This window comes from Flavitalea sp. (assembly GCF_035489435.1).
Taxonomy (GTDB): Bacteria; Bacteroidota; Bacteroidia; order Chitinophagales; family Chitinophagaceae; genus DATHKG01.
Genome location: NZ_DATHKG010000099.1, coordinates 1 through 51,400, shown reverse-complemented (window position 1 = coordinate 51,400; position 51,400 = coordinate 1). Strand labels below are relative to the sequence as shown.

The 51,400-nt window shown below is 42.4% G+C and carries 41 protein-coding genes; 26 read left to right on the top strand and 15 right to left on the bottom strand.

Annotation, left to right across the window (positions count from 1 at the left end; translation table 11 throughout):
- Positions 1-238: 238 nt before the first annotated feature.
- A complete protein-coding gene (gene amaB / locus VK664_RS16545) occupies positions 239-1,765 on the bottom strand; it encodes an L-piperidine-6-carboxylate dehydrogenase (protein ID WP_461399796.1) in 1,527 nt (508 codons plus the stop codon).
- Positions 1,766-2,044: 279 nt separating this feature from the next.
- On the opposite strand from amaB, the gene VK664_RS16540 reads away from it, so the two are divergent.
- The 3 genes from VK664_RS16540 (at position 2,045) to panB (ending at position 4,622) form a co-directional block, all read left to right on the top strand.
- A complete protein-coding gene (locus VK664_RS16540) occupies positions 2,045-2,527 on the top strand; it encodes a hypothetical protein (RefSeq protein ID WP_461399795.1) in 483 nt (160 codons plus the stop codon).
- Between the two features lie 383 nt (positions 2,528-2,910).
- A complete protein-coding gene (locus VK664_RS16535; protein ID WP_461399794.1) occupies positions 2,911-3,810 on the top strand; it encodes a Ppx/GppA phosphatase family protein in 900 nt (299 codons plus the stop codon).
- The gene (gene panB, locus VK664_RS16530; protein WP_461399793.1) at positions 3,807-4,622 is read left to right on the top strand and encodes a 3-methyl-2-oxobutanoate hydroxymethyltransferase; all 816 of its coding nucleotides are present in this window, start codon (positions 3,807-3,809) and stop codon (positions 4,620-4,622) included. The genes VK664_RS16535 and panB overlap by 4 nt, the downstream gene beginning before the upstream one ends.
- Positions 4,623-4,676: 54 nt before the next feature.
- On the opposite strand, the gene ppk1 is transcribed toward panB, so the two are convergent.
- Positions 4,677-6,767 (bottom strand): polyphosphate kinase 1, encoded by a 2,091-nt coding sequence (gene ppk1, locus VK664_RS16525; RefSeq protein ID WP_461399792.1) that lies wholly within the window; start codon positions 6,765-6,767, stop codon positions 4,677-4,679.
- A 294-nt stretch (positions 6,768-7,061) separates the two neighbouring features.
- Between ppk1 and VK664_RS16520 the strand changes: the two genes are divergently transcribed.
- The 15 genes from VK664_RS16520 (at position 7,062) to bshC (ending at position 21,733) form a co-directional block, all read left to right on the top strand.
- Positions 7,062-7,376 carry a hypothetical protein gene (locus VK664_RS16520; RefSeq protein WP_461399791.1) on the top strand — a complete coding sequence of 105 codons (315 nt, stop codon included), beginning with the start codon at positions 7,062-7,064 and terminating at the stop codon, positions 7,374-7,376.
- Between the two features lie 95 nt (positions 7,377-7,471).
- Entirely contained in the window at positions 7,472-7,711 is a 240-nt protein-coding gene (locus tag VK664_RS16515) for a hypothetical protein (RefSeq protein WP_461399790.1), read from the top strand.
- Positions 7,712-7,806: 95 nt separating this feature from the next.
- Complete coding sequence (gene rpmB / locus VK664_RS16510) at positions 7,807-8,043, top strand: 50S ribosomal protein L28 (RefSeq protein WP_461399789.1); 237 nt, start codon at positions 7,807-7,809, stop codon at positions 8,041-8,043.
- Positions 8,044-8,066: 23 nt separating this feature from the next.
- Positions 8,067-8,249: a 50S ribosomal protein L33 gene (gene rpmG, locus VK664_RS16505; protein ID WP_458924490.1), complete on the top strand. Its 183-nt coding sequence runs from the start codon at positions 8,067-8,069 to the stop codon at positions 8,247-8,249.
- A gap of 42 nt (positions 8,250-8,291) precedes the next feature.
- Positions 8,292-8,462, top strand: coding sequence for a DUF4295 domain-containing protein (locus VK664_RS16500; protein ID WP_458924489.1), 171 nt, complete (start codon positions 8,292-8,294; stop codon positions 8,460-8,462).
- A gap of 107 nt (positions 8,463-8,569) precedes the next feature.
- Positions 8,570-9,541 carry a signal recognition particle-docking protein FtsY gene (gene ftsY, locus VK664_RS16495; protein WP_461399788.1) on the top strand — a complete coding sequence of 324 codons (972 nt, stop codon included), beginning with the start codon at positions 8,570-8,572 and terminating at the stop codon, positions 9,539-9,541.
- 3 nt (positions 9,542-9,544) lie between these two features.
- A complete protein-coding gene (gene rimO / locus VK664_RS16490) occupies positions 9,545-10,852 on the top strand; it encodes a 30S ribosomal protein S12 methylthiotransferase RimO (RefSeq protein ID WP_461399787.1) in 1,308 nt (435 codons plus the stop codon).
- Between the two features lie 89 nt (positions 10,853-10,941).
- Positions 10,942-11,481, top strand: coding sequence for a hypothetical protein (locus VK664_RS16485; RefSeq protein ID WP_461399786.1), 540 nt, complete (start codon positions 10,942-10,944; stop codon positions 11,479-11,481).
- A 139-nt stretch (positions 11,482-11,620) separates the two neighbouring features.
- Positions 11,621-12,568: a dihydrodipicolinate synthase family protein gene (locus tag VK664_RS16480; RefSeq protein WP_461399785.1), complete on the top strand. Its 948-nt coding sequence runs from the start codon at positions 11,621-11,623 to the stop codon at positions 12,566-12,568.
- Between the two features lie 90 nt (positions 12,569-12,658).
- Entirely contained in the window at positions 12,659-14,140 is a 1,482-nt protein-coding gene (locus tag VK664_RS16475; protein WP_461399784.1) for an aldehyde dehydrogenase (NADP(+)), read from the top strand.
- 8 nt (positions 14,141-14,148) lie between these two features.
- Positions 14,149-15,318: an aldose epimerase family protein gene (locus VK664_RS16470; RefSeq protein ID WP_461399783.1), complete on the top strand. Its 1,170-nt coding sequence runs from the start codon at positions 14,149-14,151 to the stop codon at positions 15,316-15,318.
- Positions 15,319-15,384: 66 nt separating this feature from the next.
- Positions 15,385-17,889, top strand: coding sequence for a glutaminase family protein (locus tag VK664_RS16465; RefSeq protein ID WP_461399782.1), 2,505 nt, complete (start codon positions 15,385-15,387; stop codon positions 17,887-17,889).
- 5 nt (positions 17,890-17,894) lie between these two features.
- A complete protein-coding gene (locus tag VK664_RS16460; RefSeq protein WP_461399781.1) occupies positions 17,895-19,145 on the top strand; it encodes an NAD(P)/FAD-dependent oxidoreductase in 1,251 nt (416 codons plus the stop codon).
- A gap of 65 nt (positions 19,146-19,210) precedes the next feature.
- The gene (locus VK664_RS16455) at positions 19,211-20,044 is read left to right on the top strand and encodes a strictosidine synthase family protein (RefSeq protein WP_461399780.1); all 834 of its coding nucleotides are present in this window, start codon (positions 19,211-19,213) and stop codon (positions 20,042-20,044) included.
- A 93-nt stretch (positions 20,045-20,137) separates the two neighbouring features.
- Complete coding sequence (gene bshC, locus VK664_RS16450) at positions 20,138-21,733, top strand: bacillithiol biosynthesis cysteine-adding enzyme BshC (protein WP_461399779.1); 1,596 nt, start codon at positions 20,138-20,140, stop codon at positions 21,731-21,733.
- Between the two features lie 70 nt (positions 21,734-21,803).
- Here the strand turns inward: bshC and VK664_RS16445 are convergent, their stop codons facing one another.
- From VK664_RS16445 to VK664_RS16420, 6 genes are all read right to left on the bottom strand, one after another.
- Positions 21,804-22,679, bottom strand: coding sequence for a DUF6929 family protein (locus tag VK664_RS16445; RefSeq protein WP_461399778.1), 876 nt, complete (start codon positions 22,677-22,679; stop codon positions 21,804-21,806).
- 46 nt (positions 22,680-22,725) lie between these two features.
- Complete coding sequence (gene purE / locus VK664_RS16440) at positions 22,726-23,241, bottom strand: 5-(carboxyamino)imidazole ribonucleotide mutase (RefSeq protein WP_461399777.1); 516 nt, start codon at positions 23,239-23,241, stop codon at positions 22,726-22,728.
- Positions 23,242-23,408: 167 nt separating this feature from the next.
- Positions 23,409-24,725, bottom strand: coding sequence for a TolC family protein (locus VK664_RS16435; RefSeq protein ID WP_461399776.1), 1,317 nt, complete (start codon positions 24,723-24,725; stop codon positions 23,409-23,411).
- A gap of 11 nt (positions 24,726-24,736) precedes the next feature.
- Positions 24,737-27,826, bottom strand: coding sequence for an efflux RND transporter permease subunit (locus VK664_RS16430; RefSeq protein WP_461399775.1), 3,090 nt, complete (start codon positions 27,824-27,826; stop codon positions 24,737-24,739).
- A gap of 6 nt (positions 27,827-27,832) precedes the next feature.
- On the bottom strand, positions 27,833-28,882 hold the full coding sequence (locus VK664_RS16425) for an efflux RND transporter periplasmic adaptor subunit (RefSeq protein WP_461399774.1): 1,050 nt from the start codon (positions 28,880-28,882) through the stop codon (positions 27,833-27,835).
- A gap of 93 nt (positions 28,883-28,975) precedes the next feature.
- On the bottom strand, positions 28,976-30,097 hold the full coding sequence (locus VK664_RS16420; protein ID WP_461399773.1) for a 5-(carboxyamino)imidazole ribonucleotide synthase: 1,122 nt from the start codon (positions 30,095-30,097) through the stop codon (positions 28,976-28,978).
- A 242-nt stretch (positions 30,098-30,339) separates the two neighbouring features.
- Between VK664_RS16420 and VK664_RS16415 the strand changes: the two genes are divergently transcribed.
- From VK664_RS16415 to VK664_RS16400, 4 genes are all read left to right on the top strand, one after another.
- Positions 30,340-31,497 carry a L,D-transpeptidase family protein gene (locus VK664_RS16415; RefSeq protein ID WP_461399772.1) on the top strand — a complete coding sequence of 386 codons (1,158 nt, stop codon included), beginning with the start codon at positions 30,340-30,342 and terminating at the stop codon, positions 31,495-31,497.
- Between the two features lie 746 nt (positions 31,498-32,243).
- Positions 32,244-34,934: a 4-alpha-glucanotransferase gene (locus VK664_RS16410; protein WP_461399771.1), complete on the top strand. Its 2,691-nt coding sequence runs from the start codon at positions 32,244-32,246 to the stop codon at positions 34,932-34,934.
- A 15-nt stretch (positions 34,935-34,949) separates the two neighbouring features.
- Positions 34,950-35,966 (top strand): dipeptide epimerase, encoded by a 1,017-nt coding sequence (locus VK664_RS16405; RefSeq protein ID WP_461399770.1) that lies wholly within the window; start codon positions 34,950-34,952, stop codon positions 35,964-35,966.
- 114 nt (positions 35,967-36,080) lie between these two features.
- Positions 36,081-37,412 (top strand): MATE family efflux transporter, encoded by a 1,332-nt coding sequence (locus VK664_RS16400; RefSeq protein WP_461399769.1) that lies wholly within the window; start codon positions 36,081-36,083, stop codon positions 37,410-37,412.
- Between the two features lie 359 nt (positions 37,413-37,771).
- On the opposite strand, the gene VK664_RS16395 is transcribed toward VK664_RS16400, so the two are convergent.
- The 4 genes from VK664_RS16395 to VK664_RS16380 form a co-directional block, all read right to left on the bottom strand.
- Positions 37,772-38,458: a porin family protein gene (locus VK664_RS16395; protein WP_461399768.1), complete on the bottom strand. Its 687-nt coding sequence runs from the start codon at positions 38,456-38,458 to the stop codon at positions 37,772-37,774.
- A 493-nt stretch (positions 38,459-38,951) separates the two neighbouring features.
- A complete protein-coding gene (locus VK664_RS16390; protein ID WP_461399767.1) occupies positions 38,952-39,983 on the bottom strand; it encodes a 2Fe-2S iron-sulfur cluster-binding protein in 1,032 nt (343 codons plus the stop codon).
- Positions 39,984-40,134: 151 nt separating this feature from the next.
- A complete protein-coding gene (locus VK664_RS16385; RefSeq protein ID WP_461399766.1) occupies positions 40,135-41,130 on the bottom strand; it encodes a YhdH/YhfP family quinone oxidoreductase in 996 nt (331 codons plus the stop codon).
- A 79-nt stretch (positions 41,131-41,209) separates the two neighbouring features.
- Entirely contained in the window at positions 41,210-41,728 is a 519-nt protein-coding gene (locus VK664_RS16380) for a methylated-DNA--[protein]-cysteine S-methyltransferase (protein ID WP_461399765.1), read from the bottom strand.
- A gap of 220 nt (positions 41,729-41,948) precedes the next feature.
- Here VK664_RS16380 and VK664_RS16375 point away from each other — a divergent pair, with 220 nt between their 5' ends.
- The 3 genes from VK664_RS16375 to VK664_RS16365 all read left to right on the top strand — a co-directional run bounded on the left by VK664_RS16375 (position 41,949) and on the right by VK664_RS16365 (position 45,460).
- Positions 41,949-42,359 carry an OsmC family protein gene (locus VK664_RS16375; RefSeq protein ID WP_461399764.1) on the top strand — a complete coding sequence of 137 codons (411 nt, stop codon included), beginning with the start codon at positions 41,949-41,951 and terminating at the stop codon, positions 42,357-42,359.
- 84 nt (positions 42,360-42,443) lie between these two features.
- Positions 42,444-43,868: a Gfo/Idh/MocA family oxidoreductase gene (locus VK664_RS16370; RefSeq protein WP_461399763.1), complete on the top strand. Its 1,425-nt coding sequence runs from the start codon at positions 42,444-42,446 to the stop codon at positions 43,866-43,868.
- 152 nt (positions 43,869-44,020) lie between these two features.
- Positions 44,021-45,460 (top strand): Gfo/Idh/MocA family protein, encoded by a 1,440-nt coding sequence (locus tag VK664_RS16365; protein WP_461399762.1) that lies wholly within the window; start codon positions 44,021-44,023, stop codon positions 45,458-45,460.
- A 145-nt stretch (positions 45,461-45,605) separates the two neighbouring features.
- On the opposite strand, the gene VK664_RS16360 is transcribed toward VK664_RS16365, so the two are convergent.
- From VK664_RS16360 to topA, 3 genes are all read right to left on the bottom strand, one after another.
- Positions 45,606-46,502, bottom strand: a complete 897-nt coding sequence (locus VK664_RS16360) for a transglutaminase family protein (RefSeq protein WP_461399761.1) — start codon at positions 46,500-46,502, stop codon at positions 45,606-45,608.
- 172 nt (positions 46,503-46,674) lie between these two features.
- Positions 46,675-47,217: a YcxB family protein gene (locus VK664_RS16355; protein WP_461399760.1), complete on the bottom strand. Its 543-nt coding sequence runs from the start codon at positions 47,215-47,217 to the stop codon at positions 46,675-46,677.
- A 76-nt stretch (positions 47,218-47,293) separates the two neighbouring features.
- Positions 47,294-49,639: a type I DNA topoisomerase gene (topA, locus tag VK664_RS16350; protein ID WP_461399759.1), complete on the bottom strand. Its 2,346-nt coding sequence runs from the start codon at positions 49,637-49,639 to the stop codon at positions 47,294-47,296.
- Positions 49,640-49,989: 350 nt separating this feature from the next.
- Between topA and VK664_RS16345 the strand changes: the two genes are divergently transcribed.
- Entirely contained in the window at positions 49,990-51,249 is a 1,260-nt protein-coding gene (locus tag VK664_RS16345; RefSeq protein WP_461399758.1) for a DUF4407 domain-containing protein, read from the top strand.
- The last annotated feature ends 151 nt before the right edge of the window (positions 51,250-51,400 follow it).

Below are 51,400 nucleotides of genomic sequence, written 5' to 3'. Positions count from 1 at the left end.
CCAATCAGGGCCCAACAGCAACCAGCACTACAAGTATACCTAAAAAGCCGATCAGGGAACAAAAGCCGATCGGAGACAACAGCAGCCACCGGCATGAACAAAGGTATTAACCAGGAATCACAGTGGCAAATCAAACCAACCTCAGGCCCATCCGGCGAAGGGAAGAACCGAGTGAACGCCATGAACGTGCGTAATCAACAAACTCAAGTAAAACAAAAGCAGTCAACAAAAGGCGCTACTAAGGAATAAACTGTATGCCCTGAGCAAGCGGCAACTGATCCGAATAATTAATCGTATTCGTTTGCCGGCGCATATAATTCTTCCACGCATCACTGCCCGATTCCCTTCCACCACCGGTTTCCTTCTCACCACCAAAAGCACCACCTATCTCAGCACCTGAAGTGCCGATGTTCACGTTTGCAATACCGCAATCACTACCGGTAACTGAAAGAAACATTTCTGCTTCGCGGAGGTTGAGGGTCATAATCGATGATGACAAACCCTGGGGAACATTGTTTTGAATCGCAATGGCATCATCAAGGGTTTTATATTTAAGAAGATAAAGTATCGGGGCAAATGTTTCATGTTGAACAATCTTGAAATGTGGCTCAACTTCTGCGATGCAGGGTTTTACATAACATCCGCTTTCATAGCCATTGCCTTCAAGTTTTTTTCCTTCAATGAGAAACCTTCCACCTTCCTCTTTGCATTTTTTTATCGATTCCAGGTACATGGATACAGCATCTTTATCTATCAAGGGCCCGACATGATTTTTTTCATCCAGGGGATCCCCGATATTAAGTTGTGTGTAGGCAGCAACCAGTTTTTCTTTTACCTGATCATAAACAGATTCATGAATTATCAGTCTGCGGGTGGTTGTGCAACGTTGTCCTGCTGTACCAACAGCTCCGAAAACTGCGCCACGGATGGCGATATTTAGATCTGCATCTTTAGATATGATGATCGCATTGTTTCCTCCCAGTTCAAGTAAAGCACGGCCCAGTCTTGCGCCGAGCGCTGCTCCAACTGCCTTGCCCATTCGGGTAGAACCTGTGGCAGATATCAATGGAATCCTGGGATCAGAAGCCATCCATCCGCCGGTTTCGCGACCACCGGTAATAAGGCAGGAGACACCTTCGGGAACATCATTTTTTTTGAATACCTCAGCAACGATATTTTGACATGCTATTCCGCAAAGGGGTGTTTTTTCCGATGGTTTCCAGATACAAACATTTCCACATACCCAGCTTAGCATAGCGTTCCAGCTCCATACGGCGACGGGGAAATTAAATGCTGAGATAATTCCTGTTATTCCCAATGGATGCCATTGCTCGTACATGCGATGCAGGGGTCTTTCACTATGCATTGTAAGACCGTGTAACTGTCTTGAGAGTCCCACTGCAAAATCACAGATGTCAATCATCTCCTGTACTTCACCATAACCTTCCTGTAAACTCTTGCCCATTTCATATGAAACCAGTTTGCCAAGTGGTTCTTTTAACCGGCGGAGTGAATCACCTATTTGTCTTACTATTTCACCACGTTTTGGAGCCGGCCATTTGCGCCATTCTATAAATGCAGCCTGGGCAGTAAATACTACTTTTTCATAATCCTCTTTGTTACCGGGTACAACTACTGCTATGAGATTTCCATCGACCGGTGAATATGATTCCAGGGATGGAGTTCCATTTGCGAAACAATCAGAGCCCGTTGAATCGCCCGGGCAAGTAGATTCAATATTGAGTGCCTGTAGTATTTCTTTCATAAAATGTTCAATTATCCGCAAGATACGCAAGCAAGGCTTAAATTAATGCAGGAGTCAAAGTATATGAAAACCAACACCGTATGAAGTTCTGTAAAAAAAATTGACTCAAAAGTTATGAGATATGAAAACTTATTGCAAGTTTTACATCATCCTAATCTACTATGAAAGACCTGCTGTAAGCAGGTTTTTTTATGTCCCGCTACCAGATTCCTACAATCAAGTTCTGATCATCCTCTAGAAACCGTAACCCTATTTTCTTAACTTGATTAATGCTGTACCATGAAACTTACATTCCCTAACCGGATCATGCTTGCCATGCTCATCCTTGTCTCTTTTAATTCCCTGGCGAATGACCTGGGAGCTCTTCCAAAAAAAATCGTTTTTGATTCCCCGGTATTTGTTACCAGCTTAAAAACCTACGACAACAATTTTGATGCTAAGCCGGTATTGAAGGTTTGCGCCTGCCAGTTACTGACTGTTAAATCTAAAAATCAAGAAATTGAAAATGTTGCTGTTTTCTCTGAAAAGATAAACAACGGTGATCTGACCGCTGACTTCGCGGTTGCAACACAGGTGCTTGAAAAAGAAAAGAAACACATGAAGATGTTTTTTTATGAAACTGTAAAAGTGATTGGTAGGCAAGTGGTGGCTACAGATTGTAAAACCTTTTACAAACAATTAAAAGTTAAATACGATGATCTGAAGATGTATGAATTACTTGATGCAGATGCGATCAGCCGGTTCAACAACCTGAACAAATAACTTACTAATAAACGATCTCAGGGCTAACTACTGATAAACGATCTCAAAGTAGACTACTATTAAACGATCCCAAAGTAAACTACTGATAAACGATCTCAAGGTAGACTACTAATAGACTATCCCAAGGTAGGCTACTGATAAACGATCTCAAGGTAGGCTACTAATAGACTATCCTCAAGGTAGACTACTATTAAACGATCTCAAAGTAAACTACTGATAAATGATCTCAAAGTAAGATATCAATAAACGAACTCAAAGGCATAGAATAAAAACCCTATGACGCTTTGTAGTTCAAGCTGCATCCTCACCGGATGCAGTTTTTTTGTGCCCTGCCTGATTTTTACTTTTGACCGTTCTGTTTTAACTAATTATTTTTGGCTCGAATGAGATTAGGAGCAATAGATATTGGAAGTAACGCCGCACGCCTGTTAATTTCGGAGGTGGTTACCGGCGACAATGGTAAACCACAGTTCCAGAAACTTAACCTGGTACGTGTTCCTCTCAGACTGGGCTTCGATGTATTCGAAAGCAAAACGATTTCCCCTGAAAAAGAAGCGATGATATTGGAGACCATGCATGCATACCGGCATCTGCTTGGTGCGTATGAGGTGAAACACCTGAAAGCCTGTGCTACTTCGGCTATGCGGGATGCAGATAACGCCGCCCGGATCATTGAACATGTAAAGCAGGAAACAGGGATAAGGATTGAAATTATCAGTGGTGATGCCGAAGCCAGTTTTATTTATGAAACTCATATTGCCGAAAATCTCAATAAGGAACTTTCCTATTTATATATTGATGTTGGTGGTGGCAGCACCGAGCTCACTTTTTTTGCTGAAGCCAGGATGGTGTTCAAGAGATCTTTTAATATCGGAACGATCCGGCTCTTGAAAAACCAGGTAGACGATTTCCTCTGGGACGAAATGAAAGATTTTCTAAGACGTGAGACACGTGCCTATACCCAGAATATGATCGCCATTGGTTCTGGTGGCAACATCAATAAGATATTCTCCCTTTCAAAAAGAAAGGAAGGAAAATCACTCAACATTGAATCCCTCAAAGACTACTATAAAGAATTCAGTAGTTTTAATCTCAAAGACAGGATGCGGGTGTACAAACTGAGAGAAGATCGGGCTGATGTTATTGTACCCGCATTGTTAATTCATATTAATGTAATGCGCTGGGCGAATATCAGCGAAATTTTTGTTCCAAAAATCGGCCTCGCCGACGGATTGATTCAACACCTTTACCAGGAAGTGACTGCTATAACTGCCAACGCATGAGTATACATAAGGAAGTAAAGAAAATAACGACCAATACGCTCTTAAAAATGAAAGCCAATGGTGAAAAGATATCAATGCTGACAGCATATGATTTTTCTTTTGCCCGTATGTTTGACCAGGCAGGTATTGATATAATACTTGTTGGTGACTCGGCTTCCAATGTGATGGCGGGACATGAAACGACATTACCTATCACTCTCGACCAGATGATTTACCATGCGGCTTCGGTTATCCGTGGTGTTAGCCGGAGCTTTGTAATTGTCGACCTGCCTTTTGGTTCATACCAGTCTAACTCCCGGGAAGCATTGTCATCCGCGATACGGATTATGAAAGAAACCGGCGCTCATGCAATCAAACTGGAAGGTGGGGAAGAAGTACTTGAATCTATCAATCGTATAGTTGCAGCCGGTGTACCGGTTATGGGGCATCTTGGTCTTACTCCTCAATCGATATATAAATTTGGAACCTATACCGTGCGTGCAAAAGAGGAGGAAGAGGCTGAAAAACTAAAGCATGATGCGAAAGTGCTTGAAAAAGCCGGCTGTTTTGGGATTGTTCTTGAAAAGATTCCGGCCAGCCTTGCAAAGGAAGTATCAGAGTCTTTATCGATCCCAACCATAGGAATAGGAGCGGGCAAATATTGCGATGGGCAGGTGCTTGTAATGCATGATATGCTTGGCATAAACACCGAGTTTAAGCCCCGCTTTCTCCGCAAATACCTGAATCTTCACGAACAGATAACTGAAGCTGTTCAACACTATATCAGCGACGTAAAAAGCAAGGATTTTCCAAACGACTCGGAACAATATTAAATAGAACAACATCCCTGATCCGCGTTAATTTTAGTCACCTTATTCATTCCTGATTCAGTCCTCCAAACTAATGAGCTCCATAGGATGCTCACTTTTCTGATGCAGGTAATTGTAAATTTCCACCTGCGATCTTATCTTCTTATGATCTGTATTGCGGACATACCTGTTACTAAGTTCATTATCCAGTAAACGTGCTTTTACATTATCAGCCAGCTGGATCTGGAGTATGGTTTTTACTACCTTTTTAATATTTTCATCCAGGATAGGGCAGGTTACTTCAATGCGGTGATCAAGATTACGGACCATCCAGTCAGCCGATGATATAAAAAGTTTTTCATCACCCAGGTTATGAAAAACAAAAACACGTGCGTGTTCGAGGTATTCATCCACAATGCTGATGGCCTTAACAGGATATTTGAATTTTTTATTTTTGGAATACATACAGAATATCCCTCTGACTATCAGCCTGAGAATAACCCCGGCCTTGGCGGCCTCATACAGTTTTTCTATCAATTGCTCATCTGCAATCGAATTGCTTTTTATGATGATTGAAGCAGGTTTGCCTTCCCGCGCATTTTTTATTTCGCGGTTGATCAGCCTGTTCATTTCACGACGGAGATATGTGGGGCAGGGGATAAGGGTTTTGCATGTTTTTAGCATGTCTGTTCCTTCTTTCCATTTTTCCATATAGGTAAACAAACGATTCACATCTCCCATTATGTGTTTGTTAGCAGTTAACAGGCAATGATCGGCATATACAGTAGACGTTTTTTCGTTCAGGTTACCGGTGCTTACAAAGCCGTATAGCAAAGTAGTATTGTCGATTCGTTTTTTAATCATGCAAATCTTCGCATGTACTTTCATGTTAGGAATCGACATCAGTACTTTTACTCCTTCTTCCTCCAGCCGCTCTTTCCATTCGAGATTTGCTTCTTCTTCAAATCTGGCTCGCAGTTCAAGCATCACCGTTACTTTTTTCCCGTTTCTCACAGCATTGATCAATGCATTTACAATTTTTGAGTTCGATGCGAGCCGGTAAGCAGTGATCTTTATTTCGGTTACGCTGGGATCAATGGCAGCCTCACGAAGGAAGTCTATCACAGTATTAAAAGAGTGATAGGGGAAATTGAGCATGATGTCTTTGGCCAGTACCACATCAGTCACACGGATTGAATGTCGCAGCATCGGGTGGGTGAAAGGTTTCTTCCGATGACTCTTTTTTGAGAACACGTCCGGAAAATCCATAAAATGCCTGAAGTTGTGAATACGGCCGCCGGGAATCAGGCTGCTTCTTTTTGAAAGATTAAGCTTTTTCATCAGGAAGCCAAGCAGACCGGTATCCATTTGCTGATCATACACGAACCGAACCGTTTTCCCTTTCCGGCGGTTCTTTACCCCTTTTTCAATCTTCTGGATCAGGCTTGTTGAAATATCATTGTCGATGTCTATTTCTGCATCTTTTGTTACTTTGAAAACCCATGACTGGTAACTGGTAAACCCAAAATAGGAGAATATACTTTTAAGGTTATAGCGGATCACATCTTCGAGCAATATGATATGATGTTCTCCTTCCGGTGAAGGTAGTTTGATAAACCTGCCTATGGCCTTTGAGGGTACCTCTATGATTGAGTATGTTTTCAGCATTTTCTCATTTCTTTTCGACATTACCACGCCGAGATAAATGGATTTGTCCCTCAGGTAAGGAAACTGCGGGATACTTTCGATCATTAGCGGTATGATGTTGGAGCGTACTTCTTCCTCGAAAAAAGTCTGTACAAATTTTTGCTGCTCTTTATTGAGCCGCCGCTCTGTAATCAGGTGGATGTTATCGTTCTGTAGTTCACGGCGTATGCTTTCCCAAACAGAAGCAAAAACTTCCTGTTGTTCCAGCACAATTTCCTGGATCTGGTCAAGGATTTTTTCAGGTGAGATTTCCATATGCATGTTCCTGATCCGCGATCCTACGTCTGCCATTCTTTTAAGCGTAGCCACGCGTACACGGAAGAATTCATCCATATTATTTGAAAATATGCCGAGGAACTTAACCCTTTCCCGAAGCGGTACCGTTTTGTCGGCCGCCTCCTGTAATACCCTGCCGTTAAATGAAAGCCAGCTTATATCCCTTGCTATTGTTTTTCTCCTCATTAATGACATTAATAAACTTTTATCAAAGTTGGGTTAACAAAATGCCTGTTAATTTAAATATTTATCATTGACCTGATATGGCAACGAAGATAAGTTAATACCTAACCATTTGAATGAGAGAGAGAAGAGATTCCCACCAACGGCAGGAATATGTTTATCCGGCGATTCACGGAGCCAAAAAATTTCGGATAACTTTGAAGATTCTGCAATCAAACCTTTGAGATTGAAATAAGCAACCACTATTAAAATTGCAACTACAATTAAAATCAATTAAAATCAATAACAATCAATAACATGAAAATCGTCAGGGTACAATACACAACAACCGAATCATATGCAGCTATCAACAAAAGGAACATTGCGGAAGTGGTGGAGGAATTAAAAAAAATTAATCATCCCGGAATAAAATACAGCGCTTATTTAATGGAAGATGGTAAAACTTTTATGCATTTTGATCATTTTGCGAATGAGGCAGCACACGAATTTCTGCAGGGTTTGCAATCTTTTAAAAAATTTGCCGCAGACCTTTGGAATAGTGGCCTGGAAGTAAAGCCAAAACTTGATCTGTTGTCGGTGGCGGCCTCTTCAGAGGATTTCTTCGGTAAATGATATCGCAATTTGAGGTTTCTTCCTGTCTGCATCCGGGGCAATTAAACCGGGGGACAGATTTAAACCGTTTGGGTACAGGATTGTTAATATAAACTATGGAAAAGTATATCCCGATAAACTGCGATTTTTACGACGAGCTTGAAGCATTGGCCACGATTGGAAAAAGGGTAAATATTGTTTTCCTTGACGAAAGCGCAAAAGTAGCCGTGCAGGGGGTGATCCGGGATCTTTTCACCCGGGAGTCGGTCGAATACATGAAACTCGACACCGGCCTGGTTATCCGGCTCGATAAATTGGCGGAAATTGACGGTAAATTGCTGCCAAACGTATGTTAATCCACATTGTGGACAATCAAAACAGAAAAATATTGAATTCTTTTTGATTATTGGATAGATTTTACGACCTTTGCCGTCCAAAATTTTAGGAAGTCATGGCAAGAGTATGCAAGGTTACAGGGAAAGTTCCAATCGGTGGTCACACCGTTTCCCACTCAAATATCAAGACTAAGCGCCGGTTTTTACCAAACCTGCAAACAAAACGCTTTTTTCTTGCTGAAGAAGATAAATGGATTACCCTGAAACTATCAACTGAAGGTATTCGTACCATCAATAAAAGGGGTCTTCTCAACGTCGTAAAAGAGCTGAGAGGCAGAGGTGAAAAAATCTAATTAAACGTCTAAAGCAATAAAAAATGGCAAAGAAAGGAAGCAGGGTTCAGGTGATATTGGAGTGTACCGAGCACAAAACAAGTGGCAAACCGGGTACAAGCCGTTATATCAGCACCAAAAACAAAAAAAATACCCCTGAGAGACTGGAGCTGAAGAAATTCAATCCAATCCTGAAGAAGTATACAGTGCATAAAGAAATTAAATAAGCGCAAAAAGAAACTGTTTTATAAAAGTTTCAAACTCAAATCATGGCAAAAGCAGCAAAAACAGCGATAAAAAAAGATACTAAAGCCGCGGCAGAAGCGAAAAACTGGACTAAAGTTATTCGCGCGGTACGTAGCCCAAAAAGCGGTGCATACACTTTTAAGGAACAAATCATTCACAAAGACAAGGTGAAGGATTTCCTGGCTCAAAAATAATGTGAGACTATATCATTATAGGAAAGCTGTTCTTTGCGGAACGGCTTTTTGTATTTTGGCTAAATCATCCTGGCCCCTGTAAATTCACCGCGTATTAAATTACAACTATGGGATTTTTCGATAAAATTTTCGGTAAGAAAGAAAAAGAAACCCTTGACCAGGGCCTTCAGAAAACGAAAGAAAACTTCTTCTCAAAAATCACAAAAGCAGTTGCCGGAAAAAGTACTGTTGACGAGGAAGTACTTGACAGTCTTGAAGATGCGCTGGTTAGTGCAGATGTTGGTATTGATACTACTGTGCAGGTTATAGAGCGGATAGAAAAAAGGGTTGCAAAGGACAAATATCTCAATACAGGCGATCTTAACCGGTTACTACAGGAAGAAATCGTTGGAATGCTCGTAGACGCCCCCCAGAAAAATGCCTACACATTTGATTCGGAATTACCCGCGAAACCTTATGTGATCCTGGTAGTTGGGGTGAATGGTGTCGGAAAAACCACCACTATTGGTAAACTTGCCTATAATTTCAAGAAAGCCGGGAAATCGGTTTTGCTGGGCGCTGCCGATACCTTCCGGGCTGCAGCAGTTGAACAGCTGACGATCTGGAGTGAAAGAGTTGGAGTGCCAATCGTAAAGCAGGCCCAGGGTTCTGATCCCGCCTCTGTTGCTTTTGATACGGTGCAAAGCGGTGTATCCCGGGGCAGCGATATCGTGATCATCGATACAGCCGGCAGGTTACACAACAAGGCTCACCTGATGGAAGAGCTGAGCAAGATCAAGAGGGTTATCCAGAAACATATACCCGATGCGCCACATGAGATCATGCTGGTGCTTGATGGATCTACCGGACAGAATGCCCTGGAACAGGCGAAACATTTTACAGCGGCTACTGATGTGACTGCGCTAACGATTACAAAACTCGATGGTACTGCCAAAGGTGGTGTAGTGATGGCAATTGCCAACCAGTTCAAAATACCCGTGAAGTTTATAGGGGTGGGTGAAAAGATGGAAGATCTGCTTGTGTTTAACAAACACGAATTTGTAGACAGTCTTTTTAACCTGGAAACAAAAAACACATAAATAGTGAAAGCAAAAACGTTAAAGAGAGATAAGGTCAATATTATTACACTGGGGTGTAGTAAAAATATGGTTGACAGCGAAGTGTTAAGTGGACAATTGTTAGCCAACTCAATTGACGTTGTTCATGAAAACAGGAAACTTGATCATAACATTGTTGTAGTAAATACCTGTGGTTTTATCGACAAGGCAAAAGAAGAATCAATCAATACTATTCTTGAACAGGTTGAACTTAAACGCAGGGGCAAACTGGACAAGGTTTATGTTACCGGTTGTTTGAGCGAACGTTATAAAAACAACCTCGAAAAGGACATCCCGGAAGTAGATGCCTATTTCGGCACCATGGAGCTACCCATGATATTAAAACAGTTTGAGGCTGATTATAAGGCTGAACTATTGGGTGAGCGCCTGCTTTCCACACCAAGCCACTATGCTTATCTTAAAATTTCTGAAGGATGTAATCGTACCTGTACATTCTGCGCCATCCCGCTTATGCGTGGTCAGCATACAAGCAAGACCATCGAAGCACTGGTAAAAGAAGCAGAAAACCTGGTGAGATCAGGCGTTAAGGAAATTATGCTGATTGCACAGGAACTTACTTATTATGGACTTGATATCTACAAAAAACGTATGCTGCCCGAACTGCTCAACAAGCTGGCAGATATACCAGGGCTGGTTTGGATAAGACTACATTACGCATACCCATCAAAGTTTCCCATGGAGATACTTGATGTGATGCGCGAACGTGATAATATCTGTAACTATCTTGACATGCCATTGCAGCATGCAAGTGATGATATGCTGAAGGCAATGCGCCGCCAGATAACCCAGGGCGAAATGGATGAGCTGATCTATGCCATCCGTGAAAAAGTACCAGGCATTTGTTTGCGGACCACCCTGATTGCCGGATTTCCAGGTGAAACGGAAAAAGATGTGGAATCGATGAAAATGTTCCTTCAGAAACACCGCTTTGACAGGGTTGGCATATTTACCTATAGCCACGAAGAAGGAACCGGTGCCTATGGACTGGAAGATAATATTCCCCAGGAGATAAAAGAATTACGTGCACAGGAAGTGATGGAAGTGCAACAGGAAATAAGCCTCGAAAAAAACCAGGAGAAGATTGGTCAAACCTTCAAGGTACTTATTGATAAAAAAGAATCCGGCCGTTACCTTGGCCGTACAGAGTTTGATAGCGTTGAAGTAGACAACGAAGTGATCATTGCAGGCTCGCAGAAACTGCAGCCAGGACAATTTGTAAACGTCAAAATCACGAAAGCCTACGACTACGATCTGGAAGGGGAAGTGGTTTAAACTGCCTTTCATACTTAACATTTCATTTGTAAACGAAATGTTCCATGGTTCGTCCTATATGTATAAAAACAAATTGGAGGAAACAAGTTATGAAAAGATTTTTTACACTCGCAGCCCTGTTCATTAGTATGGTTTCATTTGCCGCTGCTCCTCCCAGAGCAGGCCGCATAATCATCAACAACGGAGATTACAACAACATCGTGGTACGGATCAATGGCCGTTCTTATAACGTTGATCAACAAACGCTGATTCTGAATAACCTTGTTGGCGGACGTCATCACCTGGAAGTATACAAAACAGAAAAGAAGCCTTTTGGTTTTGGCAGATCCAAACCAGTGTTGATATTCAGCTCTGCCATTTATGTAGATCCTTCCTTTATAGTGGATGTTAACATCAACCGTTTCGGTAAGGTTTCAATTGGCAAATCAGTTATCGTTAAAAATGGTAACGATCGCTACGATAACAACAGGTATGACAATGACCGTTATGATGACGACCGCGACGGCAGATCTATCGATGACCGTTATAATGACAACAGCGGCCCGAACGATAAATCGAATGACGGCAAAAGATATGATGATAAAACCTACCCGGATAATGGAAATGGAAATCGTCCTGCAAGATTCTAAAAGTTAACATTTATAACTTCTTTTAAAGAGCCCCGCACCTGCGGGGTTTTTTGCTTAAATTCAACCCCACAACTGCGGGATTGATTTGCAGCAATTATTTCTGTAGGGCAACCATTACATTTGTAAAAAAATCACCTCTATGGCTTTCAACTGGAAAGGTATATTCCCCGCACTCACTACAAAGTTCACAGCAAATGACGAACTGGATCTCGACATGTTTGAAAGAAACCTGGATGCACAGTTAAAAGCTGGTATTCACGGTATCATTTTAGGAGGTACGCTGGGTGAGGCCAGCGTATTGACAAATGCTGAAAAGCAACAGCTGGTTCAGTTTGCTGTAAGCCGGATCAATGGTAAGATCCCAACCATACTCAATATAGCAGAAGGATCCACCAGGGTCGCCATAGAGCAGGCAAAACTGGCGGAAGCCTGGGGTGCTGAAGGACTGATGTTGCTGCCGCCTATGCGTTACAAAAGTGATCACCGCGAGACAGTGGAATATTTCAAAGCCATTGCCCGGTCAACTTCATTGCCTATCATGATCTACAATAACCCGGTAGATTACAAAACGGAAATTACACCAGACATGTTCGAAGACCTGATGGTGATGCCGAATATACAGGCAGTTAAAGAGTCAACCCGTGATGTTTCCAATGTAACCAGGCTTATCAATCGATTTGGCGACAGGTTAAGCATCCTCTGCGGTGTGGATACTATAGCTCTCGAGGAATTGATGCTTGGCGCTAATGGATGGGTCGCAGGACTTGTATGTGCATTTCCAGCCGAAACAGTTGCGGTGTATAGACTGGTCAAAGCGGGACGTTTGGCTGAGGCCGTTAATATTTATCGTTGGTTCATGCCTTTGCTTGAGCTGGATCTGCTTCCTAAACTTGTACAGTACATAAAACTGGCAGAAACCCAGGCTGGAATCGGATCTGAATTTGTACGTAGCCCAAGGCTTACATTGGTGGGTGAAGAAAGAGATCGTGTCCTGAAAATTATTGACCATGGTATTGCAAACAGGCCATCTTTACCTGACTTTAAATCGATTAATACTGAATTCGGTGCTACTGTTGAAGTCAACTAAGGAAACAAGAGAACACCGAAAGTCAACCAGCGAACCATCCCGCTGTTTATTATTAATAACCTATTAATAACCAGATTAAAAATATACAGCATGTTTCAGGAAAATACACAAGAAGAAATCGGTAACATGTTGGAGAGCGCCTGGAAAGCTTTTCACGAATACCGGAAGTTATCTTTAAAAGACCGGGCAGGCTTTATGCGTGCAATTGCGATTGAAATGGAGAACTGTGGTGATGAACTTTTGCAAACGGCAATGGAAGAAACAAATCTGCCGGAGGCAAGGGTAAGAAGTGAAAGGGGCCGGACCATAAATCAACTTAACACCTATGCTACTGCATGTGAAGAAGGCAGTTGGCTGGAAGCAAGAATAGACACGGCTGATTCTGCAAGGACACCTCCAAAACCAGATATCCGTAAGATGCTTGTGCCGCTTGGACCAGTGGTTGTATTTGGTGCAAGTAATTTTCCTTTTGCTTATTCAACCGCGGGGGGTGATACAGCCTGTGCTTTTGCCGCGGGATGCCCGGTGATAGTGAAAGCGCATCCTGCACATAGCAAAACCAGTGAAATAGTTGCTAAAGCAATACTCAGGGCTGCTGAAAAAACAGCTATGCCAGAAGGCATATTTCATCATGTTCATGGCAGTTCATTTGCAACAGGCAAAACGCTTGTTACACATAAATATACCAGGGCGGTTGGTTTTACCGGTTCAACCTCCGGTGGCAGGGCGCTTTTTGACTGGGCAAATCAACGCCCGGATCCTATCCCTGTTTTTGCTGAAATGGGTAGCATAAACCCGGTGTTCCTGATGCCTGAAAAATTAAAAGAGTCTCCCGGCGAGCTGGCAAAATTATATTCCGCATCAATAACGCTTGGGGTTGGTCAATTCTGTACCAATCCTGGCCTCGTTCTGGGAATAGACGGACCCGATCTGAATAATTTTGTAGAAGCACTCGGAGGTGAGATTAAGAAAATTGCGCCCGGGTACATGCTGCATCCCGGAATTGCAAAAGCGTTTGTTCAGAACCGTGAGAAAGCACTGTCACAGCAGGAAGTGACAACCATTGCTGAATCAGAAATCGCAGCAAAGGAAAACCAGGGTGTTCCTACTGTTGCTTCGGCTACAGGAAAGGCTTTTCTGAATAACCCTGTGCTCCACAAAGAAGTATTTGGTCCTTATTCACTGGTAATCCGCTGTGCTGACGCAGCAGAAATGCTTGAAATTACTAATAAACTTGAAGGGCAGCTGACAGCGACACTCATGGCAACAGAAAACGATGTCAGATCTAATGATGATTTTGTTGAGGCGGTAAAAAATATCTGTGGCAGGTTTATACTTAATAATGTTCCAACCGGTGTTGAAGTATGTTTGAGTATGCAGCATGGCGGACCATATCCAGCCACTACAGACTCAAGATTCACTTCAGTTGGAGCAGATGGCATAAAAAGATTCGCAAGGCCGGTAGCTTTTCAGAACTGGAGTAATTCATTGTTGCCGGAGGAATTACAAAATGATAATCCACTTAAAATATGGCGCACGGTTAATAATGAATTCACCAAAGAAAAAATTTAATTGTTGATATGAAAAGACTATTTACCGTTTTGACTTTAAACTTTTGCCTGATGACTGCTTTATTTGTCAATCCAATAATTTCCTGTAACGATCAGTCCGAAACAAATGATAACAATAAAAACCAAGACACTGTGGTAGCATCCAATCAAATCATCGAAAACACTATCATCGGAAAAAAAGATGGAATTGACATTGTTCAGTATACGCTCACAAATAAAAATGGCATGGCTGTTAAGATTATCAGCCTTGGAGCCACAGTGACGGGCATCATGGTACCTGACCGCAATAAGGAAATGGGTGATGTTGTATTGGGTTTCGATTCCCTTGCCGGATATATGGATCCGGCTAATTCATTTTTTGGCGTGATTGCCGGCAGATATGCAAACCGCATTGCCAAAGGCAGGTTTGTGCTTAACGGTGAAACATATACGCTCGCTCAGAATAACAATGGTAACAGTTTACATGGCGGGCTGAAAGGATTCGATAAAGCAGTCTGGAACGCCACTACTTCGCTTGCTGATAGTTCGCTCACATTGAAATATGCAAGTAAAGATGGTGAAGAAGGTTATCCTGGTAACCTGAATGTTGAAGTACGTTACAAACTGAGAGACGACAACGCGCTTGAAATAAATTATACGGCTGTTACGGACAAAGCCACACCGGTAAACCTTACAAACCATAGTTATTTCAACCTGTCTGCCGGTAAAAAATCAGATATACTTGATCACTTGCTGCAGTTAAAAGCAAGTAAATTTACACCCGTAGATAAAACCCTGATCCCTACCGGCAAGATCAATGAAGTATCAGGAACCCCGATGGATTTCAGGCAGCCTAAAGTGATAGGAAAGGACATTGACAAGGTAGATGGAGGTTTTGATCATAACTGGATTTTTGACAAAGACAGCGCCGCACTTGAACTGGTTGGCAAACTGGTTGATCCATCCAGCGGCAGGAATATGGAATTCTGGACATCTGAGCCTGCTGTCCAGTTTTATTCCGGTAACTTTCTAAGAGGCCAGGAGGGAAAAAAGGGAATGAAGTACACCAAACATGCCGGTCTTTGCCTTGAAGCACAACATTATCCTGATTCGCCCAATCAACCATCATTTCCATCAACGATACTTCAACCCGGACAAACCTATAAACAAACAACCATTTATAAGTTTGGCACGGAATAGCGACCCTGTTCCGGATGTTATCATTTCTCAAATAAATTTAGTACCTGAGTTCAATCGTTGTAACTAATGGCGAAAGCTTGTAATCATTATTTATCCCCTGTCTTATTCAGACTGAAAGTCCTGTTTCCGATTTTTGTTTTCGTTCTGCCAGCCGTTTTGCCGGCACAGGTAACCAGGGCCCCGGCTTATCCCCTTATAACCCATGATCCTTATTTCAGTATCTGGTCGTTCAGTGACTCATTGAATAAAACTGCTACCAAACACTGGACCGGAACGGATCAAGCTTTATCGGGACTAATCAGGATTGATGGGAAAACTTTTAATTTTCTCGGTGACCTTAGATATGAGGCACAGGACCTGGTGCCAACGGGAGAAGAAAAAGGATATGATTGTTCATATACCGAATCAAAACCTGCTGGCAACTGGACTGAATCATCTTATAAGGAGCCTGGCTGGAAGAAGGGGCGCGGCCCGTTTTCCGACAAGCCTGTTAAAGGAGCTACAAAATGGACTTCCCGGGAAATATGGGTTAGAAGAACCTTTACAGCCGACGATCTCAATATTGAAAAGTTCATTCTAAGGTTAAAAAATGATGATGATGTTGAGGTTTATCTCAATGGGTCAAAGATTTATAGTTGTGGTCCCTGTGTAAACAGCTCGTTTGCTGAGATTGAACTGGAAGACAGTTTAAAATCGAAACTTATGAAAGGACAGAACCTGTTGGCCCTGCATTGTGTTAACACTGGTGGCAATGCATTACTAGACGCTGGTTTTGCTAAACGACAACTTGTAAAAAACGTAGGACAGGCCATTCAGCAATCGGTTGTGGTAACGGCTACCACTACACGCTATAAGTTTAAATGCGGTGGCGTTGATCTCGACCTCTCTTTTATCTCCCCTTTATTGATGGACTCTCTTGACCTTTTGGGCAGGCCTGTTTCATACATCGATTATACCCTGACTGCAAACGATGGGCAAACTCATGATGTGCAGGTTTATATCGGGGCTTCATCCACTATCGCCGCAAACACGTCGCGTCAAAAGGTTCATATAGATCAGTATAAACTCAATAGCAGGCAAATTCTTAAAATAGGAACTGTTGAACAGCCCATTCTTGCGAAAAAAGGCGACAATTTGCGAATCGATTGGGGTTATCTCTACCTGACGGTTCCTGAAGACTCATCTATACAACAACAAAGTACCAGTGTTGATGAAACAATAGACAATTTCGTTCTTCGTGGCCGGGTGAGTTCAACTTCAAAGAGAATAACAGAGGGTTACCATATCATGGCCGGAAGTTGCTGGCAGATTGCCAAACTTGGACCAGCACCTGTTACGAAACAAATGATCATTGCTTATAACGACCGCTCTTCGGTACAGTTTTTTGGACAAAATCTTCGTCCCTGGTGGGCACGCGACCGCAATATCACATTTGAAAAAATGATGCTGGAAGCATTTGCGCATCATGATACCATCACCAGGCTTTGTGACCGCTTTGATAAACAGATGTATGCCCAGGGGCAAAGGGCCGGGGGTGAGGAATATGCAAAACTCCTGGTATTAGCTTACCGTCAATCCATATCGGCTCATAAACTGGTCAGGAATGCGGACGGCGATATTTTATTTTTATCAAAAGAGAATTTCAGCAATGGTTCTATTAATACGGTTGATGTTACTTATCCATCTGCCCCTCAATACCTGCTTTATAATCCGGAATTGCTGAAAGGTATGTTGAACGGAATATTTTATTATTCTGAAAGCGGGAAATGGACAAAGCCTTTTCCAGCCCATGATCTCGGTACTTATCCAATTGCAAACGGACAAACTTATCCCGAAGACATGCCAGTAGAAGAGGCTGGGAACATGATCATACTTACGGCGGCAATAACCAAAGCATCCGGTAATATTGATTATGCGAAAAAACACTGGCAGACATTAACACAGTGGGTTGATTTTCTTGTAAAGGATGGTCTCGACCCGGCGAACCAACTTTGTACTGATGATTTTGCCGGCCATCTTGCACGTAATGTAAACCTTTCAATGAAGGCCATAGTCGGTATCGGTTCCTATGCAATGATGGCTGAGAGATCAGGTCTTAAAGATACCGCTGCGAGGTATCGTGCGATAGCTCTTGATTACGCAAAAAAATGGATGCAGATGGCTGATGATGGCGACCACTACACGCTGGCTTTCGATAAAAAAGGAACCTGGAGCCAGAAATACAATCTTGTATGGGATAAACTTCTTGACCTGAACCTGTTTCCGGCAGAAGTATACCAGAAAGAGATAAAGTTTTATCTTAGTCACCAGAACGCTTATGGATTACCGTTAGACAGCCGGAGGACTTATACAAAATCAGACTGGATATTGTGGACGGCAACGCTGGCCAGTGACAGCGCAGATTTCCAGGCATTGGTGAATCCTGTTTATAAATATGCGGCAGAAACAAAATCCAGGGTACCCATCAGCGACTGGCATGAGACCATCAATGGCAACCAGGTCGGCTTCCAGGCCAGGAGCGTGGTAGGAGGCTATTTTATCAAACTGCTGGCAATAAAATGGGGTAAGTAATATATATGCGAAGTCAGGTAACAATAATTGGCGGTGGAGTAATCGGACTTTGCTGTGCTTATTATCTTCAAAAACAAGGATACCGCATCACCGTTATTGAAAAAGGTGATATCACCACTGGCACTTCTTTTGGAAATGCAGGTTATATTTCACCAAGTCATATCGTACCACTGGCATCCCCGGGAATAGTAGCAAAAGGGCTAAGGTGGATGATGAGTTCATCGAGTCCTTTTTATATCAAACCAAGAATGGACCTGGATCTCGTAAGATGGGGAATCAGGTTTTATAAAAGTGCAAACCATAGTACAGTAGCGAGAAATGCGCCACATCTTGCAAAAATTTTGCTACTTAGCCGGGAATTGACCAGCCAGATGAAAAACGATCTTGGCAATCATTTCAGGATGGAAGAAAAAGGTTGCCTGATGTTATATAAATCAGCTGCTACTGAAAAGCACGAAATCGAACTGACTCACGAAGCCGCAAAGTTTGGTATTGAAACCAAAATGCTTTCAGCTGATGAAGTACAATCCCTGGAGCCAGCATTGGAAGTAAATGTAAGAGGAGGTGTTTTATATCCGATCGATTGCCATCTTCATCCAGGTGATTTTATGCTAACGCTGAAAGATCATCTCACCCGACATGGTGTTAACCTTATGCTTAACACAGAAGTAACCGGATTTGAAAAAATGGGCAACAAGGTCACCGCCGTGGTCACAGATAAAGGAAAGGTTGAGACCGGCGAGCTTGTTCTTGCTGCCGGTTCATGGCTGCCGGAGATCGCGAAAAAACTTGGTGTTCATTTGCTGCTACAGGCGGGTAAAGGGTATAGCATTACTTATAAAAACATAAACCGGAACCTGAATTACCCTGCAATACTGGTTGATGACCGGGTGGCGATGACGCCCATGGGTGCAGATCTCCGTATGGGGGGTACCATGGAGATAAGCGGTATCAATAAAAATGTGCTCCTGAAACGCGTTCAAAGTATTTTTAAAGCTGCAAAAAACTACTATCCCACACTGGATGTTGAGTTTCCTGCAGAAAATCATATCTGGAGCGGTCTCAGACCACTCAGTCCAGACGGTTTGCCCTATATCGGCAGGCACACAAAATTTGGTAATCTGACCATTGCCGGAGGGCACGCCATGCTTGGATTATCATTGGCTGCAGCTACCGGGAAACTGGTGGAAGAGATCGTCGGGTTTAAAAAGACAAGTATGGACATCATGGCATTTGATGTTGAGCGCTACAAATGAATGTCCATAAAAAAATATCAATGAACAGATGAATTGAATAACTTTAAATTTCAACCTGCTTAAATATGAAAAGTATAAGTATACTCCTCAGCCTCGCGCTAATCGTGTGTTTACAAGTAAATGGACAAAATCATCAGTTAGTTAAACTCTGGCAAACGGATTCGGTATTTAAGGTGCCGGAATCGGTATTGTATGATGAAAAAAACCAGGTGCTTTATGTAACCAATATCGATGGTACTGATCCCTGGGGAAAAGATGATAAAGGTTCGGTGGGCAAACTGGGTCTGGATGGAAAAGTGATCCAGGTGGAGTGGGTGAAAGGTCTCCAGGCACCAAAGGGAATGGCAATTCATAACGGGATTCTGTATGTCGCAGATCTTCAGCAGCTGGTTTCAATAGATATCAAAAAAGGGGAAATTGTGAACAGGCTCACTATAGAAGGTGCAGGAGGCCTCAACGATGTATCAATTGACAATAAAGGCGTTATTTATGTAACAGATTCAAAAGGTAAAAAACTTTTCCGGGTTGAAAATGGAAAGGCAGCCCTTTATATCGATCCACTCAAAGGACCAAACGGTGTACTTTCAAACAATAACAATCTTTTGATTGTAGATAATGGCGGCTTATATAAAATTGGAGCTGATAAATCATTGAAGCTTATTGCTGATGGAATGGACGGCGGAACTGATGGTATTGAACATGTTCAAAATGATGAATATCTTGTTTCGTGTTGGGCAGGAGTTGTATACTATGTGAAACCAGATGGTAGCAAGCAGGTCCTTATAGATACCCGCGATGCAAAAAGTAATACAGCTGATATCGGTTATGATACCAAGAAAAAAATTGTATATGTTCCAACTTTCTGGAGAAATACAGTTGTGGCTTACCAGCTTAAATGATGTAGGTAAATCATTCCGAAATTGAAAGATTCCGTTAAAAATAACAACCGGGAGGATTCTGGTTTAATGGAGTCCTTATTTTTACTAGTTAATATGGATTGCAACTCTACAAAAATTTCATACGGGGAAAGTGGATATTTTTCGAAAATTATAGTCGACTATATTGAACAATCAAAGAATTTATCAGGTTTTTACAAACATGCGGTGAATATGGATGGGATAGCAGCTTCGATAAAAGCGAGGCAGGAATTCCCAACCAACCGATCATTATTAGTTCATGCTCTTACAACACAATACCAGGATATTGAAACATCACCACTTGTTTCAGCGAACATAAAATCTCTTGGTTCATCGGATACATTCACAATTTGTACTGCGCATCAGCCCGTGATCTTTACCGGTACATTGTATTTTATTTATAAGATTCTTCATGTTGTAAAACTGGCGCAGGATTGCGAAAAGCAGTTTCCAGGCAAACATTTTGTGCCTGTATTTTATATGGGTAGTGAAGATGCTGACCTTGACGAGCTTGGCAAAATCTACCTGGGTAATGAAAAAATTTCCTGGGCTACAAAACAAAAAGGTGCGGTGGGCCGGATGAAAACAACAGGCTTGTCAGAGATCATTGATCGACTGGAAGGGGAGATCAGTGTTCATCCTTTTGGACAGGAACTGATTGAGCTGTTTCGCAAAACGTATCTGAACAGTCCGGACATACAGACAGCAACTTTCAGATTGCTCAACATTCTTTTCAAAGACTATGGTCTGATCGTTTTGATTCCTGACAATGCAGACCTGAAACGCTCAATGTTGCCCGTTTTTGAAGATGATCTTTTTAATCAGACTCCTTCACTTATAGTTGAGAAAACGGCTAAAAGTCTTGGTGAACATTATAAGGTCCAGGCAAATCCAAGAGCGATCAATTTGTTTTATCTGAAAGATGATATACGTGAACTTATTTCATTTAATGGCGCTGAATTTGAGGTAAGACATACTGATCTTCGTTTTACATCTGAAGAGCTGCTTACTGAACTTCATGAACATCCTGAAAGATTTAGTCCAAATGTAATTTTACGTGGTCTTTTCCAGGAACAGATTCTGCCAAACATTGCATTTATCGGCGGTGGTGGTGAAACTGCTTACTGGCTTGAATTGAAGGCATTGTTTGAACATTACCAGACTCCATATCCAATGCTTGTGCTCCGTAATTCATTTTTGATTATCGAAAAAAAATGGTCACAAAAGCTGCGTCATTCAGATATTTCAGTAACGGAAATCTTCCAGCCGGAAGAAACGCTTATCAATAAACTGGTGAAGAAAAATTCTGATAAACAACTTGATCTTTCATCAGAGCTCTCTGCGTTTAGAGCAGATTATCTGAAACTGAAAAAAGTTTCAGAAATTGTTGACAAGACCCTGGTAAAACATGTTGCAGCACTCGAAGCCCGCGCGATCAAAGCAATTGAAGCGCTTGAGAAGAAATTACTAAAAGCGGAGAAACGCAGGTTTGAAGATCAGAGCAGGCAGGTTGTGAAGGTGAAATCAGCATTATTCCCACTCAATGGTTTACAGGAAAGAATTGATAATTTTATTCCCTGGTATTCAAAGTATGGCAAAGATTTTTTTGCTAAGATCTATGATCATTCGTTGTCACTCGAACAGCAATTTGTGATCCTTGATGAAATATGAAGCCTTGATGAAATATGAAGTTTAACCCGTGCCGGGTGATTGTCGTACAGTCTGATGCTAAATCCTGATCTTAATGCTTAATCCTGATTTTGAAAATCTGGGTTCCGCCTTCTGTGTGATCAGCCACCATATACAATTTGACTTTTCCGCTTTTATCAGACTGAATGCAGGTAGCTTTTATTTCCTGTCCTACGAGGTGCTTACTTACTTCTGAAAGGTCAATCAATTCATTAATTTTGACCTGTTTCCGGGCAACCTTCCTCGATGCATTTTCAACAAGCCCCAGGTAGGATGTTGGTAGCGGTGTTTCACCATTGCCTGACTGACCGGTCTCTGAAATGAAAGTCAGGATAAGCCAGTCATTCTCCGGCGAATAACTCATTCCCGAAAGCAAGATCCCTTCTGGTGTGTCGTCCGGGTATTTCACCGGCAATAAACTAATTTCTTCGGTATCCTGTTTTTTCCAGAGATCAATATCTGTAACCACGAAATTGTTTTCGGAGGTGCCTGAATTTCCACGGTTGCCAAGAACAAGTTTACCAAGTATAATTGCTGCGGTCCTGATATTGAGTTGATCGAGTCCAAATACCTTGAGCCTTTCATCAAATTCATCGATCGTAAAATCTTCGCGGGTGCGATCGTCGAGGTTAAGCAATACAGCCTTGTTATGCTTGGCTTCATGGATATCTGTACCAAGTGCCAGCAGCCTGGGAATACTATTTATTTCAACTATCGTTGCAGCTTCGAGATCTTTATGTTCTGTGTTATTCAGAATCCCTTTTGTCCCAAACAATGGGATGCGATCAATCTCTTTCCAGTTCTGCGACAAAACCAGGATCTCGTTTGACCCGGTGTCGGTGAGATATAAGTTTTCTGCGTGGAACTCAAGTCCGGATCCACTATTAAAACCAGGAATATGTTTGTGATCGAGAAGTTTAATTTTCATGATGATGCTATTGCCCTTAACCTTAACCTAAAAGATACAAAATTTATTATTGATCGAATTCGTTGCTCCAGCCATTGACTTTAAGTGCTGCCGCTTTATTCAATACTTCGTTTTCCAGGTGTTTTTTGTAAGCTATTATTTTTTCACCTGTTTCGGAATTGAATGCACCGATGATTGTTGCGGCCAGAATCCCGGCATTTTTTGCTCCGTTTAAAGCCACGGTTGCAACAGGGATACCATTTGGCATCTGAAGTATAGATAAGATAGAGTCCCAGCCGTCGATTGAATTGGAAGACTTAACGGGAACACCAATAACCGGCAACGAAGTTATGGAGGCTATCATTCCCGGAAGATGCGCTGCGCCTCCGGCCCCGGCTATTATTACTTTTAGTCCACGATCCTTAGCACCTGAAGCATATTTGAACAAACGCTCGGGAGTACGGTGAGCCGACACCACTGTCAATTCAAAATCAATTCCAAACTCCCTGAGTATCTCAGCAGCCGGTTGCATAACCGTAAGATCGCTGTCACTGCCCATAATTATTCCCACCAGAATATCCATTCCAAAATATTAGGAATGCAAAGAAAGCACAAAAAAAACAAATGCTCAATTAACAATATCACCTGCAAGGTTGCCGGCTTTCATAAATTCATCAAACCTGTCGGAATTGGGTGATTAATCTCTGTCATTAAAGCTTAACCGATATTATACAGAAAAAATCAATAAGATTAACGGATCAGATCTCCCTTTAACCTTAACAACTCGGTTTCAGCAAGTTTTGTGTTATAGCGGGCGGCAATCAGCCTGTTATAAGCGGTTGCCAGACTGATTTGTGTTTCACGCAATTCAATATAACTCGCCACGCCTTGCCGGAACCTTGCAAGCGCGATGGTTACGTTTTCCCTGGCAAGGCTGATATTCTCTTCTTCAAGCTTCAATGCCTGCTTTTGATACTCGTAGTCTTTGAAAGTATTGCTCAGGTCAACGTCTGTGATGATCCGCTGGTTATCGTAAAACAGTTGTTGGTAGCGAACATCTATCTGGGCAATACGCAGGTTACGTTTGGCTATAAAGTTATTCAGAATCGGAATTGAGGCACCAAATCCATAATTAAAGCCATTATTCTGGCTATACAGGGGTGTAAAGGGGTTAACCACAGCTTTGTTGTTAAGCCGGGAATAATTATAAGCACTGTTAAAAGTCAATATTGGCCAGCGTTCGCCTTTTCTTTCCTTAACAGTAAGATTTGCTATATCAACATTTTTTTTCAAGGCCTGTAAAAAGGGGTTTGTTTCAAGAAGATTTTCGCTTAATTGACCATACTGCAGATCCAGGTTAAGAGGAATAGAATCGGCCACAATATAGTGAGCAGATTTTGACGGCTTACCCATCACCTGGTTCAGGCTTTCGGTAAGTTGAACAATTAATGTACGTTGTTGAAGTTGTGCTGCTTTATATGCATTAAGATCTACTTTTGCCTGCAACAATTCAGGTTTACTGCCTAAGCCTACAGATAATTTCTTATCAGCCAGTTTAACCCGTTCCTCGCTGATCTGCATCTGCTCTTCTATAGCTGTTAATTGTTGTTTTGACTGAACAACATTGTAGTAGTTGTTTATCACGGCCGCTACCGTGTTCCCGATTTGATTTTTTACGTTTAACCCACCAAGCTTGTCCAACTCTGCTATCTTTTGTTTGGTGGCAAACATGCGCAATCCGTCGAAAAGTATCCAGCTTAGACCCATAGAAGCAGTCAGGTTACTGGATTTGGCGTCATCCAGTTCACGTTTACTGCCGTCAGCCAGTAGCTGTCTTTGATTGTTCTGATTCCATACCTTATTCACTGTGCCATTGACCTGTGGCAGAAATGCACCCCAGGCCAGGCTATTATCGGTCCCATAAATTGACGAGTCTGTGCGCACCAGCTGGATATCGTAATTGTTTTTTAGCGCTATGGCTATGGCCTGTTCAAGTGAAAGTTGTTCCTGCGAATATATCATCCCGGAAAAAGCAATTAAACAAAATAGCATTAACAGTCTTCGCATATTAGTTTTATTTAGGCTCTTTTAGCAGCAGCCTCATCCATTAATTCCAATTCGTTCTTATGTTTTTTACGCGAAAGGAATGAATACATCGCCGGGATTACGTACAGGGTAAGGATAAGTGAGAACATTATTCCACCTACTATAACGATACCCAGTGGTATCCGGCTGGTAGCGGCAGCACCAAGAGAAAGGGCGATTGGCAAAGCACCAAGAGTCATTGCAAGGCTGGTCATCAGGATGGGGCGCATTCTCGCAGTTGCTGCTTCAATAACAGCTTCTGTTTTGTTTAACCCGGCAGCTCTTTTCTGGTTAGCAAACTCAACGATAAGGATACCGTTTTTGGTCACCAGTCCAATCAGCATAATCATACCTATCTGTGAAAAAATATTCAGTGTTTGTCCAAAAGCCCAAAGCGATAATACTGCACCTGCAATCGCCAGTGGTACTGTCAGCATAATAACCAACGGATCGATAAAGCTCTCAAACTGTGCCGCAAGAACCAGGAATATCAGCCCGATCGCCAAAAGGAATGCAAAAGCGGTATTACCAGAACTTTCCGCAAAATCACGGGAAGCACCAGATAACGAAGTTGTGAAAGTATCATCCATTAAGCGGGATGAAATGGCCCGCATTTCAGCGATTCCATCACCCAGTGTTTTACCGGGAGCCAAACCAGCAGAAACAGTAGCTGATTTATATCTGTTGAAATGGTAAAGGGTAGGTGGAGTTGTTTGTTCACTGATACTAACCAGGTTATCCATCGAGATTATCTCACCCCGGCTGTTTCTTACATAGATGTTTTTCAGATCGGTCGGATCATCTCTTTCACTCCTGGCTACCTGTCCCATTACCTGGTATTGTTTACCATCCTTGATAAAATATCCAAGCCGGCGATTGCTCAGTGCAAGTTGTAAAGTCTGTGATACATCACCTACACTAACCCCCAGTTCACTGGCTTTCAACCGGTCAATAACGATATTCAGTTCCGGTTTATTAAATTTAAGATCGACATCAACTCCCTGGAAAACGTGGCTCTTGTTTGCTTCTTCCAAAAATTTTGGAATCACTGCGCGGATCTTATCGAAGTTGTTGTTCTGAATTACGAAAGAAACAGGCAAACCACCCCGACGGTTAACCGAAATCGTCTGTTCCTGTATTGCAAAGGCCTTGCCGTCAGGGAATTTAGGCAGGTTGCGGTTGACCATATCCACCAACTCCTGTTGGGTTTTGTCCCGTTCTTTCGGATCAACAAGTGTCACCCTGACCATGCCGGTATTTACTGAACCACCTCCAAACCCCGGAGCAGTAAATGACAGAACAGTATTCCTTCCCTCAATCGAATCAATCATTAGTTGCGATAAGCGATCAATATAGGAATCCATGTAGTCAAAAGAAGTGCCTTCCGGTGCTGTAACCTGCAAACGAAACTGATTTCTATCTTCCATAGGCGCCAGCTCAGAAGGTATTCCTTTACCAATAAAATATATAATTGCAAAACAGGAAGCAACAATTAAGATTGCCACCCATCTGCCTTTCATAAATACTTTCAGGGAGTTGTGATAACCATTTTCCATCCCCCGGAAAAATGGTTCGGTAACCCGGTAAAACCAGCCGTGACTATGATTTTTGCCAGTCAGTTTTACGTTTAACACCGGTGTAAGGGTCAACGAAACAAATGCAGAAATCAGAACGGCACCGGCAACTACAATTCCAAATTCACGGAAAAGTCTTCCCACAAATCCTTCAAGAAAGATGATAGGAAGAAATATTACTGCGAGCGTTATTGAAGTTGCGATAACTGCGAAATAGATCTCCTTCGATCCCTCTCTCGCCGCATCCCATTTATTCATTCCCTGCTCCATCTTTTTATAGATGTTCTCCGTCACAACAATACCATCATCTACCACCAGTCCTGTCGCAAGAACGATACCGAGCAGTGAAAGCACGTTGATGGTAAACCCGCTGATATACATGATAAAAAAAGCACCGACCAGCGCAACAGGTATATCTATTAATGGTCTCACAGCTATCAGCCAGTCGCGGAAAAATAAATAGATAATAAGTACCACGAGACCGATAGAAATCATCAGGGTTTCTTCAACTTCCGAAATCGCCCGTTTGATAAATTTTGTCTGGTCAAGGGCAATGCTGAGTTTGATATCAGCGGGAATATCTTTTTTCAATTGTTCAAGCCGGATGTAGAATTCATTTGAGATTGCAACATAGTTCGAACCGGGTTGTGGAATAATTGCAAGGGCAATCATCGGAATCTGGCTTTCTTTAAGCATGGATTCTTCATTCTCAGGACCCAGAACCACGCTTGCGATATTTTTTAAGCGAATATCGCTGCCATTCATGTTTTTTATGATTATCTCTTCGAATTCTTCTTCGGTGCTTAACCTTCCAAAGGTGCGTACCGTAAGTTCTGTAGCATTACCGGAGATTTTACCTGCGGGAAGTTCAACATTCTCCCGCTGTAATGCTGCTGCAACATCATTCATTGTTAACTGGTAAGCACTTAGCTGTGATGGATTGAACCAGATACGCATGGCATATCTTTTTTCGCCCCAGATCTGGATACTGCTTACCCCTGGAATCGTCTGCAGCCTTTCTACCAATACGTTGTTCGCGTACTCGGTAATCTGCAGCTGATTGCGGGTAGTGCTGCTCACCGTCATGGAAATAATCGGATCAGAACTTGCATCTGCTTTTGAAATGACCGGAGGAGCATCCAGGTCATCAGGCAGGTTCCTGACAGCTTGTGATACCTTATCGCGTACATCATTGGCAGCAGCCTCCAGATCAATGCTAAGATCAAATTCAACATTGATATTGCTGTTTCCCTGGCTACTGGAGGATGTTATGTTTTTGATACCGGCAATTCCATTGATTGCTTTTTCTAATGGCTCTGTTATCTGTGATTCAATAATATCTGCATTGGCCCCGGAATAAGAAGTTCTGACGTTAACATTGGGAGGATCAATAGCCGGGTAATCCCGCACACCAAGAAAGGTAAAGCCGATAATACCAAACAGTACAATGGCCACGTTCAACACGGTAGCGAGCACAGGTCGCCTCAAACTCAGCTCTGATATATTCATGATCTGTTATTGAACTTTGGTTAATGTAATTTTACTGTTTGGTCTTATCGCAAGTAAGCCGGTGGTGATTACTGTATCACCCAGCTTTAAGCCTTCTATAATTTGCACATAGCTCGAGTCGCGGATTCCGGTTACAACAGGTACAAATTTCGCAGTGCCCCCATTAAAAAGAATTGCGTTTTTATTTCTTGCCTGCGGAAGAATAGATTGTGTCGGAACAATGAGGGCACGTTCATTTTTACCCATCTGCAGTGATATCCTGGCAAAGTTACCCGGTACGAGATTTGGATTATTGCCTTTTACCAATGCCCTTACTCTTAAAGTGCGGGTGGTGGCTTCAATACTGGATTCAGTTGCTATAACCGAAGACGAAAACTTACCTGTTGCGCCTGACACGGTAAAGTTAATAATTTGACCCTTGCGCATGTTATCCGAGTATTTTTCCGGAATAGTAAATTCAAGCTTTAATTCTTTTACCTGCCTGATGCTTGTTATGATGTCTGCCGGGGTTATATATGCTCCAAGACTTATGTTTTTCAGGCCTATTCTGCCATCATAAGGTGCGCGGATTTCTGTTTTCATAATGCTTACACGGATCAGTTCGATATCTGCTTTAAGGTTGCTCACCCCAAGTTCGCTGAGATCATACTCTTGCTGACTGATACCATTAATGCTAAGTAGCTCCTTCTGACGTTCGGCAGTTTTTGCAGAAATCTCGAGCTGTACCTGTAGTTTTCTCAATTGTGCCTGAAGGTCACCATCGAATAATTTAGCGAGGAGGAAGCCTTTTTGAACAGAACTACCCTCCGGAATGTTCAATTGAACCAGCCTTCCGGAAATTTCAGAACGGATAACAGTTTCTTCAAAGGGGAGCAGGCTGCCTGGTACTTCAATATTTTCACTTAATGACCTTTCTTTCACTATAAATCCCTGCGCTTCGATAGTTGCATTTCCTCTGGAGGTAGCCGATGATCCGGCAGGGGTTTTAGCTTTTTTTTCTTTACAGGATATTAAGGCCAGGGACACAAAAAGAATAGAAAAACAGCGAATCGACATATATAACATTGGGTGTATTTGAAACGGGGTAAAAGTAATATATTATGACGCTTACTTTTTAAAAAGCTCGCGGCCGGACGTAGTTTAAATCTGTTATGAAACGATTTTTAATGCTGCTTTAATTCTTTTGGCTTTATGGATAAGTTCTTGTTTTTCACGACTCAAAATAGTTACATGTCCCATTTTCCTTCCAGGCCGGGTTTCGGGTTTGCCATAAATATGTACGAATACATTGTCCATCTGGAGTACTTCATCCAGTCCTTCGTAAACGGCAGGGCCGCTATGTCCTTCCTCTCCGAGAAGATTTACTATCGCGGCCGGAAGAATGTGCGCAGTATTTCCCAGCGGAAAACCTAATATCACCCTCCATAACATATCAAACTGAGAGCTATAATTGGCTTCTATTGTATGATGACCGCTGTTATGTACCCGCGGTGCGGTTTCATTTACAAAAACATCACCCGACTTGTCTATAAACAGTTCTACTGCGAAAATGCCAGGACTGTCCAGACCTTTAACCACAGCCAACGCGATCGCCTCGATTTTCCATAGCGTTTGTTTTGGGATGTCAGCCGGGCTGATCTGGTAATCCAGCAGGTTTAGCCTCTGGTTAAAAACCATATCGACAGCGGGAAATAATGCAGTCTGTCCTTTTTCGTTGATGGCAATGATTTGTGCAATCTCCTGCTGTATATTGACCATCTTTTCAAGCACACCCGGCTGGTCGAACCCGAGTTCAACTTCGTTATTGGTCTGGATCACCTGGACACCTCTTCCATCATAGCCACCCACACCGATTTTATGAACCGCCGGGAAAAGATGCTGGTGCTGACGGATCTCTTCCCGGTTTTGGGTGACCGCGAACGCCGCCGTCGGGATCTGGTTTGAGCGATAAAATTCTTTCTGAACGATTTTATTGTTGATGATCCTCAGGGCGGCAGGTTTCGGAAATATTTTTAAACCTTCGGCTTCCAGCTTTTCCAGCGCCTCTATGTTCACTGATTCTATCTCGATAGTAAGGGCATCTACCTGCTTACCAAAAGCGTAGACATCGTCAAAGTTCCTGATGTCACCTTTAATAAAATGATGACAAAGATGAGCAGCCGGAGCGCCATGGTCATTTTCCATAAGATATGTTTCTACAGGATAATTCGCCGCTGCCTGTAATAACATTCTGCCTAGCTGACCGCCACCTAATATTCCGACTTTTTGCATAGCGCAAATATATATTGCTGATTTTTGATTTTCAACGTTAATTAATCTGTCGGCAGCCTGTTGACAGCCCGTCGGCAGCCTACGGAAATTAACATTTTTAAAGGGATGTTAATAAATCCTTGTCCTTACCAGTTGATTGTTTGCCTTAATTTTGAGGCAATTATGATTTTCTCTTTTGTTAAGTCAAAAAAATAACAATTATCAACACACAATAACGTTCTAATCCGGTGCAAAACAGACCAATGCGAACTATCCTCGTCATATTAATCATTGCCGGTTCAATCGGAGCCGTTAACGCTCAGACCTCAGTGGCAAGTTTTGCATTTATCGATTACCAGAAATCATTTCCGAGAATCAGCGATGCTTTGAAGCGCAAGCAGGATACTTTGATGAAACAGTTTCGCGAGAAAGGACTTGAATGGCCTGCAAAGTATCTTTATATCAGGTCATTTAAATACGATTCTAACCTGGAAGTTTGGGTAAAATCAGAAAAAAACGAGCAATACAAATTATTCAAAAACTACCGTGTTTGTGCACTCGCTGGTACACTTGGACCCAAACGACTGAAAGGCGATTACCAGGTACCGGAAGGGTTTTATTATATAAATGAGTTTAAGCCTAACAGCAATTATCATCTTGCGCTCGGTTTAAATTATCCTAATTATTCAGACCGTTTGCTGAGCGATTCAATAGAACCGGGAGGTGATATATATATCCATGGAAGTTGTGTAACCACTGGTTGTATTCCTGTTACCAATCCGCAGATCGAGGAGTTATATATACTGGCGGCCTGGGCAAAAAGCCAGGGACAGGATTTCATTCCTGTGCACGTATTTCCTATCAATTTCAGCAACCAGCGAAGCAGTACTTATCTTGCCAAATACCTCAAGGACTTCCCCGAGTATGCACCAATGGTTGAGGAACTACGTCATGCACATGCATATTTTGATGCGACTAAAAAATTGCCTTTGATAATGGTTGATGACAAGGGCGGATACATTGTAGATGGAGAAATACCGAAATCAGACAAACCGGAAGCAAAGAAAAAAATCATCAAAGAGAGAAAAGTATTTAATGAAGAGCTGTTGCCAAAACTGGTTGACAAGCTACCGGTATATCCTGGTGGTAATGAAAAATTCCAGGCCTTTATTGAAAAAGTCAGTAAAGAAATGGCTCCTTACCTTTTACATGATCAGCAACGGGCTTATATCATGCTTGAGTTTATCATAGATGAAAATGGTAAACCTGGCTATTCAAGAGTAATAAAGGGTGGCAATGAAGATCTGAATGAAAAACTCGAAACTTTCTTCGATAAGATGCCCGACTGGAATCCCGCGATACGTCTCGATAAAAACGTCCCCGTCAAGCTGAAGCAATCAATCATCGTGGAAAAACTTTGAGAAAGATATGAATTATGAGTTATGAATTATGAGTTATGAAATCAGTTATGAGATACGATAATTCTCATTTCATAACTCATAATTCATATTTCTCTTAAATTATATTCATTGCTTTGACTAAGAAAGTCAGCTGGAATGGCAATATCATAGTCAGCCATTCCCAATGTGCTCCTATTGCGAAAAAGAGTGCGGCAGTAGAAACTATAAATCCTATCCAGTAGATTCCTTTTGATTTATTAGCTGTAGTCATCTTATTAAATAAGTTTCGGCAAAAGTAGCTTGAAAGATCAATAATTCACAAAATTCAACTGATTTTCTCGAGTAAGTTTGGGAGGGATCCTTGTCCTCCGTCAGTCGAAACTCTAGTGTAGGCTTCACCGGCATACATCGAGCTTCTATATCGTACATCACGCTGCCCCCGCTTACATCGCGCTGCACAGCGAAGATCGCGCTGCACCAGTTACACCGACCTTCACTAGCTTGCCAAGGGCATCGCCCTCCGAAGCCTTTGGCGTAGTAGAGGGTATCGCCCTCTGAAGGCTTTGGCGTAGTAACGGGCATCGCCCGCCGAAGCCTTTGGCGTAGTAGCGGGCATCGCCCGCCGAAGCCTTTGGCGTAGGAGGGAGTTTAATAACATATTTTCCTCATTTGTACACAAGAGGCACTACCAGTGCCGCTCATACAGCGCTACTTTGCTGCATTAAAGAGAATTGTGATATTTTCGCGGCAATCAAAGAGACCAGGGCATGAAGATTCATTTTTTTCTACGTTTTCGTACAAATCCGGGACAACGACTTTCTATATCGGGCAATATTAACGAATTGGGTGCTGATGTTCCGGAAAATGCGGTGCAATTAGAATATTTAAATAACGAATACTGGCACCTGGTTCTTGAGGCAGATCCGTCAGTTACTCCGAAGATTCATTACAGATATATATTAACCAATGAAGATGGATTCCAGGTGATGGAAGCCAATGATGAAAAAGGAATTGATCTCGGTAAGGCAGGCATTGAAGAAATTGAGCTGCATGATACCTGGAACCATGCCGGTGAATTTGAAAATGTTTTTTATGCGGATCCTTTTCAAAAAGTGTTGCTGAAAAAAGCCGAGAACCGCGGCAAATCAAAATCGGTTAAAAATTTCACACATATATTCAAGGTAAAGGCTCCCTTACTTGGTAAAAACGAAGTTCCTTGTATCGTTGGTAGTGATGCGTCCATGGCAAATTGGAACACATCAGCCCCGGTTTTACTAAATCCGGGAGATTCCTGGTGGAGCATTAAGCTTAATCTTCCCAGGGAAGCTTTTTATGTTACTTATAAATATGCTGTTTATAACACAAAAGATAAAAGCTTTGTGAGGTTTGAAGAGGGAACCGGCAGAACTTTGTTGGGAGATGGCGATCCAAGAAAACTTACCATTTGTCATGATGGCTTTATTCATCTGCCGAACAGTACCTGGAAAGGGGCGGGGGTATCTATACCCGTATTCAGTCTTCGCAGTAAAGATTCTTTTGGTGTAGGCGAATTCAATGATTTAAAATTACTGGCAGACTGGGCTAAAAAAACGAATCTCAAACTGATCCAGATCCTTCCGGTCAATGATACCACGGCTACGCACAGCTGGCTCGATACTTATCCATACGCCGCAATCTCAGCATTCGCATTACACCCTATGTATATAAACCTTGCAGACGTAGCTGGCAAGGAACATGCTCCTCTTCTCAATGCATTGAAGAAAAAACAAAAACAGCTTAATGAATTGCTGGAACTGGATTACGATGAGGTGGGAAAAATAAAAACTGCTATGTTGAAGGTGCTTTATGAAGCAAGGAAACATGAGCTGTCCACTGATACGGAATACAGTATTTTTTTTGAGACCAATAAACACTGGCTCATTCCATATGCTGCATTCTGTTATCTGCGTGATCGCAATGGTACATCAGATTTCAACAAATGGAAAGTCTATAGCAGGTATGATAAGGTTGCAATTGAAAAATATGTCTCGCGCAAAGCAAAACATTATGATAAAATAGCTGTTCATTATTTTATTCAATATCATTTGCATCTGCAGTTAAAAGCAGCGGCGGAATACCTGCATCGCCAGGGAGTAATACTTAAAGGAGATATTGCGATCGGTGTTTACAGATATGGCTGTGATGCCTGGATGGACCCTGAACAATACCATATGGATATGCAGGCCGGTGCACCGCCGGATGGATTTGCTGTGAAGGGTCAGAACTGGGGATTTCCGACCTATAACTGGGAAATAATGGCCGCAGGTAATTTCGATTGGTGGCAAAAGCGGTTCTTGCAGATGAGTGAATATTTTGATTCTTTCAGGATAGATCATATTCTTGGATTTTTCAGGATATGGAGTATCCCGATGAATGCAGTAGAAGGGATCATGGGCAAGTTTGTACCGGCGTTACCGGTTTATAAAATTGAGTTCAGTGAAAAAAATATCTGGTTCAATTTCGAAAGATATACCAGGCCATATATTACAGACGCCCTGCTCTGGGATATGTTTGGTCCGAACCGCGAAAAATTTAAAGAGTTTCTTCATCCAAATCCGGACGGCACTTATGAGCTCCGCGAAGGATTTAAAACGCAGCGGCAGGTTGAAACACATTTTGCAGGCCCTGAAATTACAAATGAAAACCTTCATATCAGGCAGGGATTGTATGATCTTATTTCAAATGTAATTTTGTTCGAAGAGCCTGGCTCCAATGGCGAACAGTTCCATTTCAGGTTCAGCATGGAGAAGACACTTTCATTCAGACATCTCGGCTGGGACACGCAGCAACAGTTAAAGGCTCTATATATAAATTACTTCTTCGAAAGGCAGGATAATTTCTGGATGAAAGAAGCAATGAAAAAACTGCCGGAATTGAAGCGTGCGACCAATATGCTGATTTGCGGTGAAGATCTTGGCCTGGTTCCACATTCAGTAGAAGAAGTAATGAAACAGTTAGGCATACTCAGTCTTGAAATACAAAGGATGCCAAAGGATATTAATAAGGAGTTTTTTCATCCCGGCGATGCACCATATCTTTCAGTGGTTACGCCATCTACACATGATATGAGTACAGTCCGTGGCTGGTGGGAAGAGGACCGTGCGAGAACACAACATTTCTATAATAACGAGCTTGGCCAATGGGGTGATGCACCTTATTTCTGCGAACCCTGGATCAATAAAGACATATTGTTACAGCATCTTTATTCACCCGCAATTTGGTCCATATTTCAACTGCAGGATATTCTTGGAATGAGTGCAACACTAAGGCGGGAGGATCCCCATGCAGAGCGAATCAATATTCCGGCAGTGCCAAGGCATTACTGGAACTATCGTATGCATATTTCTCTGGAACAATTACTGAAAGAAAAAGACTTTAATGATGAACTTGCCGGTTATATACAGGCCAGTGGTCGCTGATACCTTCAAACATTTATGAAATCGAATTATCATTCATTCAATCTTCCATTCGAGTACCCGTTTACAATATCAAGTGGCACAAAAACTCATCAGCCAACTTTAATAGTTTCACTGGAACATATGGGGAAGCTGGGTTATGGCGAAGCGCCAGCCATCTCGTACTATAATATTCCGGTTGAAAAAATGATTGAGGACTTTGAACGCAAAAGACAGATGATCGAAAAGTTTGCGTATACCAACCCGGAGCGGTACTGGCATTATCTCCATCATTTGTTCCCAATGAATAACTTCCTGGTTTGTGCGCTGGATATCGCATCCTGGGATATGTATGGTAAAATTTCCGGTAAACCGCTATACCAGCTTTGGGACCTGGATCCCGGGAAATCTCCCCTGACAGATTATACCATCGGCATTGATAGCATCGAAAAGATGGTAGAAAAAATGAACAGTAAACCCTGGCCGATTTACAAAATTAAGTTGGGTACTACTGAAGACATAGAGATTGTAAAAGCTTTGCGTAAGCATACCAGCGCTGTACTCCGCGTGGATGCCAACTCGGGCTGGACACTCGAGGAAGCATTGATTAAGATACCGCAGTTAAAAGAACTCGGTGTTGAGCTGGTAGAACAACCCCTGAACAAAGATAACTGGGACGGAATGAAGGTGCTCTTCCGTCAATCTCCATTGCCGCTGATTGCTGATGAATCATGCGTGATTGAATCGGATGTCGCAAGATGCCGTAATCATTTCCACGGCATTAATATCAAACTTACCAAATGCAGCGGTATAACTCCTGCAATACGTATGATTGAAGAAGCCAGGGAATTTGGTATGAAGGTTATGATTGGTTGCATGAATGAAAGTACTGTGGGCTCAGCCGCCATTGCTCACCTGGCACCACTTGCCGACCTGATCGATATGGACGGACCCCTGTTACTGTCACAAGATGTTGCCGACGGCCTCAGTATTATTAACGGAAAAATAGAAGTATCAGGTTACCCTGGACTTGGCATAAACTTAAGAGAGTTATGAATTATGAGTTATGAGTTATGAAACCAGTTATGAAATGATAACTGTTGTATTTCATAAATTCATAACTAATTCATAACTACTTTCATAATTCATAATTCATAACTCATATCTCTCTTGAACGAGATTTCAAAGACATTAAGACTGGCATTCCCGATTATCATTGGAGAGTTGGCACAAATGGCCCTGCATATTATTGATGCGGCGATGGTAGGTGCGATCAGTTATAAACAGCTCGCTGCAGCTGCACTTGTTGTTAATGCTATGAATATACCTTTTGTATTGGGAATTGGAATGACGATTTCTGTATCACAAATGGTTTCGCTTGCACATGGCCGGCAGGATGATAAGCAGGTTTCACATTACTTTTTTAATGGGTTTTGGCTATGCGCTCTCACTGCCCTGGTAATTTCCATGTCGCTGATATTTGGAAAAAATATCTTGTACCATCTTGGGCAGGATCCCGAAGTGGTTAAACTGTCGATACCATTTTTACAATTGATGGGTGTTTCTATCATCCCCATGTTATTGTTCATGACCCTGAAGCAGTTTACTGACGGGTTACAATTCACCCGCACGGCAATGATTCTATCCTTAACCGGTATGCCAATAAATATCCTCCTGAACTGGCTACTGATTTATGGTAACTGGGGTTTTCCACGTCTTGAACTGGTCGGGGCAGGCTGGGCCACATTGATAACACGTTCACTTATATTTTTAGTACTTGGGATTGTTGTGCTGAGGCATCATACTTTCAAGCCTTATATCAGTGACAGGAAAACCCAATGGAAGTTTCGTGGAAAAACAATACGTGAATTACTTTATATAGGCGTGCCCAGCAGCCTGCAGATTGGGATGGAGGCTGGTGCTTTCGCCGTTTCCGGTATTATCATCGGGACCATTGGTGCCGTAGCCCAGGCCGCACACCAGATAGCACTCAGCTGTGCATCATTTACTTTCATGGTATCTATGGGCCTTGCGCAGGCTTCATCTATAAGAGTTAGTAATGCATTCGGATCGCTGAACTGGCCCAAAATAGGAGTAATTGGCAAAAGCACTCTTTGGACCGCTCTTATTTATGGTATTCTTTGTGCGATCGGCTTTACTTTGCTAAGGTACCAACTACCTAAGCTTTTTAATGACAACGGGATGGTCCTGGAGATGGCAGCCCTGCTTCTGTTGTTTGCAGCCATATTCCAGATATCCGACAGCACACAGGCGATCGGTGCGGGCTTGCTTCGTGGAATCAAGGACGTTAGGGTGCCTACCATCCTTATTGGAATTGCTTACTGGGTCGTAGGTCTGCCGATCGGATATGTGCTTGCTTTCAACTTCAAACTGGGCCCAAGTGGTATTTGGCTCGGACTAATTACCGGGCTAACACTGAGTTCATTATTCCTGCTCTGGCGATTTTTGAAAATTACAAAAAAGAATTCAAGGGTCAGGTAGTGTCTATAGGTCAGAAAGTATCTAGAAATCAGGTAGTATCTATAGGTCAGAAAGTATCTACAAATCAGGTAGTATCTATAGGTCAGGTAGTATTTATTGTCCCGCACCAGGTAACCACCTGGCACATTTCGTGTAAGCTGATTTAAAAGCAAATAAGTTTAATAATGACACTGTGAACTCAATAACAAATATCAGTAACAAATAAGAGAAAAATGTTACCGTGCAACTCATTGATATACTCATGAGTGGATATACTCATTAGTGGATATACTCATTAGTGGATATAACTCATGAGTGGCACGGCATCATATAGTTTTGTTAGTGAAATTAGTTGTTCTTGTATAGTTATGTTATTGAAATTAGTTGTTCTTGTGTTTTTCCATATGTGCCTTCATCTTGTCATAGTCCGGACTCATAAGCAGGCCGACGTTGAAGGCCAGCCCCCTGTTATGCATTTTTTGTGAAGTCAAATCATTAACATTTGTGAGACCATGGTAATATGCACCTTCTGCGCTCAGCCATACGGTTTCTTTAAGGCGTACATTCACACCCGCAGCTCCAGTCAAACCAAAATCCCAGGTTTTAACCATGTTTTTGGATTTCTCATCAGGCATACTTTCAAGTCCACCATCCTTTAATTTTGATTTACCCCCGGCATAAATCGCTATCGAAGGTCCGGCACTGATTTTAGGTCTCACCCGGCTGCCTTTTTCGCCAAAAAAGTAAACACCCTGAAGTGCATGTCTAAGGTAATTTACGCGCAAAACCCGTTTAGCATCGTCCTGGTCTCTGCCATAGGTACCTCCTTCAGAAGAAAATTTAATATCGGAACTGATGCCCCAATTCGGATGCATACTCGCAACCATTCGCATACCAAAACTATAGGCCACATGCATTTCTTTCTTATCATAACCTGAGGCAAAGTTGTCGCCGTTGCTCAACCAGCTGTTGCCAATAGAAGCAGTATGACCGAATGTAACCGTTTTCTGAGCAGTTGCTGCGAAGGTCATCGCCATCGGCAGCAGGAACAAGCCTAATTTTTTCATCTTCTTCAGTATTTAACAAGTGGCTTTTAAAAAATCATGCCATGTGGGCGTTCACCCGGTTCTTCACTCCACCGGATGGGCCTGAGGTTGGGTTGATTTGCCACTGTGATTCCTGCTTAGTCTGTTTGCTCAGGCTGGTGGCGGCTGTTGTCTCCGGTCAGCTTCTTGTGTCTTGATCGGCTTTGTTAGTTATGCTTTCAGCGGTAGCTGGTATTGGGCCCTGATTGGCTTTAGTAACTCCGTCCAGGAATCGAAGGCAAATCAAACCAACCTCAGGCCCATCCTTCACGTTCTAACCTTCGCTCACTTGGGGGTTTTATGCGACTAGCACAACTAAATTTATCATTCACAAATCTGATTTGCACTCGAATGCATGAGGAGTATTAGCATTAACTCAATGGCAATATATTCCCAGGAAATTTCAGGCAACTTGAGTCAATCTGTTAAGCGAGGGTGCAACCCTGGTTGGTAGCCAGGAACTTTATTTAGTAAGTCATAACTCCAGGGTAATATCTGAAAGAGCATATCCAACACAGGTCAGTATCAGCCCGCTGGCTACTTCCTGGTCTGTAAGTACATCATTGTGTTTCATCTTAACTTCTCCTTCAACGCATTTGACAACGCAGCTTCCACAGATGCCAGCCTTACAACTATATGATATATTTACCTGGTGAGATAAAGCAGCTTCTAGAATTGTTTGAGGAAACCTTACCGGTATCATCCTGGCGGGTTTTTGCATGGATAGCAGTATTGACCGGGGAGCAGGATCAATAACAAAAGAAGGAGGTGGTAACCTGGGTACATCAAAAATTTCCTTCTTCACCTGTTCAGGTAAAAACCCCATTTGCCTGACAGTGAACTCTGCCATTCTCATAAAAGAAAGCGGTCCGCAGATATAGAACAAAGTATTGTTCCTGCTGAAATTAATCTCGTCCAGGATAAACTCTTCAAGAATTTCATTATTTAATCTTCTTGATGGTTTATGCACATCCAGAGGCCTGCTCAGGTAATTTATGAATTTGAAATTGCTGCTATATTCATTCTCCAGCAGATGAAGGGAATCATTAAAGATGACAGCCTGTTCATTTCTATTCTGTAAAATTAGCCTGACCGAATTTGCAGATTTAGTCTTCAGGATTTGTTTTAACAATGAATATACAGGAGTTACCCCGCTGCCCGCAGCAATTAAAAAAATATCATGGGCATCAGCAGGATCAGCTTCATAAGTGAAACGACCCTTAGGCTCAAGCGCAATCAAAGTAGAACCGGGAACAAGTGTCCGGAAAAGGTATCTTGATACTTCTCCGTTAGTAACCTGCTTAATTGTGAATGCAGTGTAGTTATCATAGGCAGGGGCAGTGCTCAATGAATAAGAGCGACGCAGCTCCCTTCCATCACGGTTAATCATGATCGTTATGAACTGTCCTGCCTTATAATCAAACTTTAAGTCTCCGGTCGGCTCAAAAATATATGTTTTTGTTTCTGGAGTTTCTTCTATAACCCGTTTAATGATCAGCGCAACCATATGGGAAGAGAGTTATGTATACGAGTTATGAATTATGAATTATGAGTGAGTTATGAGTGAGTTATGAGTGAAGTATGAGTTATGAATTTGAGCTATATATTACTTTCTGTATTTAACTTTCATAATTCATAACTCATAATTCATAACTCTCTTAAAGTATTTTTATTACGGTTCTTCCCATATTCTTGCCTTCAAGCATTGTTTCAATGTGATTTGTAGCAAGTTCTTCGAGTTTGATTTCCTTGACAATTGCAGGGAATTTATCTTTAATATTCCAGTCTTCTTCGAGGAGTTTCCAGATTTTTTTCCGGGTGGTCATATTCATTCCTGCAGAACCAACACCAGCGAGATTTACCCCGTTCAATATAAATGGATAGATAGTTGTTGTTAATGCATGCGATTGCACCATACCTGTACTAACTATAGTTCCTTCCGGCCCGCAGGCTTTCAGCAACATACTGAGCGTTATTCCACCAACAGTATCAATTGCTCCGGCCCATTTTGTTTTTAGCAAGGATTTACCGGAATGATCTTCTAAAAATGCGCGGCTTTCAACACGGGATGCACCCAGGTGTTTTAAATAATCCTCGGCATTGGATTTTCCGGTCACGGCAATTACTTCATAACCTGCTTTGGAAAGGAGGGCAATGGCTAAACTTCCCACACCGCCGGTTGAGCCGGTAACAATGATGGGTCCCATAGACGGATCCTGGTGAAGGGCCTGCATCTTATAAAGTGCAACAGCGGCAGTATAACCTGCCGTGCCCAGGCTCATACAGTCTTTAAGCGTAAGTGTACGGGGTCTTGGTACAACCCAATCAGCTGGAACCCTGATGTATTCAGCAAAACCGCCATCGGTATTCATGCCAAGATCATATCCTGTAACGATTACTTCATCATCAGCAGCGAAAGCAGCATTTTTACTCATCTCTACAATACCACCCGCATCTATACCCGGGGTATGAGGAAATTGTTTCGTGATGCCTTTGTGCCCATTGGCTGACATCGCATCTTTATAGTTAAGTGAAGAGTATTGTACTTTAACCAGTACCTCGCCGATCGGGAGATCATCAAGTTCCCGTTGAATAATTGACCTTTCAATTTTGCCATCTTTATTTTCAGTGATCCGAAGCGCTTTGAATGACATGTTTAGGTGATGATTAGGTGAGGTAGCGATTATTAATTCTTAGTTACGTTTATTTTGTTTCACAATAATGTACGAATTTTCAGAATAAGGTACGAACTCCGTGCGCGAATTTTTTCTCATGTTCAATTAACCATCTTTTGCGCCATAGGCCGCCTGCATATCCTACCAGGTCGCCTGAGCTTCCAATTACCCTATGGCAGGGGATGATTATAGCAATATTGTTTCTTCCGTTTGCTGCAGCTGCAGCCCGTATTACTTTTTGATCACCTAATTGCCTGGCAAGTGAAAGGTAACTGATGGTATCACCGTAACGGATAACCGATAATTGTTGCCAGACTTTTTGTTGAAAACCGGTTCCCTGCTGGTCAACCCTGATATCAAAATGCTTTAGATTGCCTTTGAAGTATTCCAGCAGTTGCCTCCTGCATTCAACAATCAAATCAAATGCCGGCCCTGCAGTATTATCAGCCAGTTCAATTTCAGCATCTTCCAGGAAATGGACTTCATTTATCGCCTGTGTTGTGCCTCTGATACGGATTGTGCCCAGGGGCGAGTCAAGGTATAATGATGCAATTTGCAAGCCGGGTTCAGTACTCATGCAGGGATGTTTTGAAAGCCTTGTAAAGCCTTGTAAAGCTAACTCATTCCTGACGAAGGTATAAATCTGCAATACTGCTATGATACTGCCATGATCCTGAATGATTATGTACGATCCTGGCAGATTTTTTTACTAAAAGATTTTGTGTAACTTCATCATCCTCCGCGCCTTATTATTGTATTTCAAATTACTCAAATCAATTATAAAAAATATAAGTTTTATGAAAAGAACAGCAACAGCCGTATGGAATGGTTCCGGAAAAGAAGGAAAAGGATATCTTACAACACAAAGCACCACTTTAAATCAAACCCAGTATTCATTTAAGTCAAGGTTTGAAGAAGGTGTGGGAACAAATCCTGAGGAGTTAATTGGTGCTGCGCATGCCGGATGTTTTACAATGAAGTTAAGTTTCGTACTGGGCGAGGCTGGTTTTACACCCGAATCTATTGAAACAACCTCAACTATCACACTGGACAACGGGGTTATCACTGCCTCAGACCTGGTAGTGAAAGCAAAGGTTCCAGGAATTTCACCAGAGCAATTTCAGACTGCTGCCGATAATGCTAAAGCTAATTGTCCTGTGAGTAAAGTATTGAATGCTGCCATTTCTATGAAAGCTGAGTTGCTTTAAAGCTGAGTTGTATTAAAGCTGAGTTGTATTAAAGCTGAGTTGCACTAAAGAACCCAGGTTTTTTCATTTTATTAAATTCATCCGATGTATTCTCCAAGAAGAAAATTCATCCGGAATGCCACGATTGCTGCTGCCGGTTTTTATATTGTTCCCCGCCATGTACTCGGCAGGGGACATATCGCTCCAAGCGATAAACTGAATATTGCAGGTATAGGTGCCGGAGGAAAAGCTGAGGTAAACCTGCCATTTGCATATAATAATGGCAGTGATAATATTGTCACGCTTTGCGATGTTGACGACCGGCAATCAGTTAATGCGAGGAAGCGATGGCCCAAGGCCACTTATTACAAGGATTTCAGGCAGATGCTTGAAAAGGAGCAAAAAAATATTGATGCTGTCATTATAACTACGCCAGATCATATGCATTTCGTTCAGGCCATGGCAGCAATGCAACTTAAAAAACATGTTTACCTGGAAAAACCACTTACACATGATATATATGAGGCACGCCAGCTCACAAAGGCTGCAGCTCAGTATAAACTCGTGACCCAAATGGGCAACCAGGGCAGTAGTGGAGACGATACCAGGAATGTTGAAACCTGGATCCAGGCCGGAGTAATCGGGGATGTAAAAAAAGTGCATGTCTGGACCAACCGCCCGACCTGGCCTCAGGGAGTAAGCGTGCCGCCGGGCAAGCTTGCACCGCCACCGGAGCTTGATTGGAATCTCTGGCTTGGAACGGCCCCTGAAAGAGAATACAATCCCGCATTTCTTCCCGCTATCTGGAGAGGCTGGACTGATTTTGGAACCGGGTCGCTCGGAGATATGGGTTGTCATTTCATAGATGTTCCATACCGGGCATTGAAGCTGGGATACCCGGTTTCTGTTGAATGTAATGTAGGCAGCGTATATACCGGATTTTTCCAGCAGTTTATCTCCCATGACAGCTATCCGCCTTCGTCTGTTACCTATATTGATTTTCCAGCCCGTGGTTCAATGCCAGCTGTTCAGATGATCTGGTATGATGGCGGAATGAAGCCTCCAAGACCTGTCGAACTTGGGCCTGAAGACAAGATGGGCGAGGAGGATGGTGGAATTATTTTCGAGGGCTCCAAAGGAAAACTCATGGCAGGCCTTTTCGGACGTAAACCAACTTTGCTTCCATTGTCAAAAATGGCGGAGATCTCATTGCCAAAATCAGCTTTCCCGTTTGTAGAAAATGGGGTTGACGGTCATCAGCAACAATGGGTGAAGGCCTGCAAAAAGGGCTATGGTGCATATACCAGCTCGTCATTCGACAAAAGTGGTCCGCTTACTGAAACTGTATTGATGGGCAATCTTGCCGTCAGAAGTTACAACTATAGCGAGAACGGTACCAACGGAAATAAGTTTTATCCAGGACGTAAGAAGTTATTATGGGATGGAGAAAAAATGCGTATCACAAACTTTGAACCGGCAAATCAGTTTGTGCAAAGAAATTACCGGGGCGAATGGAAATCCGGATTTTAAATTTCAGTGCACACGCAACCAAAGTATTAATTTTTACGCCTGTACTTTAATTTGGAAATATCGTTTCTTGACGTAAATTGGCACGTGCTAAAACGATTTTTCAACTTTTAATTGATCACAAAACTCTCATTAAACAAAATAAGTTTTTCATTATGAAAAAGAAGCAGATGGCCGCTAGCAGCCGCAGAAAGTTCATACAAAGTTCTTCACTTGCAGCAGCCGGTTTTTTTATTGTGCCGAGGCATGTACTGGGCCGCGGCCATGTGGCACCCAGTGATAAATTGAATATTGCCGGTATTGGTGTTGGGGGAAAGGGATGGAGTGATCTTTCAGAGTTTGCAAAAAGTCCAAATGTAAATATCGTTGCACTTGCGGATGTAGATGACCGCCAGGCTGACAAGGCCAGGAAAAAATGGCCAAATGCAAAATACTATAAGGACTACCGCGAGATGCTGGCAAAAGAAAACAAAACATTTGATGCCTGTTCCATTTCAACTCCGGATAACGTACATGCTGTTGCAACCACAGCTGCCATGTCACTTGGAAAACACGTTTATACCCAGAAACCTTTAACGCATGATATTTATGAAGCGAGAATGGTTACTGAAGCAGCGAAAAAATATAAAGTAGTTACCCAGATGGGCAACCAGGGAGGTAGCGGCGATGGTGTACGTCTTACAAAAGAAATGATTGATGCAGGACTTATTGGTGATGTGTTCAAGGTTGAAACCTGGACCAACCGCCCGGTATGGCCACAGGGCAATCCTACACCGTCGGGTGAATTTGCGGTACCAGGTGAATTAAACTGGGACCTCTGGCAGGGACCTGCTAAATCAATTCCTTTCAATCCAAATTATCTGCCATTTAACTGGCGCGGATGGTGGGCTTATGGTACCGGTGCATTAGGCGATATGGCCTGTCACATCATGGACCCGGTTTTCCGTTGTTTGCCGATTGATTACCCCACTTCAGTAGAAGCAAGTGTTGCAACAATTTGGAGAGAAATGTGGAACGATTCTGTAAACCAGGATAGCTGTCCCGCTTCTTCAATGATTCACCTGACTTACCCGAGAAAAGATGGCAAAGGGGATGTAAAGGTTACCTGGATGGATGGCGGATTGCTTCCACAACGCCCGGATGAAATGTTGCCTGATGAAAAAATGGGTAACTGGGATGGTGGAGTTATTTTCCACGGCACCAAAGGAAAACTGATGGCAGATTGTTATGGCGCAAACCCACGCTTACTGCCAACGGCAAAAATGAAAGAGATCACAATGCCAAAACAAACCATCAAACGTGTACCTGAAGGTCACTACCTCCAATGGGTAAACGCTTGTATCGCTGGTTATGGTAAAGGTGAAACAAGTTCACCTTTTGAATACGCCGGACCATTTACAGAATCAATACTTATAGGAAACCTGGCTATCCGTAGCTTCTTCCTGAAAAATCCAAACGGTAAAGGTTGGGATGATAAATATCTTGGCAGAAAGAAATTGCTCTGGGATGCAAAAAATATGAAGATCACGAACTTTGATGAAGCTAATGCTTTTGTGAAGAGAGACTATCGTGAAGGCTGGAAGATGACGCTCTGATGATTGTTTGTATGTCAAAAAAAAATGAAGCCAACCGGCTTCATTTTTTTTTGACATATTCTAACCCAATTTTTTAACTTCTTAATCTTTTATGCTGAAAATCAGCGGGATCAGGACTTTAAGGAACGGCTCAATTATGTAAACATCAATCGAACGCGTTGTCCTCTTCAGTCTCGACTATCAGGCTTGCAAGCGCTATCAGTTCCTGTTTTTTATAGGCATTTTTTTCATCGTCAAAACATTTACTGAATTCCTCAAGTAAGGTCTGAATTATTCTTTTGTTTGACAACGGTTTAAAATAGCTGGCCACCTGTGGCACATTTATCTTTTTGAAATAACTGTCAACATCAGCATGGGTGAAGACCTGGCCGCTGGTCGGATCAATAAAAAATTCTGTTTTGTAGAGCGGATTTTCAGTATGCCTTGTGAAATCATAATCAGGTTTAAAATATCCCAGTACAAAATGTCTTGGAATGTTGACGGCGCGGATGGGTACGTCCAGCAATTCGCTGAGTATTAAATAAAGGATTCCATTTGCAATGGTGTTCCCTCTTTTTGCTTCCAGTTGTTTATTAATCAGGAAATCTTCTGTCTGCTGATAACCAACCTCAGAACCCTTAAGATTATAATAATTGTAGAGTATGCTGGTTAGTACATGAACCTGCTCAAGTGGTGTGAGATAACTGTTCAGTTCAAGCCAGGTATTCCGCCGGAGCTTTTCAACTTCCTGATAAATTGAGGCAGTGGTTAGTTCGGGGTATTGAAACCTCGCCACGAGGATAGCTCCCGTGAGAAGGTCCTGGTGGCTGTTTTTGTTCCATTGGGTCAGTTCTTCCGTCAGGTCCTGGTAATGCAGGCGATGAATCAAGAGCTCAATTCTTTCCTGCACTTCCCCACTGATGGTATTCTCCCACAGATTCTCCAGGTTAGGAATGATTCCTTTTCCATAATCAATGATGCGGGTTGAAACCACTTTGAAGACCTCCTCGTCGGGATCGTCTATCAGGTGAAACAATGCAGAAATTTCTTTGTTCTCTTCCATTGGATGAATATGATTGGAATTTTTTTATTGAGCTTACTTGTGCCGTCAATTTCGTCGAATGGAGAAACATTATGTAAAAATGTTTTCCACAAATACCTTAAGAATGTTCATTAAAATATTATAATACGAAAATGATACCACCAATTGATGAAACCAGCTTTCTTTTTTCAAATTATGGCGCAAAATCTGAGCTAAGCGAAAGATGGGTGTTGAAAAAGTTTACCAGCAACTGTTGCTCCTTTAGCTTTATCACCCGTTTTGGTATCACGATGGCGTGGTACGAATTGGTATAAAGATAGTAGCAAAGTTTTGTTTCCGCTTTTCGCACTATGGCCTCCCAGCCATACCTGCTTTCACTAACAGTGTCACGGTCAAGTATTCCGTTCTCACTAAGCGTTACCTCCGACTCGTTAAGAACATGCTGATTTTCCGGTTGAGCCAGAGTTCTCTTTACTCTCATCCGGATAGATCTTTTTACCAGGAACGGTACCATCAGAAAATAGATGGTGCCAATAGTTACAAATACACTGGAATCAAGCAGCAGGGTATGCGAACTGTTAACTGTTATATAGAGTCCTGCAACAGCAAAATAAAGAATCATTACCTGCAAATAATATTTCAGGCGGTAACTTTTTTTATCCGGTGAGGTCCAGGCTGTGAAATAATTGTAGTCCAGGTATTCCTCTTCCGTAAGATGATATTTTAATACAAGCATGTTCACAGGTTATAGATTGCGCAGCCGCAGTTTCTATAACGAAAATGAAAGTGGTTTCTATATATCGCGATGATAACTAGCTCGTTTTCTTTTTCCTGTAGGATTTCTTGGGTGGGTTCGCCTTTCCCTCTTCTATCAGTTTTTGAACATCCTCGATAGTGAGGTCCGCTGCCGTTTCCTGTTTATCCTTGGGTATCTTAAAATTTCTCAGACCCTGTTTTATATACGGACCATAAGGGCCCCTTAATAACTGGATCTTTTCTTTTTCAAAAATCTTGATTGTACTTTTCTCCTTGGCGTCCCTTTTTTCAACAATTATCGGTTGAGCTTCTTCGAAACTAATGGTATAGGGATCAAAGTCTTTCCCGAGTGAATAAAACTTTTTATCGTGAGCGATATATGGTCCGAATCTTCCAATATTAATTACTACATCCTGTTCCTCAAACTGACCAATGGTTCTTGGCAATTTAAACAATTCCATCGCCTCATCATAAGAAATGGTTTCGATGCTTTGGGTGTTCTTTAGTTTTGCAAACTTTGGCTTTTCTTCGTCGGCAACATCTCCAATCTGAACCATAGGGCCATATCTTCCCATCCTGGCCAATACTTTTTTGCCCGATACCGGTTCAATTCCAAGTTCCCTTTCACCTTTGATCCGCTCAGCATTCTCGATCGTATTTTCAACATCCTTTTTAAAAGGAAGATAAAAATCATCGATCATTTTATTCCACTTCAGTTTCCCGTTCGCAACTTCATCAAACTCCTGTTCGATGCGCGCCGTGAAACTGTAATCCATGATATCGTCGAAATATTGTTTCAAAAAATCCGTCACTACCAATCCAAGATCGGTTGGAAAAAGTTTCGATTTTTCCGCCCCGGTATTTTCCTGTTCGGTGACCCTGGAAATTTTATCGTCTGCAAGTTTCAGTACCCTGAAATCCCTTTTTACACCTTCCTTATCCCTTTTCTCAACATAACCTCTTTTCAGAATGGTTGAGATGGTCGGAGCATAAGTAGACGGACGACCTATGCCAAGTTCTTCCAGTTTCTTTACAAGTGATGCCTCTGTGTAACGGGGGAGCGGACGGCTGAAACGTTCAGTTGCCTTCAATTCACGTAAAGGAAGATCCTGTTTTACTTTCAAAGGTGGCAAAATTCCTTCCTGGTCATCTTCTTCTGTCATTTCCTCTTCGTCCTTATCTTCCATATAGACTTTCAGGAACCCGTCGAATTTCAATACTTCTCCGGAAGCAGTCAGTTCTTCTTTATTTGTTGAAATATTAATCCGGGCGGTGGTTTTCTCAAGCTCTGCATCAGCCATCTGGGAAGCCATTGTTCTTTTCCAGATCAGCTCATATAATTTACGGGAGTCAGCATCTTCTGAAGAATTGTTCTCCATATAGGTGGGGCGAATGGCTTCATGCGCCTCCTGTGCTGATTCATTTTTGTTCTTGAATTTTCTTAGCTGTACATATTTATCACCGTATTGCGAGCTTACCTGGGTTTTGATCGCTTCGGTGGCTGTCTCACTCAGGCTCACACTATCAGTACGCATGTAAGTGATCTTACCACTTTCATACAGCTTCTGGGCAAGGATCATTGTACGACTGACAGAATACCCTAGCTTCCGGCTGGCTTCCTGTTGCAAGGTCGAAGTCGTGAATGGAGCAGGTGGTGTTTTTTTACCGGGCTTAACCTGTATGTCAGTAACCGTATAGCTGGCCCCTATACAGGATTGCAGAAATTTTTCAGCACCTTCAACATCCGCATGTTTTTTCCCTTCTGCCTTAAAACTGACCTGTTTATTATTAATATCATTGGCAGAAAATATAGCTTCGATCCTGAAATTACTAACGGGAGTGAAAGCATTGATCTCTCTTTCCCGTTCAGCTATGATGCGAACTGCAACACTTTGAACCCTGCCTGCGCTGAGATTATTTTTCATGCTCATCTTGCGCCAAAGCACTGGACTGAGCTCAAATCCCACAATGCGGTCAAGTATCCTGCGTGCCTGTTGGGCATTCACCAGGTTCATATCCACTGTTCTTGGTTTTTGAACCGCAGCTTGAATAGCAGGCTTGGTGATTTCATGGAAAACGATCCTTTTTGTTGTGACAGGATCCAGGCCAAGTACCTCGCAAAGATGCCAGCTAATTGCTTCTCCTTCGCGGTCCTCATCCGTTGCCAGCCATACTTCGCCGGATTTCTTTGCAAATCCTTTCAGTTCCTTAACCACTTTTTCTTTTTCTTCAGGAACGATATATCGCGGTTGGTACTGATTGTTAACGTCGATGCCCATATCACCTTTTTCAAGGTCGCGAATGTGGCCGTAACAGCTTTTTACCTCGAAATCCTCACCCAGGATTTTTTCGATGGTTTTGGCTTTCGCAGGAGATTCGACTATCAATAAATTCTTCGCCATACTACAAATATCAGGTTTAAATCACGCCTCTTGGCGTGCAAGTTTAATCTATAACCACCAAACTAAAAAATACAGCAACTCCTGAACCGCCGTGTTTTAACCCCTGGCGACCCATTTATTTGCTTTGATAATCATGATGTTTGCATCAAAGCAGATTGACTGAAAACCTTTTAATTGTGTGGAAAACAGGTAATTTTCGCCTTTTATTGACGAGGCGGATCCGGGGATAATGAGTTAACAATTATTTCTGGTTTCAGATACAATGCCGGGAGTTGATCCCCGTTTTAATATCTCTCCACTTCAACTAACCGATCAAGACAACCTAATTTACTTAACGTAAATATTTAACTATGTCTGCTAATCAACCAGGTCAGGACGATGGTTTGTATTCTTATGACTCTTTCGGAGTGAGCAAAAAACAATCGGATACCTCTTTCTTATGGTGGTGCGCCGGGGCCCATCAAAAGCTTCTAAAGCAATTTCCTTCAGAACATAGTAAGTATAGCGGGCTGGGTGGAGTAGTGCTGGCCACTTTCGTACTTGCGTCTTTGTCATCCGGTTATGCGGTTTACAGCATTTTCGGCAACATCTGGTGGACAATATTTTTCGGACTCGTATGGGGGCTTATTATTTTCAACCTTGACCGTTTCCTGGTCTCGACAATGCGGAAATACGGTGTTTCCCGTCGTAAACAATTTTGGATGACAGCTCCAAGGCTTTTGCTGGCACTGTTGATTGGCCTCACTATTGCCCGGCCGCTGGAGCTCAAAATCTTTGAAAAAGAGATTGATGTGAAGGTTATCGAAAACATTCATACCAAAATGCAGCTGAACGACTCCCTGCTGCAACTTGAAAATGTGAAATCGATGGCGGCTGCACAGCTGGAAAGAGACAGGCTGGTAACCCGCAAAACCGCGCTGGAAGACACGCTTCACCAGTTAAGACAATCTTATGTACAGGAAGCAGATGGAACAGGTGGATCAATGAACCGCGGGATAGAAAATCTGACCAGGCTTAAAATGAATGTGTATAATAATGCAAGGCTGCAGTTCGAGCCGGAACTTATCAGTCTTGCTGCAGGTATAAGATCCCAGGATAGTCTTCTCAATTCTTCCCGTGCATCTCTTGAAGAAAAAAGAAAGGAGTACGAAAAATCGGCCCAGGCCAATGTCGGGTTCCTGGAAAGAAATAAAGCTTTATCTGATCTTGTGGATGAAGAAAGCAGTGTGTTCTGGGCAACCCTGATGATTTCTTTGCTTATTATTCTTATCGAGATTGGACCCATACTGGCAAAACTGATCATGCCACTCGGACCTTATGATATTGCCCTCGCCAAAGAAGAGTTGATGCAAATGTCAGCTTCTGAAACTGAAATGAGAAGGGACAAAGAACTCACCAATGAAAAAAAGAAAAACTTCTATCGCCGGCAAAAGGAAATGTCTGACGAACTCACCGATAAGATGACGGCCTTACAGAAAAAAAATATAGACGATGAACTGGAAAAATGGGAGCGGGGAGACTGGAACCCCAAAGACCATAGGTCATCAATGGATGAGGTAATGCGCAAGTTGAGGGAAAGATACCAACTCGACGATGACAATCTTATTTAAGTTAAGAGTTTTAGTGGTGAGTCTTCGATCGGTTTCATCGATATCACCTTATTAATAACTTTGTGAAAAAGCCACATGCAGTGATACCATTTACCCCAATGGACCTTTTGAGTTCACTGGTGAGTCTGGTACTGTATGGCCCTTTTCATTA

What these genes read in the sequence shown, in the direction of transcription:
- amaB (WP_461399796.1), bottom strand. Translation starts at nt 1,765, where the DNA reads ATGAAAGAAATACTACAGGCACTCAATATTGAATCTACTTGCCCGGGC.
- VK664_RS16540 (WP_461399795.1), top strand. Translation starts at nt 2,045, where the DNA reads ATGAAACTTACATTCCCTAACCGGATCATGCTTGCCATGCTCATCCTT.
- VK664_RS16535 (WP_461399794.1), top strand. Translation starts at nt 2,911, where the DNA reads ATGAGATTAGGAGCAATAGATATTGGAAGTAACGCCGCACGCCTGTTA.
- panB (WP_461399793.1), top strand. Translation starts at nt 3,807, where the DNA reads ATGAGTATACATAAGGAAGTAAAGAAAATAACGACCAATACGCTCTTA.
- ppk1 (WP_461399792.1), bottom strand. Translation starts at nt 6,767, where the DNA reads ATGAGGAGAAAAACAATAGCAAGGGATATAAGCTGGCTTTCATTTAAC.
- VK664_RS16520 (WP_461399791.1), top strand. Translation starts at nt 7,062, where the DNA reads ATGAAAATCGTCAGGGTACAATACACAACAACCGAATCATATGCAGCT.
- VK664_RS16515 (WP_461399790.1), top strand. Translation starts at nt 7,472, where the DNA reads ATGGAAAAGTATATCCCGATAAACTGCGATTTTTACGACGAGCTTGAA.
- rpmB (WP_461399789.1), top strand. Translation starts at nt 7,807, where the DNA reads ATGGCAAGAGTATGCAAGGTTACAGGGAAAGTTCCAATCGGTGGTCAC.
- rpmG (WP_458924490.1), top strand. Translation starts at nt 8,067, where the DNA reads ATGGCAAAGAAAGGAAGCAGGGTTCAGGTGATATTGGAGTGTACCGAG.
- VK664_RS16500 (WP_458924489.1), top strand. Translation starts at nt 8,292, where the DNA reads ATGGCAAAAGCAGCAAAAACAGCGATAAAAAAAGATACTAAAGCCGCG.
- ftsY (WP_461399788.1), top strand. Translation starts at nt 8,570, where the DNA reads ATGGGATTTTTCGATAAAATTTTCGGTAAGAAAGAAAAAGAAACCCTT.
- VK664_RS16485 (WP_461399786.1), top strand. Translation starts at nt 10,942, where the DNA reads ATGAAAAGATTTTTTACACTCGCAGCCCTGTTCATTAGTATGGTTTCA.
- VK664_RS16480 (WP_461399785.1), top strand. Translation starts at nt 11,621, where the DNA reads ATGGCTTTCAACTGGAAAGGTATATTCCCCGCACTCACTACAAAGTTC.
- VK664_RS16475 (WP_461399784.1), top strand. Translation starts at nt 12,659, where the DNA reads ATGTTTCAGGAAAATACACAAGAAGAAATCGGTAACATGTTGGAGAGC.
- VK664_RS16470 (WP_461399783.1), top strand. Translation starts at nt 14,149, where the DNA reads ATGAAAAGACTATTTACCGTTTTGACTTTAAACTTTTGCCTGATGACT.
- VK664_RS16465 (WP_461399782.1), top strand. Translation starts at nt 15,385, where the DNA reads ATGGCGAAAGCTTGTAATCATTATTTATCCCCTGTCTTATTCAGACTG.
- VK664_RS16460 (WP_461399781.1), top strand. Translation starts at nt 17,895, where the DNA reads ATGCGAAGTCAGGTAACAATAATTGGCGGTGGAGTAATCGGACTTTGC.
- VK664_RS16455 (WP_461399780.1), top strand. Translation starts at nt 19,211, where the DNA reads ATGAAAAGTATAAGTATACTCCTCAGCCTCGCGCTAATCGTGTGTTTA.
- bshC (WP_461399779.1), top strand. Translation starts at nt 20,138, where the DNA reads ATGGATTGCAACTCTACAAAAATTTCATACGGGGAAAGTGGATATTTT.
- VK664_RS16445 (WP_461399778.1), bottom strand. Translation starts at nt 22,679, where the DNA reads ATGAAAATTAAACTTCTCGATCACAAACATATTCCTGGTTTTAATAGT.
- purE (WP_461399777.1), bottom strand. Translation starts at nt 23,241, where the DNA reads ATGGATATTCTGGTGGGAATAATTATGGGCAGTGACAGCGATCTTACG.
- VK664_RS16435 (WP_461399776.1), bottom strand. Translation starts at nt 24,725, where the DNA reads ATGCGAAGACTGTTAATGCTATTTTGTTTAATTGCTTTTTCCGGGATG.
- VK664_RS16430 (WP_461399775.1), bottom strand. Translation starts at nt 27,826, where the DNA reads ATGAATATATCAGAGCTGAGTTTGAGGCGACCTGTGCTCGCTACCGTG.
- VK664_RS16425 (WP_461399774.1), bottom strand. Translation starts at nt 28,882, where the DNA reads ATGTCGATTCGCTGTTTTTCTATTCTTTTTGTGTCCCTGGCCTTAATA.
- VK664_RS16420 (WP_461399773.1), bottom strand. Translation starts at nt 30,097, where the DNA reads ATGCAAAAAGTCGGAATATTAGGTGGCGGTCAGCTAGGCAGAATGTTA.
- VK664_RS16415 (WP_461399772.1), top strand. Translation starts at nt 30,340, where the DNA reads ATGCGAACTATCCTCGTCATATTAATCATTGCCGGTTCAATCGGAGCC.
- VK664_RS16410 (WP_461399771.1), top strand. Translation starts at nt 32,244, where the DNA reads ATGAAGATTCATTTTTTTCTACGTTTTCGTACAAATCCGGGACAACGA.
- VK664_RS16405 (WP_461399770.1), top strand. Translation starts at nt 34,950, where the DNA reads ATGAAATCGAATTATCATTCATTCAATCTTCCATTCGAGTACCCGTTT.
- VK664_RS16395 (WP_461399768.1), bottom strand. Translation starts at nt 38,458, where the DNA reads ATGAAAAAATTAGGCTTGTTCCTGCTGCCGATGGCGATGACCTTCGCA.
- VK664_RS16390 (WP_461399767.1), bottom strand. Translation starts at nt 39,983, where the DNA reads ATGGTTGCGCTGATCATTAAACGGGTTATAGAAGAAACTCCAGAAACA.
- VK664_RS16385 (WP_461399766.1), bottom strand. Translation starts at nt 41,130, where the DNA reads ATGTCATTCAAAGCGCTTCGGATCACTGAAAATAAAGATGGCAAAATT.
- VK664_RS16380 (WP_461399765.1), bottom strand. Translation starts at nt 41,728, where the DNA reads ATGAGTACTGAACCCGGCTTGCAAATTGCATCATTATACCTTGACTCG.
- VK664_RS16375 (WP_461399764.1), top strand. Translation starts at nt 41,949, where the DNA reads ATGAAAAGAACAGCAACAGCCGTATGGAATGGTTCCGGAAAAGAAGGA.
- VK664_RS16370 (WP_461399763.1), top strand. Translation starts at nt 42,444, where the DNA reads ATGTATTCTCCAAGAAGAAAATTCATCCGGAATGCCACGATTGCTGCT.
- VK664_RS16365 (WP_461399762.1), top strand. Translation starts at nt 44,021, where the DNA reads ATGAAAAAGAAGCAGATGGCCGCTAGCAGCCGCAGAAAGTTCATACAA.
- VK664_RS16360 (WP_461399761.1), bottom strand. Translation starts at nt 46,502, where the DNA reads ATGGAAGAGAACAAAGAAATTTCTGCATTGTTTCACCTGATAGACGAT.
- VK664_RS16355 (WP_461399760.1), bottom strand. Translation starts at nt 47,217, where the DNA reads ATGCTTGTATTAAAATATCATCTTACGGAAGAGGAATACCTGGACTAC.
- topA (WP_461399759.1), bottom strand. Translation starts at nt 49,639, where the DNA reads ATGGCGAAGAATTTATTGATAGTCGAATCTCCTGCGAAAGCCAAAACC.
- VK664_RS16345 (WP_461399758.1), top strand. Translation starts at nt 49,990, where the DNA reads ATGTCTGCTAATCAACCAGGTCAGGACGATGGTTTGTATTCTTATGAC.